Here is a 42,049-nt window from a genome sequence, read left to right on the forward strand (position 1 = left end):
AACAAGGCCGCGAACGAGGTCCGCGAAATCATCCGCCTCGTCCGCGGCACCCTGGAACTCAACGACGGAACCGCCCAGTCCACACTGTCGAAGGCCAAGGCCGCCGTCGACGCCATCGGCTGAGCACCGTATCTCCGGGGTACGTACGCCTGCCTTTTCGACGAGGGTCTTCGAGCAGCCGCACCGAGGGCCGTGGGGAGGGAATGTGGAGATCACCCGGGAAGCGGCGGGCGCTTTCGTCGCGGCGGTCACCGCGAGGCTTCGCGCATGCCCTTGATTTCCGTCCGTATCAGAAAGGGTCGCACCGGCATCGCGCCGTGCGGCGTGAGCAGGCTCTTGAGGGGATCGGCCGGGCATGACAGCCGCGCAGGACTATGACAGCCAATTGCTGGAGTCGGTTTCGGTACGGCGTCGGCGACTTCGCGATGCCCTTCTGTTCGGGGGACAGCGCGGGCGGCGCTCGGTCGATGAACGCCTCGGGAAGCTTTTCGCCGGAATTGTGATTGCGGCGGTGCTCTGCGCGGGCTGTGTGGGCTGGTCGTTCATTTCGCACAAGCTCATCGGCAAGACGCCGTACGGGACTTCGGTTCAGCCGACTTCGGTATCGTCTCCGCCCCCTTCTTCTCCTGCTTCTTCGCCCGCCGTGAAGTCTTCGGCCCGATGATAGGTTCGCACGCGTGATAACTACGGGATCGGTGAGCCGTACGGCATTGAGCCGGGTCACTCTGGTCGGTGAACAGCGTCGGGTCGATCTCGTTCTGCCCTCCGAAGAGCCCATTGGGCTGCTGTTGCCCGAAATCATGCGGCTGCTCGGTGACGGGCCGGACGGTCGGCCGATGCTGCGCCATCTGACGACGGCCGACGGATCGGCCCTGGCCCAGGACTCGACACTCGCGTCGGCAGGGGTGCCGGACGGTGCGGTCCTGCGGCTGGTGCGGGTCGAGGACGCGCCTTCGGCGCCCGTCGTGCACGACGTCACCGACGAGGCAGCGGACGATCTGGATGTACGGGCCTGGCGCTGGCGGCCCGCCGCGCGGCGCGCGGTCGCGGGCCTCGCCACCGTCGGCTGGGCGCTGGCGGCCGGGGCGCTCGCACGCGACGAGTTCGCGCTGTCCGCCGTCGGCGCGGTGCTGCTCGCCGTGGCCGGGGCCGGCGCGGTCGCAGGGGCGGTGCTCGGCCGGACCGGGCAGCGCGGGCCCGCGACCACGCTGATCGTCACGGCCGGTGTGCTGGCCATGCTCGGCGCCTGGACGCTGGCGGACGCGTACGGCTGGCCGGGCGGAGCCCGGCTCGGCGCGGTCGGCGCCGCCGTCGCGGTGGGACTCCTGCTGCTCGGCCTGTTCTCGCCGCTCGGGCGGGGCGGGCTCATCGGCGCTGGGGCCGTTGCCGGGGCCGGGGTCTGCTGGGAGGCCGTGATCGCGTTGCAGTCCGGGGCCGGCACGGCGGTCGGGCAGGCCCGGGCCGGGGCGATCGTGGTGGTCGTCTCCGCGTTGCTGCTCGGAGTGCTGCCGCGCCTCGCGCTGATGGCGTCCGGGCTCTCGGGTCTGGACGACCGGCGCTCCGGCGGGGCGTCGGTGAGCCGCTACCAGGTGTCGACCGCCCTCGCGGCCACCCACCGCGGGCTCGCTCTCGCCACGGTCGTCATGGCGGCCTGCGCGGCGGTCGCCGGGATCCTGGCGCTGCGCACGCCGACCGTGTGGACGGTGCCGCTCGCCTCGGTCCTCGCCGTGGTCCTCGCCCTGCGCGCGCGGGCCTATCCGCTGGTCGCCGAGGTCGTGGGCCTGTTCGCGGCCGCGGCCGCGGTGGCCGGGCGGCTCGCCTGGGTGTGGTGGGAGCGCACCGGCGCGGTCGGCCCGCTGGCCCTGCTCGTGGTCCTCGCGCTCGCCCCGGTCGCGGTGCTCGTCGTCCAGCCGGCCGACCATGTACGGGTGCGGCTGCGGCGGTTCGGCGACGCGTTGGAATCGATCGGCGTGATCGCGCTGTTCCCGCTGGTGCTCGGTGTGTTCGGGGTGTACGGGCGTCTGCTCGGCACATTCGCGTAGGTATGCGTAGAGGTCGGGATATGGCTGTGGGCGAGGACTGGCAGCGCGATGTGCTGCGCGAGCTGAACGAGGCCGCGCAGCGGGATGCGGCCGACTCGGCGGGGTCGGCCGCGCGGCCGGACGCGCAGGGCGCGGCGGCGCCGGACGCTCGGCCGTACCCGGGCGCCGCGGAAGGCACCTTCCGGATACGCCGGGCCGGGCCCGGCCCGGCCGACGACGCCCGCGCGGCGAGCGTCGATGCCTCCGCCGCGGACAGCGGCGGCCGCACCCCGCCCTCCCGGCAGCCCGGCGCCTCCGGGCACGCTCCGGCCGTCCGGCACCCCGACGCCACGGGGGCCCGGGCGAACACCCCGGACCTCGACATCGCCGGCACCCTCGACGCCCTCGCGGCCGCGCGCGCCGCCGCCCAGGACGGCGCCGCGCCGGACGGCCGCCCCGGCGCCCTGCCGATGCGCGCGACCGAGCCCGTGCCCCCGGCCGACACCCGCCCCGCCACCCTCCCCGAACTCCGCGTCCCCGGCGGGCGCGAGGCGGCGGTGCCGATGGCCACCCCCGAGTCCGTACCCACCGTCGATCCCCGGCTCGCCGTGGCGCTCGGGCGGCCGGTGCACGGCGACTCGGTCACCAAGCGGGCCGGGCGTTCCATGCGCAGGCTCACCTCCTCCGCCGCGCAGGACGTGGCCGAGGAGACCCGGATCGGGCGGGAGTTGCAGCAGCCCGTGACGACCGGGCGGGTCATCGCCGTCACCTCGATCCGGGGCGGCGTCGGCAAGACCACGGTCGCCGCGCTGCTCGCGCGGAGCTTCAACCACTACCGGCACGACCCCGTGCTCGCCCTGGAGGCGGACGGCGCGCTGGGCACGCTGCCGGTGCGGCTGGGCGCCGAATCGGTGCGCTGGTCCTGCGCCGATCTCGCCCAGATCCTCACTCCCGCCATGCAGTTGACCGATGTCACCGGCTACCTGGTGCCCGTCACCGACGGCGGCTGGCTGCTGCCCGCGAGCCAGGGGCGCCTCGGCGCGCCGCTGAGCATGCGGACGTACCGCACGGTGACGCTCGCGCTGCGGCGGTACTTCGCGGTGACCGTGGTCGACTGCGAGACGCTGCCCGGCGAGGTGGCGCGTACCGCGATGGACACCGCGCACGCCCGGATCGTGGTCGCCCCGATGACCGCGGAGGGCGTGGGCGGCACCCGGCTCGTGCTGGACTGGCTCGCCCAGCTGCCGCACTCGGCGCTCGCCACCACCGTGGTGGCGCTGACCGCCAACTCCCCCGACATGACCCTCGACCTGAAGGCCGCCACCGCGCATCTGCGCGAGGCGGGCGTCACCGTGCTCCCGGTCCCCTACGACCGGCATCTGGCCCAGGGAGGCCCCATCCAGACCGCACTGCTCGGCCGGGCCACCCGGCAGGCCGCCGTCGCGCTGGCCGCCGAGGCGATGGAGCGGGCGGTGAGGGTGCGATGACGCTGCACCAGGTCCACCGCCCGGCCCGTTCCACCCGGCCGACCGCCCCCGCCGCGCCGCGCGCCATCGAGCCGCCGCCCAACCTGCCCGAGGGCAAGACCGGCACGGCCGCGACCGCGCTGCTCCCGATGGCCGGAGTGATGAGCTCGGTCATCATGATGACGGTGATCCGCAACAGCCAGTTCGCGGGCCTCGGCGCCATCGTCCTGGTGGTGGCGCTGCTCGGCGCGGTGGCGCTGTTCCTGTCCCAGCGCGGCAAGGCCCAGCGCACCCGGCGCACCCAGCGCGAGCGCTATCTGGAGTATTTGGAGGAGCAGCGCGAGCAACTCGGCGCCGTGGAGCGGGAGTCGAGGCTCCGGGCCCGCCTCCTGAACCCGCCGCCGCAGGCGCTGTACGACCTAGTGCGGGATCCGGCCCGACTGTGGGAGCGCCGGCGCGGCGACGCCGACTTCCTGCGGGTGCGGGTGGGCACCGGCACCGTACCCACGCAGGACCTGTCGATCGGGCAGAACAGCGCCCAGGGGGTGCTGACGCCGCCGGACCCGTTCATGCTGAACGAGGCGCGGGCGCTGGTCGCCCGGTACGCCACGGCCACGGAGTCGCCGCTGACGGTGCCGCTGGACCGGGCCGCGAACGTGAGCGTCGTCGGGGACCGCGAAGGGGTGCTGCGGGTCGCGCGGGCGCTGCTCGTGCAGGCGGCCGTGACGCACGCGCCGGACGATCTGTCGATCGCGCTCGGGGTGCCGGGCGAGCGGATCGAGGAGTGGGAGTGGGCCAAGTGGCTGCCCCACGTCCTGGAGGCGCTGGAGAGCGACGGCCCGGTGGCCGCGCGCCGGATCGCGCCGAGCATGCCGCAGCTGGCCCGTCTGATGCGGGCGGACCTGCGGCAGCGGGCCTCGTACGCGGCGGAGGTGCGGCGGGGGCTGTCCGACCGGGACGCGCTGCGGATGATCGACCGGCTGCTTGTGGTGAGCGACGAGTACGGCACCCCGGCCGAGGAACTGCCCCGCCCGGACTCGGCGGTCGGCCTCACCGAGATGGGCGTGACGGTGCTGCACCTGCTTGAGCAGCAGGTGCACGAGCCGGACCACGTCACGGTCCGGATCAGCGTCGACGGCGACCGCATCACGGTCGAGGACCTGCGCGATCCGGCCAACCCGAGCCCGCCGGTGTCCTACGGCCTGTCCGACGAGGTGAGCGCGGCCGGGGCCGAGGGCCTCGCGCGCATGCTGGCGCCGCTGCGGCTGTCCGCCGAGTCGGTGGCCGAGGGCACCCCGGTGACCGGCCCCGTGGACTTCCCGCAGCTGCTCGGCATCGACGACCCGGCCGACCTGGACGTCGACCGGCTGTGGGCGCCGCGCGGCGAGCGGGCGTTCCTTCGGGTGCCGATCGGTCTCGACGACCGCCACCAGCCGGTGCTGCTCGACCTGAAGGAGCCCTCCGAGCTCGGCATGGGCCCGCACGGCCTGTGCGTGGGAGCCACCGGTTCCGGCAAGTCGGAGCTGCTGCGCACCCTGGTGCTCGCCCTGGTCGCGGGGCATCCGCCGGAGGACCTGGCGCTCGTCCTGGTCGACTACAAGGGCGGTGCGACCTTCGCGCCGTTCGCCGAACTCCCGCACGTGGCCGGGGTGATCACCAACCTGGAGAACCAGGCGGGTCTCGTCGAGCGCGTGCACACCAGCCTCGCGGGCGAGGTGAAGCGGCGTCAGCAGGTCCTCAAGGACGCGGGCAACGTCGCCGACATCGGGCACTACGCCGCGCTGCGCGCCGAGCGGCCCGAGCTCGAACCGCTCCCCCACCTCTTCGTGGTGATCGACGAGTTCGGCGAACTGCTCACCGCCAAGCCGGACTTCATCGACCTGTTCCTGTCGATCGGCCGGATCGGCCGGTCCATCGGCGTCCATCTGCTCCTGTCCAGCCAGCGCATCGAGGGCGGCAAGCTCAAGGGCCTGGACACCTACCTCTCCTACCGGCTCGGTCTGCGGACGTTCTCCGCCGACGAGTCGCGCACCGTCCTTGACACGACGGACGCCTTCCACCTGCCGCCGCTGCCGGGCTTCGGCTATCTGAAGGTCGACACCTCGACGTACGAACGCTTCAAGGCGGGCTACGTCTCCGGTGCCTACCGGGGCCCCGCCGTCCTGGAACAGCAGGACGACACCCCGCTGGCGTGGCCGTATCCGACCTTCAACTCCGCGACCCGGGAGGAGAGTACGGACGTCCCGGCCGAGCCGCAGATGCGCGAGCGCGAGACCGGGCCGACCGTCATGTCGGCGATGGTCGACCAGCTGCGCACCGCCGCCGAGCCGGTGCGCCGGATCTGGCTGCCCCCGCTGCCGTCGGCGATCAGCCTCGACGCGGCGGCGGGACCGCTCCAGGTCTCCGAGCACGGGCTCCAGCTCAGTCACCGGCCGGGCCCGATGCGGGTGCCGCTCGGTGTGCTCGACGATCCGGGCCGGCAGTGGCAGGGCCCCTGGACGCTCGACCTGACGGTGGCCGGCGGCCATGTGGCCATCATCGGCGGGCCCCAGTCCGGCAAGACGACGCTGCTGCGCACCCTCGCGCTGTCCCTCGCCCTGACCCACACACCGGCACAAGTGGCCCTGTACGGGCTCGACCTGGTGGGTGGCGGTCTGGCCGCGCTCTCCGGGCTTCCGCACGTCGGCGGGATCGCCGGGCGCGCCGACCACGAGCGGGCCGCGCGCACCGTCGCGGAGGTGCGGGCCATGCTGGCGGCCCGCGAGGAGCTGTTCCGCGAGCACGGCATCGACTCGGTGGACGAGCTGCGCCGCCTGCGCGCGCAGGGCCGGCTGCCCGAGCTGGGCTCGACCGACGTGGTGCTGCTCGTGGACGGGTACGGGGCGTTGCGCGACGAGTTCGACGACCTCGACGACGCGGTGGCCGACCTGCTCAAGCGCGGCAGCGGTTACGGCATCCACATCGTGGCGGGCATGCTGCGCTGGAACGACGTGCGGATCGCGACGCAGTCGATGTTCGGCACCCAGCTGGAGCTGCGCCTCAACGACCCGTCCGACTCCTCGATCGACCGCAAGCTGTCCGAGACGCTCGCCCAGGACACCCCGGGCCGGGTGCTGACCAACGGCAAGCTGTTCGCGCAGGCCGCGCTGCCGCGCACCGACTCGGTGGCGTCCGCCGCCGACCTGGGCCCCGCCCTGGAGGACGCGGCCCGCACGGTGCGCGCCACCTGGCACGGTGAACTCGCCTCTCCGGTACGGGTGTTGCCGACCCGGCTGCCCGCGCAGCGGCTCCCGTCGCCGGCCGCCGAGCCGAGGCGCATCCCCATCGCGGTCGACCAGGACGCGCTCGACCCGGTGCTGCTCGACCTGTTCGAGCACGACCAGCACCTGCTGATCCTGGGTGACAACGAGTGCGGCAAGACGAACCTGCTGAAGCTCATCGCCCAGCAGTTCACCGCCCGCTACAGCGACGAGGAGCTGGTCTTCGCGGTGTTCGATCCGCGTCGCGGGTTGCGCGGCGTGGTGCCCGAGCCGTACCGCGGGGGCTATGCGCACAACGCGAAGATCAGCGCGGGGCTCGCCTCCGGCATCGCGGCCGAGTTGGAGAAGCGGCTGCCGGACGAGACGGTGGATCATGACGCGCTGCCGGACGGGCCCTCGTTCGACGGGCCGCGCATCGTCATCCTCGTCGACGACTACGACATCCTGACCACCGCGGGCCAGCAGCCGCTCGCCCCGTTCCTGCCGTACATCTCCTCCGCACAGGACATCGGGCTGCACTTCGTGGTGGCCCGCCGTGTGGCGGGCTCCGCGCGGGCGCTGTACGAACCGTTCCTGACCACCCTGCGCGAGACCGGCACCGCCGCGCTCGTCATGACCGGCGACCGCACCGAGGGCCAGCTGTTCCCCGGCCTGTACGCGTCCGCGCAGCCGCCGGGCCGCGGCTTCCTGGTGCGTCGCGGCCGCCGCCACCAGCTCGTCCAGACCGCCCTCGCCCACCAGGAAGAAGCAGAGCTCTCGTGACCAAGGACGTCATCGCCCTCACCCCGAAGATGCCGGACACCTGGGCGCTGCTCGCCGGGCTGTACGCGGGCGGGCCCGACCTCGCCGTCGACACCGGCCACGACGGTGCGGTGGTCCAGCTCTGCGCCGCGGACGGGCGCCCGCTCGTCTCCCTGGAGGCGCCGCTGCTCGTCCAGGTGCCGGGCGAGGCCGAGCGGCTCCTGGGCGGCCAGGTCGAGGCCCCCCAGGGCCCGTTCTGGTGGACCGAGGCGCGGGCCTCCACCGCGCTGCCCGAGGCCGAACGGCTCGCGGGTTCGGTGGCCGGGCGGCTCACCACCCTGCTCGGCGGCGCCACCTGGCCGCCCGGCGCCGCGAGCACCGAGGTCGTCCCGGTGAACGAAGCCGAGGTGAGCGCGCGGCCCGCGGCCGGCGGCGCCCACCCGACGGTGGACGTGCTCACCGAGTCGACCGCCGTCGTCATGTGCGACCGGCCGCTGATCGCGCTGACCGCCTGGCTGTCGCACATCCTGCGCACGGCCGTGGAGAGCCGCCGCGCCCTGCAGATCGTCACGCCGCCGGGCGTGCGGCTCAGCCTTCCGCTGCGTACGGCGCTGACGGGTGCGCCCAACCGCTGGGTGGTCAAGGACCCCGACTGCGGTTACTACGACGGGTTGTCCGGCGCGGTCCTGCGCTGGCAGGACGGCACCTTCGCGCCGGCTCGCGACGCGAAGGGCGAGGCCGTGGTGGCCGAGGCGTTCGGCGCGCCCCCGCTCACCTCCGAGCGGCAGCTGATCGTCGCGTTCCGCACGGTGCACAACCCGGACGAGAACCTGGTGCTCGGCCACGCCCTGGAGGCCGCCTGGCAGGCGCTGACCGGCGCGGCCCCGGCCGGCTGGGGCACCGCCGAACCCATCAACCTCCCCTGGTCCGCGCGCCAGTTGACCGACCTCGCCCGCGACCGGGCGCCCGAGCCCACCCAGCTGCTCGCGGTCGGTGACCCGGCGCGCCCCGCGCTCGCCGGGCTCCGGGTCACGCGGGTCGAGCGGGGCGTGGCCGCGGACGCGACGCTCACGCTCGGGTACGGCGCGGACGAGGCGCCCCCGCTGGACGCCGTGCAGGCGCTGGCGGCGACGCTGGCCGCCGACCCCGGGCTCGACCAGATGTTCGTCTCGCTGCGCCGGGGCCGCCGCGACCTGGCCGTGCCGGCCCACTTCGAGGCGCCGCCGATCCCCGTCTCGTACACGCTGGGCGCGGACGGGGTGCGCTCGGCGGGCCTGGCCCACGCCGAACGCCCCCCGCTGGCCCTGCGCCCCGTCCCCCTCGGCCCGCCGTCCGAACCCGCGCTGCACTACGTCCTGGGCGACGGCACGGACGCGGCCGCGTGGCCGGTCCTGGAGCAGCTCACGGCCCACCTCCAACGCGGCGCCGCGCTCTAGGGTCGCGGCCCAGCCTTCGAGACCAGGCTCAGCACCACCCCCTTAGGGGCGCGGGGAACTGCGCGACCAGCCACGCACGGTCCACGGACGAACGGGCGCGAGAGCCCCGCGCGGCCCAGCCGCTTCCGCGGACGCCCGGTCGCCCGCAGACCGTGCTGGGTCACTCGCGCAGTTCCCCGCGCCCCCGTAGGGGACCCAGCACCCCGCGCTACTCCCGGTGGCGGAGCAGCAGCATGGCCGCGTCGTCGTGCAGGGGGCCCTCCGTGTGGAGGATGAGGTCCCGCCGCAGGGCCTCCAGGGCGGCCTCGGGGTCGGGGTCCTTCAGGAGCGGGGTGCGGGCGCCCAGGGGGTAGAACTCGCCCGACCGGTCGCGGGCCTCGGTGACGCCGTCGGTGTACAGGAGGAGCTGGTCGCCGGGGGCGAAGGGCACCGTGAAGGGCTGCGGGCCCTCGCCCGAGCCGAGGCCGAGGCCGAGCGGCAGCGCGTACCGAGGGGGTTCGGGGAAGGACACCGAGCCGTCCGCGCGGACCAACAGGGGCGGCGGATGGCCGTAGTTGAGGAAGACCACCCCGTTCGCGGGGTGTAGTTCGGCGATGATCGCGGTGACGAACTTCTCGCCCTCCAGGGCGCGCCCGGCCGCCCGCTCGACGCGCGCTCCGACCCCCCGCAGGTCCGCTTCGTCGTGCGCGGCCTCCCGGAACGCGCCGAGCACCACGGCCGCCGTCTCCACCGATTCGAGCCCCTTGCCCTGCACGTCCCCGATGATCACGCGGACCCCCTGGGGCGCCGGGACGACCTCGTACAGGTCCCCGCCGATCCTGGCCTCCGCGACCGCCGAGGTGTACGAGACCGCCGCGCGCAGATGGCCCGCGCTGCGCGGCACCGGCCGCAGCAGCACCCGCTGGGCGACCTCGGCGATCGAGCGCATGTCGGCGAGCTCGGCCTCGCGGCGCTGGCGCATGACGCTGCCGGCCACGCCCACCGCGGTCACCCCCGCGACGGCGGCCAGTGAGGCGAAGCCCCGGCGTTCCTCGAAGAGTTCGCTGTAGATCCCGAGCCCGACCCCGGCGGCCAGCGCGATCAGTCCGACGACCACCGTGCGCCGCCAGCCGCCGACCAGACCGGCGAAGGCGGGTCCGAGCGAGACCAGGGGCAGCAGTCCCACGGTGGGGCCCGCGATCAGGTTGGCCACGACGACCAGCGCCATCACGGCGTACGGCAGGACGGAGAGCACATAGGGGTCCGGTCGTCCGGGGGCCTCGGTACGGGTGTGGCCGTCGCCGGTTCTCCGCATCATGGCCGCACCCCTTTCACACCCCTGGCCATCCATTTCGCCGCAGCGGACGCGCCGCAACCCTTCCGTTATCGAATCGAGGCCCCGTGCCGGGGCGGGGACGTCAGGCGCTGGCCCGCTTCCTCGGTGTCGTCTTCTTCGCCGCGGTCTTCTTCGCGGTGGTGGCGGTGGACTTCTTCGCGCCGGTGGACTTGGGACTGGCCGCGGCCGACTTCTTGGCGCCGGTGGTCTTGCGCGCCTGGGAGGTCTTGGACTGCGCCGCCTTCTTCTGCGGCGCCTTCTGGGCGCCCTTCTTCGCCGCGCTCTTCTTCGCGGGCGCGCTCCTGGACGCCGCGGACTTGCGCGAGCTCAGCTCGGTGACCTCGGCGACCGCGTCGCCCTCGCCGCGGGCGGCCTTCGCGGCCTTGACGCTGTTCTCCAGGGCCGCCATCAGGTCGATGACCTTGCCGCCGGGCGCGGCGGGGGCCGCCGCCGGGGTCGGGGCGCCGTCCGCCTTCGCGGCGATGAGCTCCTCCACGGCGGTGCGGTAGTCGTCGTGCAGGGTCGACATGTCCACCTCGCCGAGCGTGTCCATCAGGGCGTCGGCCAGGTCGAGTTCGGCCTCGCGGACGCTGACGTCGGTCTCGGGCGCGGCGTCCTCGGCCGCCCGGATCTCGTCCGGCCAGAGCAGCCCGTGCATCGCGATCACGTCGTCGACCACCCGCAGCATGCCGAGCCGCTCCCGCCCGCGCAGCGCGAACTTGGCGATGGCCACCTTCCGGCTCCGCTTGAGGGCCTCGCGCAGCAGCGTGTACGGCTTGGCGGCGGGCACGCCGTTGGCGGAGAGGTAGTAGGCGGCGTCCATCTGGAGCGGGTCGATCGAGTCGGCGGGCACGAAGGCGACGATCTCGATGGTCTTGGCGGTGGGTAGCGGAAGCGAGGCCAGATCGGCGTCGGTGATGGGGATCATCGACCCGTCGGCGTCCTCGTACGCCTTGCCGATCTCGTCGGTGGTCAGCTCCTCGCCGTCCAGCTCGCACACCTTGCGATAGCGGACCCGGCCGCCGTCCGCGGTGTGGATCTGGCGGAAGGAGATCGAGTGGTTCTCGGTGGCATTCACGAGCTTGATCGGGATGCTGACCAGGCCGAACGAGATCGCACCGTTCCAGATGGATCGCACTGTTTCTCCTCTTCGTCCCCGAGGAGTGTGGTTTGCGTGGTTCGTGGGACTCTCATCGTATGACGCCGATCACGGAGGTGGAGGGGCGGCGGATCGCGCTGTCCAACCTGGAGAAGGTGCTGTATCCGGCGACCGGCACCACCAAGGGCGAGCTGCTGCACTACTGCGCCACGGTCTCGGGCCCGCTCCTGGCCCAGCTGGACGATCGTCCGGTGTCGTTCCTGCGCTTCCCGGACGGCCCGGCCGGCCAGCGCTTCTTCACCAAGAATCCGCCCCCCGGCACGCCCTCCTGGGTGACGACCGCCTCGGTGCCCCGCTCCGAGGACCCGGGGGCCCGCCAGGTCGTGGTGTCCGATCTGGCGACCCTGATGTGGGCGGCGAACCTGGTGGTGGAGTTCCACACCCCGCAGTGGCGGGCGGCCGCCCCCGCCCGGGCCGACCGGCTCGTCCTCGACCTCGACCCGGGTGAGCCCGCGAGCGTCGTCGAGTGCTGCGTGGTGGCGCGCTGGCTGCGGGACCGGCTCCGGGCGGACGGGCTGCACGCGTACGCCAAGACCTCGGGCGCCAAGGGGCTGCACCTGCTCAGCCCGCTGGAGCCGACCCCCTCCGAGCAGGTGTCGGCGTACGCGAAGACGCTGGCCAGGGAGGCGGAGGCGGCCCTGGCGGGGCTGGTCACGCACAAGATGGCCAAGGCGCTGCGCCCCGGCAGGGTGTTCGTCGACTTCAGCCAGAACGCCGCCGCGAAGACGACGGCGACGCCCTACACGGTGCGCGCCAAGGACCGGCCGACGGTGTCCGCGCCCGTGTCCTGGGCGGAGGTGGAGGCGTGCGCCGACCCGGCCGACCTGACGTTCCTGATCGGCGACATCGGGCCCCGCCTGGAACGGGACGGCGATCTGCTCGCGCCGCTGGCCGACCCCGGCCTGGCGGGCCGCCTGCCGTGACCGCCCCGACGACGCGGCCCCGCCGCCACAGCCGCGGGTGAGCCGCCGCACGCTCACACCCGCGACCACGTCCGGCGGTCACGGGCCGTCCAGTACAGGGACTCCACGTCGGCGGGTTTCAGGACGCCGCCCAGGCGGGCCAGGTCCGGGAGCTCGCCGTCCGTGAGGACGCGTACGTCACGGACGCCGGGCGGGCCGAGCTCCACCCGTTCCGCGCCGACCAGGACGAGGACCGGGCGGACGGCGGCCGCGAGGGCGAGGGAGGCGCGCTCGGCCTCGTGCCGGGCGGCGCGCAGGTGGGGCAGCGGGGCGGCGCGGCCCACGGTGACCAGCGGGTCGGCGACGCGCACCCGGTGGCGCCGGGCGCTGAGGGAGCGCACGGTCAGGACGCCCGCGGGCCCGACGGCCAGGTGGTCGATCCGCGCCCGGCCGGGCAGCGGGACCGAGTGCAGCACCCGCCAGCCCACCGCTTCGAGCCGGTCGAGCGCGGCCCCGGCGAGCTGCTGTGCGGCCAGCTCGCCGCGGCGCGGGTCGGTCCTGAAGCGGCGCTGGGGCTCGCCCCGCTCCAGCTCGGCGATGAGCGCCTCGCCCGGCCGGTTGGGCGCGAGGTCGTCGTCGGGGTGCAGGGAGAGCCGGACCAGGTCGGCGGAGGTGGGCACGGGCGGCGGGCCGACCACGAGCTCGCCGACCGCGTACGGGCGCAGCGCGGCCAGCACCTCGTCGCGGTGGTCGTCGAGCAGCAGGGACACCCGTCCGGTGTCGCGGTCGTACCAGGCGACGCTGCGCCCGTCCGGAAGGCTGACGTACAGTCGCGCCTGTCCGTGCCGGTGTACCGGTGTGACCCGCAGTCCTGCCATGCCCCATCACCCCACCCCGACCATGGGAACAGCCCGATGCCCGTGAGGGCAATAAGCCGGGTGGGGGTCGTCACCACGCGATGGGCTCGGGAAGGTCATGGCCACGACGCCTGCGCGCGACACGACACAGAATCCGGGAGGGGACCCACTCAATGATCATCTTCGGCACCCGCAGTTACCTCTACCAGCTCGCGATGCTCACCCTGGTGTGCGGCAACTGCGGCAACCCGTCCGCGCACGGGGTACGCAAGTACGTCACGAAGTTCACGCTGTTCTTCATTCCGCTGTTCCCGATCTCCACCCGGTACCGCACCCAGTGCACCTTCTGCGGTCTGGAGCAGCAGATCACCAAGGAGCAGGCCGAGGGGCTGCTCGCCCCGCAGGCCTCGCCGCAGCAGGCGTACGGCGGGCAGGCGCAGCCGGGGCCCGTGCAGGGCCAGAACCCGTACCAGCGGTAGGCCGCGCGACAGCGCCGGAAACCCGGCAGCCGGGGCTCCGGCGAAGCCCCGGCGGCAGGTGAAATAGCCTGGGGTGACCGCACGACAGGAGCACCTTGATCCGCCACCGCCGCATCGCACTCTTGGCACCCCTGCTGACCGCAGTGGGTGTCCTGCTGCTGTCCGGCTGCGGCGGGGCGGGCCACCTGGAGAGTTCGGGCGCGACGCCGACGGCCGTCGGCCCGATCCATCTGTGGCCGGATCTGCCCCCCGCCTCGGCGACGCCCAACGCCTACGGCGAGACCGACACGGAGCAGGTGCCCGGCATCAAGGTGCACGGCGGTGACGTCCGCAAACTGAACCCGGTCGCCGTGGTGCAGGCCGAGGTGAAGGCACACCCCAACACCTACAGCGGCGAGGACGGGCTGTACGACGAGACGGTCCGCCAGCTGGCCACCTGCAAGCAGAAGCCGGCCAGCTGCCCGGTGCTCAAGCCGTACTACCGGGATCTGACCGGGGACGGCAAGGACGAGCTGATCCTCGGCATCCGGATGCCGGACCAGAACCTGGCGGTGCGCTGTTACATGCTGGCCAAGGACGGCGGCCTGATCCGGATCATGTCGACGGTCGACCAGATCATCAGCGTCGACCTGGCGGGCCGCGACGTGATCCTGCGGTCGGTGTCGGCGGGCATGCCCGGCTACGAGTACCGCACCGCCTGGTCCTGGGACGACCACCAGCAGGCGATGCTCCCCACCCGGGACGAGATCGTGCGCCGCAAGCCGGGCGGCGAGAGCGGCGGCAAGCACCCCGGGCCCTCCGGCCCCGGGCAGACCCCGCCCTCACCGAAGAAGAAGCCGCCGACGGCGCGTCCGTCGGCCACCTTGACGGCGGACGCACCATGAGAACCCCCCGGATACCCAGGCCGCCCCGCCTGCCGCTGCCCGCCTGGACGGCGACGCTCACCTGGAAGGCCGCGGTGTTCATCACCGTGATGTGCTGCGCGCTGGCGACCCTGCTCGGCGCGCTCGTGCACGTCTCGGTGACCCGGCAGACCGTCGGCGAGGCCCGCAACAAGGCGCTCGACAAGCTGGCCGCCGTCACCCAGATGTACGAGGCGGGCGAGGCGCTGCCACCTGGCGCCGGTCTCGACCCGCCCGAACTGCCCCCCTCGCTCCGCGCGCTCGCGCTCTCCGGCAAGCGCGGCACCCTGGTCGACGACGACCACGGCCGCCCCACCATGTGGGCGGCGGGCCCGGCGGACGGCAAGGCGCTGGCCGCCGAGCTCGACTACACCCAGAGCGCCCGCACCATCAACGGCCTCGACAAGGCGATCTTCGGCTCGTCCATCCTGGCGATCGGCGCCACCCTGCTGGTCGGCGTCTTCGCGGTCACCCGGATCACCCGGCGGCTGCACCAGACGGCGACCGTGGCCCGCCGGATCGACGCGGGCGACCTCGACGCCCGGGTCAACGACCCCCGCACCAAGGACCCCTCGCGCCCCCAGGACGAGGTGGCCACCGTGGCCGGCGCGCTGGACACGATGGCCTCCACGCTCCAGGGCAAGCTGCTCAGCGAGCAGCGCTTCACCGCCGACGTGGCGCACGAGCTGCGCACCCCGCTGACCGGTCTGCACGCGGCGGCCGAGCTGCTGCCCGAGGGGCGCCCGGCCGAGCTGGTGCGCGACCGGGTGCGGGCGATGCGCTCGCTCACCGAGGACCTCCTGGAGATCTCCCGCCTGGACGCGGGCAGCGAGACCGTCGACCTCGACCTCCAGCTGCTGGCTCCGGTCCTGGAGCGGGTGGTGCGGGCCTCGGTCGCCTCGGGCACCGCCGAGCGGGACACCGTCCTGACGGTGGTGCGGGACGCCTGCGTGGAGACCGACAAGCGGCGTCTGGAGCGCGTGCTCGGCAACCTGGTCGCCAACGCCCACAAGCACGGCAAGGCCCCGGTCGAGCTGACGGTGCAGGGCCCGGTCGTCACCGTGCGGGACCACGGCACGGGCTATCCGGAGTACCTCCTGGACCATGGGCCGCAGCGCTTTCGCACCGATGCCGGAAGCAAGGGGCACGGCCTGGGGCTGACGATCGCGGTGGGGCAGGCGGCCGTGATCGGCGCCGAGCTGCGTTTCAGCAACGCCCCGGACGGCGGCGCGGTGGCCCGGCTCGAACTCCCCGAGTACGTCGGCTTCGAGACGCCCGGCGCCGAGGACAGCCCCCGCACCGCATGACGCATCGTTACGCTTTGCGAACTCAAAGCGGCGAATTTAGTGTGAGGCAGGCGAATTGAGGGTCGCTCACCAGCGGCCCCGGCTCTCTCCAGGAGGCACCATGTCCCTGCGCTCCCCTCTTGCCGCACTCGGTCTCTGCGTGACGACCGCCGCCGTGGCCGTGCTCGCCACCACGTCACCCGCCTCCGCCGAGGAGGCCACGCACAACGAGTACAAGGGCCGCGTCACCGCCAAGAGCGGCCTGCTCCTGCGCGATCGGCCGACCCGCGGCAGCAGGATCGTCGGCAAGGCGCCGTACGGCTCGATCGTGCACATCTTCTGCAAGACCGGCGGCGACCGGGTCAACGGGAACGACCGCTGGTACCTGCTCACCGACGGCACCTGGGCCTGGGGATCGGCCTTCTACATCGACAACATCGGTGCCGTGCCGCGCTGGTGCTGAGCCGCCCGTCCGGCCGCCGAGGAGCCGGGACTTGGCGGTCGCGAACGCCGCGAGGGTGAGCGGCCGTTCGGGCGCCCGGCTCACCCGGACGGGCCGGCCGGCCCGCGGAGCCGGTCCCGCCCGGGCCGCGGGCACGGAGGCCACGCCGGAGCCCGCGGGTCCGGCGACCAGCTGCCAGGTTTGACGGGCTGTCACGCATTCGGTTCGGCACCCCATGACATACAGGGACATAAGGCCTGCGTCTTGCTACGTTGCGTGGCATGACCGCACCGTCGGCGGCGGACGCGCCCCCGCCCGAGCTCCGCCTCCCCAAGCGGCGGGGCGTCGAACTCTCCCTGCTCGTCGGTGCCGTCCTGGTCGTGGTGCTCGGCTACGTCGACGTCGGTCTCGCGCGCAACGGCACGGTGCCGCCCGACGCCGCGCGCTACGGGGCCGGGCTCGGCCTGCTCGCGCTCCTCACCCACCTCGTGGTCCGCTTCCGCGCCCCGTACGCCGACCCCCTGCTGCTGCCGATCGCGGTGCTGCTCAACGGGCTCGGCCTGGTGCTGATCTACCGGCTCGACCTCGCGACCCCGGGCAGCCGGGCGGCCCCCGCGCAGCTGGTCTGGTCGACGCTCGGGGTCTGCCTCTTCCTGGCCGTCGTCCTGGTCCTGCGCGACCACCGCGTCCTGCAGCGGTACGCCTACCTCTCGATGGCGGCGGGCCTGGTCCTGATGCTCGTGCCGATCCTCTTCCCCGCGGTCAACGGCGCCAAGATCTGGATCAGGGTGGGCGGCTTCTCCTTCCAGCCCGCGGAGTTCGCCAAGGTCCTGCTCGCCCTCTTCTTCGCGGCCTACCTCGCCGCCAACCGCAACGCGCTCGCCTACACCGGCCGCCGGATCTGGCGGCTCCAGCTGCCCACCGGACGCGTGCTCGGCCCGATCGTGATGGTCTGGCTGCTGAGCGTCGGCGTACTCGTCCTCGAACGCGACCTCGGCACCTCGCTGCTCTTCTTCGGCCTGTTCGTGGTCATGCTCTACGTGGCGACCGGGCGCATCGGCTGGATCGCGGTGGGGCTCCTGCTCGCCTCGGTGGGCGCGGCCGCGGTCGCCCTCTTCGAACCCCATGTGCACGGCCGCGTCACCGACTGGCTGAACCCGTACGCCACCATCGAGGCGGGCCTCGGCCCCAGCCAGCTCGCCCAGTCCCTCTTCGCGTTCGGGGCGGGCGGCACGCTCGGCTCCGGTCTGGGCCTCGGCCACTCGATCCTGATCGGCTTCGCCGCGAAGTCCGACTTCATCCTGGCCACGGCGGGCGAGGAGCTCGGCCTGTCCGGACTGAGCGCGATCTTCCTGCTGTACGCGCTGCTCGTGGCCCGGGGCTACCGGGCCGGGCTCAGCCTGCCCAGCCCGTTCGGGCGGCTCCTCGCCATCGGGCTCGCCTCGATCCTGGCGCTCCAGGTGTTCGTGATCGCGGGCGGCGTGATGGGGCTGATCCCGCTCACCGGCATGGCGATGCCGTTCCTCGCGCAGGGCGGCTCGTCGGTGGTCACCAACTGGATCATCGTGGCGCTGCTCATCCGGATCAGTGATCTGGCCCGGCGCCCGCTGCCCGTGGTCGAGACGGGCGTCATCGCGCGGCCCGAGCCATCGGTGGAGGGAACGGCGAAGTGATCCGCTACATCCGGCGGGCCGCCGCCTTCTGCCTGGTGCTCCTTGTGGCGCTGCTCGTGAACGCGGCCCGCGTCCAGGTCTTCCAGGCCGACGCGCTCGACGCCAACCCCGCCAACCGCCGTCTGGCCATCGCCCGTTACCACCAGCCGCGCGGCGCGATCGTGGTCGGCGACGAGAGCGTCACCGGCTCCAAGGACACCGGCCAGCAACTGCGGTACGAGCGGACCTACAAGTACGGCCCGCTGTACGCCAGCGTCACCGGGTACGCCTCGCAGACGTACGGCACCACGCTCGTCGAGAACGCGGAGGACCCCGTCCTGTCGGGCACCTCCTCGCTCCTTTCGGTGTTCCCGCTGTGGAACGACCTGACCCGCAGCCGGCACTCCGGCGGGCGGGCCGTCACCACCATCAGGGCGTCGATGCAGCGGGCCGCCTACGACGGGCTGGCCGGCAAGAAGGGCGCGGTGGCGGCGCTCGAACCGTCGACGGGGAAGATCCTGGCGCTGGTCAGCAGCCCCTCGTACGAACCGGGGGTCCTCTCGGGGACGGGCAGGTCGGTGGCGAGCGCCTGGTCGCGGCTGACCAAGGACGCCGACCAGCCGATGCTGAACCGGGCGATCCGGCAGACCTATCCCCCGGGCTCCGCCTTCAAGATCGTGACCGCCGCGGCCGCGCTCGACTCGGGGGCGGTCACGGACGTCAACGCGCCCACCGACACCCCCGACCCCTATATGCTGCCGAACACCTCCACCACGCTCCCCAACGAGGCGAGCGGCTGCGGCAACGCCTCGCTGGCCTACGCGGTCACCGTCTCCTGCAACACCGTGATGGCGGGGCTCGGGGTGAAGGTGGGGCTGGCCGGGATGCTGGACACGGTCCGGAAGTTCGGCTTCAACGACACGCACCTGCGGATCCCGTCGGGCGTGGCCAAGTCGAACTTCGACACCCGGATGAGCCCCGACCAGCTGGCGCTCTCCGCCATCGGCCAGTTCGACACGACGGCCACCCCGCTCCAGATGGCGATGGTCTCGGCGGCGGTCGCCAATGGCGGGGACCTCAAGTACCCCTATCTGGTGGACCGTACGACGACCGCGCGCGGCGCGACCGTCTCCACGACCGCCCAGCGGACCTATCAGCGGGCGATGAACCCGGCGACCGCGCTGCGGCTCCAGCAGATGATGGTGGACGTGGTGCGGACCGGGACCGGCACCAGCGCGGCGATCCCCGGAGCCACGGTCGGCGGCAAGACCGGCACCGCGCAGAACGGCATCGGCAACATCGGCAGCCCCTACGCCTGGTTCATCTCCTGGGCCCAGGCGGACGGCGCGGTCCGGCCCGCCGTCGCGGTCGCGGTGGTCGTCGAGGACGCGTCGGCCAAGCGGGGCGACATCAGCGGCGGCGGCGACGCGGCGCCGATCGCGAAGGCGGTGATGGAGGCCGCGCTGGCCCCGTGACAGCTCGTCGCACGCACGTCGGTGGCCCAGGATTTCGGGGTCAGCGGCGGCGGTCCAGTGCGGTCAGGTCGATCTCGATGGGGAAGGGGAGGTCGACCTTGAGTTCCTTGTGGAAGATTCCGACTGGGCCGTACGCGTGGGTGCCCGGGTCCAGCTCGAAGACGTACACGACGGGCAGTCCGTCGTTTTCCTCGACCCGCCAGTAGTGCGGGACCCCGGCCCGAGCGTATTTGAGGGGCTTGACCTCTCGGTCCCGGTCCACAGAGTCATCGGACACGACCTCGACGGCGAGGAGTACGTCCTCCGGCTTGAACCAGGTCTGGCGGGGGCCGGTGTCCGCGTCCGCGGACACAACAAGGACGTCCGGCTCGGGACGGTTGCGCGGGTCCATCTTGATGGTCATCTCGCGGACAGCCTCCAGGTGCTCCGGCGCCTGCGCCACTAGCGCGTTCTCCAAGAGACGCATTGCACGCATGTGAAACCGGGTCTGCGGACTCATGAAGACGAGGCTCCCGTCGATCAGCTCCGTGTGCGGAGGGAGATTCGGAAGCCGGTCCAGGTCGTCCGCCGTCCAGCCGCCCACTGGCGGGCGCGCCCACCGGTGGTCGTCGTCCAGCGCGTACTCGCGTGCGGCGCTCATGATTGCTCCCATGCGACGGAGTCCGTCTCGCACTGCCAGCCTACCCAGCGGCAATCCGGAGGTGCCGCACGAAAGAGTGCACGCCGGTCGCGCCGTTGACGACTCGGGCGGCGCGACCGGCACCGGACGGTGTCAGGACGAGGCGCCCTCCTCGATCGCCCCCTCCACCTCGGCCACCCGCGCCGCCTCCTCCGCCGCGAACCGCTCCTGGTCCAGCTGCTCGGCGATCTCCTCGTCCTGGGTCATGAGGAGGTCCAGGTTGGAGTCGCCGAGGTCGAAGACGCCCATGTCGACGTATGCCTTCTGGAGGCGCTCGCCCCACAGGCCGATGTCCTTCACGCACGGCACGATGCGGCTGAAGAGCAGCTTCCTGAACAGGTGCAGGAACTCGCTCTCCTCGCTCAGCGCCTCGGCCTCCTTCTTCGGGATGCCGAAGTTCTCCAGGACCTCGACCCCGCGCAGCCGGTCGCGCATCAGATAGCAGCCCTCGATGACGAATTCCTCGCGCTCACGCAGCTCCGCGTCGGACAGCTGGGTGTAGTAGTCGCGCAGCGCCATCCGGCCGAAGGCCACGTGGCGGGCCTCGTCCTGCATGACGTACGCCAGGATCTGCTTGGGCAGCGGCTTGTCCGTGGTGTCCCTGATCATGCCGAAGGCGGCGAGCGCCAGGCCCTCGATCAGGACCTGCATGCCGAGGTAGGGCATGTCCCAGCGGGAGTCGCGCAGGGTGTCGCCGAGCAGCGCCTGGAGGTTGTCGTTGATCGGGTAGAGCATGCCCAGCTTCTCGTGCAGGAAGCGGCCGTAGATCTCGGCGTGCCGGGCCTCGTCCATGGTCTGCGTCGCCGAGTAGAACTTCGCGTCCAGGTCGGGCACGGACTCCACGATGCGGGCCGCGCAGATCATCGCGCCCTGCTCGCCGTGCAGGAACTGGCTGAACTGCCACGAGGTGTAGTGCTTGCGCAGCTCACCCTTGTCGCGGTCGGTCATCTTGGCCCAGTACGGGGTGCCGAACAGCGTCATCGCCTCGTCCGGGGTGCCCAGCGGGTCGTAGGGGTCGACCTCCAGGTCCCAGTCGATGCGCTTGGCGCCGTCCCACTGCTTGTCCTTGCCCTTCTGGTAGAGGGCGAGCAGCCGGTCGCGCCCGTCGTCGTAGTCCCAGTTGAAGCGGGCGGCGCCGGAGGCCGGCACCTGCCACAGGGGTTCTCGGGGGGCCTTCACATAGAGGTCGTGCGTCGACACGTGCGGCTCCTTCGCCTCGCGGACGGCATGGTCCATCGGCTGAACTTCTGCACACTGCTGTGCAGTTGGCAGGTTCACACGGTGGTAGACGCGGGGTCAACAAGTCGCGCGCAAGGGATTGACGGGCTTGCTGACAAGCAGTCTCATAAGAGGCGACCGCAGGTAACCCAGCCACGAGGTGCCCCCAGCCATGACCACCGTGACCGAACGCGATGCGCTCCGCGACGCACTCGGCCTGCTCAGGGACCGCGAGCAGGTCGCCGAGCGGCTGCTCGAATCGTCCGCCAAGCACTCCTTCGACCCCGACAGGGAGCTGGACTGGGACGCTCCCGTCGAGGACGGGAAGTGGTTCTGGCCGCCGGAGCTGCTCTCCCTGTACGACACCCCGCTGTGGCGGAAGATGTCCGAGGACCAGCGCATGGAGCTGGCCCGCCACGAGGCCGCCTCGCTCGCCTCGCTCGGCATCTGGTTCGAGATCATCCTGATGCAGCTCCTCGTGCGGCACATCTACGACAAGTCCCTCACCAGCAACCACGTCCGCTACGCACTCACCGAGATCGCCGACGAGTGCCGCCACTCGATGATGTTCGCCCGCATGATCAAGAAGGGCGGGGCGCCGACGTACCAGGTGCCGCGCGTCTACCACAACCTCGCCCGCGTCCTGAAGACCATCTCGACCACCCCCGGCTCCTTCGCCGCCACCCTGCTCGGCGAGGAGATCCTCGACTGGATGCAGCGCCTGACCTTCCCGGACGAGCGCGTCCAGACCATCGTGCGCGGCGTGACCCGCATCCACGTGGTCGAGGAGGCCCGCCATGTCCGGTACGCCCGCGAGGAGTTGCGCCGCCAGATGGTGTCGGCGCCGCGCTGGGAGCGGGAGTTGACGCGGCTCAGCTGCGGCGAGGCGGCCCGCGTCTTCGCCACCTGCTTCGTCAACCCGCAGGTGTACGAGAACGTCGGCCTGGACCGCCGCGAGGCCGTGGCCCAGGTGAAGGCGAGCGGCCACCGCCGCGAGGTCATGCAGAGCGGCGCGGGCCGCCTGACCGAATTCCTCGACGACATAGGCGTGTTGAACGGCGTGAGCCGACGGCTGTGGAAGAGCTCCGGACTCCTGGCGTAAACCCCGGACCTGGGGATTACGCTGCCTGTATGACCTCACCCGCCGCCACCCCCGCGTACCGCAGGCTCAGCGTCGAGGAGCGCCGCACCCAGCTCCTCGGCGCGGCGCTGTCGCTCTTCGCGCACCGGGCGCCGGAGGACGTATCGGTCGACGACGTGGCCGAGGCCGCCGGGGTCTCGCGGCCGCTGGTGTACCGCTACTTCCCGGGCGGCAAGCAGCAGTTGTACGAGGCGGCGCTGCGCTCGGCCGCCGACGAGCTGGAGCTGTGCTTCGCCGAGGCGCAGAGCGGCCCGCTCACCCGGCGGCTCACCCGGGCCCTGGACCGCTACCTCGCCTTCGTGGACGAGCACGACGCGGGGTTCTCGGCGCTGCTCCAGGGCGGCAGCGTGGCCGAGACGTCGCGTACGACGGCGATCGTCGACGAGGTGCGGCGGGCCGCGGCCGAGCAGATCCTGGTCCACCTGCGGGTCGAGCAGCCGGGCCCACGGCTGCGGATGATGGTGCGCACCTGGATAGCGGCGGTGGAGGCGGCCTCCCTCATCTGGCTGGACGAGGACAAGCAGCCCGCCCTGCCCGAGCTGCGCGACTGGCTGGTGGACCACCTGGTGGCGCTGCTCACCGCCACCGCCGCCACCGACGAGCAGACCGCGGCCGTGGTGCGCGGGGCACTGGCCCACGAGCCCGTCGAGGGCCCGGCCGGGGTGCTGGCCCGCCGGGTGATACCCGTGGTGAGCGAGGCGGGCCACCTGCTGTGAGACTTGGGGGGTGCGAAGCGAGAACACCCTCTTTGTGGGCGGCCCCCTCGACGGGCGCGTCCTGCCGGTGCTGACCGGCCCGACCGGCAAGCCGCCGCAGTGGTACGAGGTGCCCGTGCCGGACGCGGACGGCGGCCCGGCGACGGTGTACGCCTACCGTCTGGAGCCCGCCGGCCACACCAAGCGGCTCGGCCTGCCGCGCGGCTGGAAGTACACCTACGTGCCCGAGGGCCGCGAGCCGCGCCGCTGGCCATGGACGAGGAAGAGCGGCGGCGCAAGCCCCCGCACCGGGCTGCCGCCGCACGAGTGAGCCGAATACCCCGTTCACTTCTCCCGCGGCGAATGTCGCCCGGGCGCGTGCCACGATCCGATGGGGCCGGAAGGACCGACTCCGTACCGGAGGTGAGCACATGTCAGCTCGCGTGCGCCGGGCGTGCGCGGTGGCCGTCGCCGCGGCCCTGGTGACGGCCGTGGCGGGCCGGCCGGTGATGGCCGCACCCCAGCCGCCCGGCGAATCCTCGTCCGTCCTGCCCGCCCAGCCGCCCGAGGCCTCGGCCAGGGCGCTGCTCACCCAGCTCCAGACGCTGTACCGGCAGACGGAGGAGGCGACCGAGGCGTACAAGACCACCGACGGGGAGCTGAAGCGGCGCGAGGCGGAGGAGAAGAAGCTGGCCGCCTCGCTGGGCAAGGCCCGCACCGCCCTCGCCGCCAGCCGCCGCGACGCCGGGCGGCTGGCCCGCGAGCAGTACCAGGGCCGCAGCGAACTCTCCCCCTATCTGCGGCTGTTGCTGGCCCGGGACCCGCAGAGCGCGCTCGACCAGCGCCACGTCCTGGACCGCGCCGCCGGTGAGCGGCAGGCGGCACTGAACCGGCTGGCGCGCGGCGAACGGCAGGCCGCCGATCTCGCGCGGGCTTCGCGCCAGGCGCTCGAAGAGCAGCAGGCACTCGCCCGACAGCAGCAGCAGGCGAAGGACGAGGTCGAGCTGCGCCTCAAGGAGGTGGAGAAGCTCTTGGCCGGCCTCTCCCCCGACGAGCTGGCCGAACTCACCCGCCTGGAAGAGCAGGGCACCGAACGGGCGCAGCAGAGCCTGCTCGCCTCGGGCGCGCTGAGCGGGAGCCGCGCTCCCTCGCGGGAGGGCGACCGGGCGCTCACCTACGCCGTCGACCAGATCGGCAAGCCGTACGTGTGGGGCGCCGAGGGCCCCGAGTCCTACGACTGCTCGGGGCTGACCTCACAGGCGTGGGCGCACGCGGGCCGCGCCATCCCGCGCACCAGCCAGGAGCAGTGGGCGGAGCTGCCCCGCGTGCCGCTGTCCTCGCTGCGCCCCGGCGACCTGGTCGTGTACTTCCCCAAGGCCACCCATGTGGCGATGTACCTGGGCGACGGCCTGGTGGTGCAGGCGCCCCGGCCCGGCGCCCGCGTCAAGGTCTCGCCCATCGCCGCGAACCCCCTGCTGGGCGCGGTCCGCCCGGACCCGGCGGCGGCCCCGCTGACCCCGCTGTCCGCGTACCACCCCCCGAAGCTCCCGGAGGGCGCGACGGTGGGGGTGGACACGGGGAACTCGCAGGAGTCGGGCGCCAACTAGCCCTGGGAGCCGGTCAGTCCGGCGAGGTAGGCGGCCGTCTTCTCGGGCTCGTAGAAGAAGTTCTCGAAGTCGGCCGGGTCGTTGAAGCCGTTGGCGAAGCGGTCGGCGGCCGGCTGGAGCTGTCCGGCCGCGCCGATCAGGTTCAGGACGTGCTCCGGGGGCACCCCCAGCATGGCGTTGGTCCACTTCGTCACGTGCTGGGCGGTGTCCCAGTAGCGGTCGAAGGCCGAGCGCATCCACGCCTCGTCGAACTCCGCCTCGCCGTGCTCGACGATCGAGGAGAGGTACGAAGCCGCGCACTTGGCCGCCGAGTTGGAGCCCTGGCCGGTGATCGGGTCGTTCGCCACGACCACGTCCGCGACGCCCAGCACCAGGCCGCCGCCGGGCAGCCGCCCGATCGGGTTGCGGACGGTGGGCGCGTAGCGGCCCGCGAGGGTGCCGCCCGCGTCGGTCAGCTCCACCTTGGTGGCCCGCGCGTACTCCCAGGGCAGGAACTTCTCCATCAGTTCCAGGGTGAGCGCCAGGTGCTCGGCGGGGTCCGTCACACCGTTGAACACGTCGACCGGGCCGCCGGGGACGCCCTCCCAGAACAGGATGTCCGCGCGGCCCGAGGTGGTCAGGGTCGGCATCACGAACAGCTCGCCCACGCCGGGCACCAGGTTGCAGCGCACGGCGTCGAACTCGGGGTGCTCGGGGCGCGGGCCGAGGCCGTGCACATAGGAGACGGCGAGCGCGCGCTGCGGCTCGGCGTAGGGGGAGCGCGAGGCGTCGCGGCCGAACATCGAGACCAGCTCGCCCTTGCCCGCGGAGACCAGGACCAGGTCGTAGGTGCGGGCGAAGAAGTCCAGGTCGGAGACCGCGGCGCCGTGGATGACCAGCTGTCCGCCGCGCTGGGCGAAGGTCTCCATCCAGCCGGCCATCTTGACCCGCTGGTCCACGGACTGCGCGTAGCCGTCCAGCCTGCCCACCCAGTCGACGGCGCGGGAGGCGTCGGGGGCCGCGACCGAGACGCCCACGCCCTCGATCAGCGGGGCCTGGGACTCCCAGAAGTTCAGCGCCAGGTCACGCTCGTGCTGGAGCGCGGTGTGGAACATGCACTGCGTGGACATGACCCGGCCGGACCGGATCTCGTCCGCCGTGCGGTTCGACATCAGGGTGACCTCGTAGCCCTGCGCCTGCAGTCCGAGGGCCAGCTGGAGACCGGACTGGCCGGCTCCGACTATCAGTATTCTCCGCATGCGGATGTTCTCCGTTGAGTGCGTAACGTGCCGTGGGGGGCGGGGTCTATTCGGGGCAGGCTTCCAGCGCGTGCGCCACGAGGCCGAGGAGGGACTCGATCACGGAGACCCGGTTGCGGGCGTCCATGATCACCACCGGGATGTGCGGCGGCACCGTGAGCGCCTCGCGCACGTCCTCGGCCTCGAAGGACTCGGTGCCCTCGAAGTGGTTGACGGCCACGATGTACGGGAGCCCGCAGCTCTCGAAGTAGTCGAGCGCGGGGAAGCAGTCCGAAAGGCGCCGGGTGTCGGCGAGCACGATCGCGCCGATCGCGCCGCGCACGATGTCGTCCCACATGAACCAGAACCGCTGCTGGCCCGGGGTGCCGAACACGTACAGGACGAGGTCGTCGTCCAGGGTGATGCGGCCGAAGTCCATCGCGACGGTGGTCGTCAGCTTGTCCGGGGTCGCCGACAGGTCGTCGGTGGCCTCGCTGGCCTGGGTCATCACCGCCTCGGTCTGGAGCGGGGTGATCTCGGAGACCGCCGAGACGAAGGTGGTCTTGCCCACCCCGAAACCACCCGCGACCACGACCTTCGTCGCGATGGGGGCCCGGCTGCGGTCCTGCTGCCAGGGCATCAACTCCTCGTCCGGGACGAGCAGTTCAGAGGCGGCGGAGTCCACTCAGCACCCTTTCGAGCAGTGCGCGGTTCGGCTGGCCCTGGCCGTGCCCGGTGCCGTACACACGAATTCTTCCCTGGTCGGCCAGGTCGCTGAGGAGCACCCGCACCACGCCGAGCGGCATCTTCAGGAGCGCGGAGATCTCGGCGACCGTGCGCATGGCGCGGCAGATCTCCACGATGGCCCGCATCTCGGGCATGACCCGGTGCGTCCCGCCGCCGAGCTCCTTGCGCTCGGGGGGCGCCTCGATCGCGGCGACGAACGTCTCGACGAGCAGGACGTGGCCGAAGCGGGTGCGGCCGCCGGTCAGCGAGTACGGGCGGACCCGGGCGGGTTTCCGGTCGGCGCCGCGCACGGGGAGCCGACCGGGTTTCGCTGCGGGCGGGGTCATCGGGCGGCCTCCATCGACTGGCGCAGCTGACTGCGCACCTCGGGGGTCAGGACGTGTCCGGCGCGGCCCACGAAGAGCGCCATGTGGTAGGCCACCACGCTCATGTCGCAGTCCGGGGTGGCGTGCACGCCGAGCAGCGAGCCGTCGCTGATGGCCATGACGAAGACGCTGCCCTCCTCCATCGCGACCATCGTCTGCTTGACGGGGCCGCCGTCCATGAGGCGGGCGGCCCCGACGGTGAGGCTGCCGATGCCGGAGACGATGGTGGCGAGGTCGGCGCTGGACCCGCGCGGGCCCTGCCGGGGAACGGTGGCGCTCGGGCGCAGCTCCGGGTCGGAGGAGAGCAGCAGCAGCCCGTCCGAGGAGACGACCGCTACGGAGATGAGCCCTGGCACCTCCTCGACCAGGTTCCCGAGCAGCCACTGCAGGTTGCGGGCCTCGGTACTCGCTCCGATCGTGCCGGTGCCGGACGCGCCGCTGCCGGACCTGCCGGTTCCGGTGCCGGTCGCACTCATCTGCGTACCTCCTCGACTGTCTCCCCCGTGTCCGTGTCTGCCTGCTGTTGGGTCTCGTCAAGCTCCGCCGCCACGTCGCGGCGGCCTTCCTTGGCGCCCTGCTGGAAACCTCCCAGCCTGCGCCGCAGCGCCTCGGCGGCGTCGGTGCCGCCCTTGCGCTCCTGTGCCTTGGCCGGTCCTGCCTGCACGATTTTGGGAGTGCGCTTGGGGAGCCCCTTGTCCGTGACCCGCCGCACGGGCTCGGGTGCCCCGGGCGCGGGAGCCTCAGTCTTGGGCTCCGGCTCGGGCTCCGCACCGGGCGGCTCGGCCGCGGCGGGCCGGGGCTCCGGGAGGCGCATCTCGAAGGTCGGCTCGTCGACGAGGAGTTCGCCGGATCCGGCGGGCTCGACGCCCGCCGCGGGCCCGGCCGGTGCCGCCGGTTCGGCGGGGGCGGGCCTGGCCACCTCGCCGGAGCGTTCCGTACGCTCCGGCAGCACATTGGAGTTGGCCTCGGCGAGGGCGCCCGGCAGCGTGAACCTCGGGGCGTCGCCCGCCGTCGGCACCACGTGCGGCGCCGCCGTCGGCGGGGTGGTCGGCAGGATCGCCTCGGGCAGCACCACGACCGCCGCGACGCCGCCCCGCTTCTGCTCGCGCAGCTCGATGCGCACGCCGTGCCGCTGCGCGAGCAGCGCCGAGACGTGCAGCCCGAGGCCGCCGGTCTCGGCGCCGGGGTCTCCGGGTTCGTACGAGGCGGGGTCGGCGAGCCGGCGGTTCAGCTCGGCGCGCCGCTCCGGGGGCACCCCGATGCCCGCGTCCTGCACCGAGAGCATGATCTCGCCGCCCTCCAGCTGCCAGCCGGAGAGCTCGACCTGGGCGTCCGGCGGGGAGAAGGAGGTGGCGTTCTCCAGGAGTTCGGCGACCAGGTGGCTCAGGTCGTCGGCGGCGAAGCCCGCGACCTGGGCGTGCGGCGGCAGGGCCTGGATGACGACCCGCTCGTACCGCTCGATCTCGCTGACCGCGGCCCGCATGACATCGACGAGCGGGACCGGCCCCGGGTGGTTGTGGTGGTGCTCGGTACCGGCCAGGACCAGGAGGTTCTCGCCGTGGCGCCGGATGACGGTGGCGAGGTGGTCCAGCTTGAAGAGGACGGCGAGCTGGTCCGGGTCCTGCTCGCGCTCCTCCAGGCCCTCGATGACGGCGAGCTGGCGCTCGATCAGGCCGAGGCTGCGCAGTCCCAGGTTGACGAAGGCGTGCTTGACGGTGCCCTGGGCCCGCTCCAGCTGGGCGGTCAACTCCCGCACATGGGCGCGCAGTTCGTCCTTCTCGGCGGCCAGTCGGGCCAGTCGGCCGCGCTGCTTGGCGAGGTCCTCGCCGAGCTCACCGGCCCGCGCGTGCTGCTCGACCAGCTTGCCGTGCAGCTCGTTGAGGGACCGTACGACCTCGGCGAACTCGTCGTTGCGGCCGGTGAAGCGCACCGGCTCCGCGCTCTCGGGAGACTCCGGCGCCCCGGCCAGGCGGGCGGAGCCGCGCCGCAGTACCGCGAGCGGGCGGGTCAGGCTGCGGGCGGTGGCGGCCGAGACGCCGATGGCGAGCAGCAGCAGCGCGCCGATCAGCCCGACCCGGATCTCCAGGGCGGTCACGTCGTCGTCCCGCAGCTGCTCGAACCGCTTGACCTCGGAGGTGGCCAGCGCCGCCTGGGCGCCGCGCATCCGGTCGATCCGGGCGGAGAGCGCGGCACCGACCACGTTCGGGTCGGACTTGCGCTCGGCGGCGCTGAGCTGGGGCTGGTCGGTGAGGCGGGTGAGGAAGCCGTCGGCGGCCTCCACCTCGGGGCCGGTGACGGTGGCGGCGACCTTGTCGCGGGCGGCGGCGCCCGCGGCCTGGTCGAAGTCGGCGAGCGCGGACTGCTCGCGCACGTGGGCCTGTTGGGCGGCGGCGCTCAGCGCGTCCCGCACCCGCCCCGCGTCACTGTCGTCCTTCTCCTTCTGTACGACCTTGCCGGTGACCGGGTCGTACACCTTGGAGGTCCCACCGGACGGCACCGAGAGCGCGCCGAGCAGCAGCCCCCGGGTGGCCGACGCCTGCTCGACGGCCCGGCCGAGCGCACCCGGCGCCCGGACGGCGTCGGCGGCGCGCGGGGGTGTGCGGTCGGCGAGCTCGTCGGCGACGGCGAGCAGCGAGGCGATCACGTCGGAGTACGCCTTCTGCGCCTCCAGGGCCGTGCCCTTGCCGGTGAGCGCGGTGCGGCGCAGGGCCGGCACGGTGGCGAGGTCGCGCGCGAGGCCCGCCGGGGCGGTGGCGCGCAGCTCGTCGATCTGCCGATCGACCCGGGCGGCCGGTTCCTTGAGCGCCGCCTCCTTGCCGCTGGGCCGGCCGGCCGCGACGTACTGCGTGACGCCGTCCCGCTCGTCGCCGAGCGCGTGCGCGAGGCTGATCGTCTGCTGGTCCAGCTGGGCCAGGGTGACCAGGTGCTGGGAGTCCGTGAGGTCCGCGGAGGCCGCGAACAGGGTGGGCGCGCCGGCTCCGAGCACGACGAGGGAGACGACGGCGACGGAGACGACCAGGCGACTGCGCACCCGGACGGTGCGTTGTGCGCGTGTGCCGTCGTTGCCCCGAGGCCGCTTGTTCTGCACCGGTGCTCTCAATCTTCACTCGTGTTTGCCAGTCCACCAAGGAAGCCAAGGTGACGACTGGTCATGACGAGTAGTCACTGCTCGGCCACCTGAACGAGTGAACATCACTTCAGAGTTGACCATCAACTCCCGCGGAATGCCCGGCACCGCTCGTGGTCACCCCCGGTTGGAACTTCCGCGCGGCCTTTGGCAGGATGCCCGCCCACAGCTCGGCGGAGTGGCTGATTCCTCCCGGGATCGTGGGTTTCGCCCACTGGTGCAGGCCAATTGACGGGCCGTCCGCAGGGCCTGCGGAGCCCATGGAGACGTCGTGAAGGCGTCGTGCAGACTGGCTGACATGCGCATCCAGCTGGCCACCGTTCCCGGAGACCCCGCCCGCCCCAACGAGGACTGGGCGGCCACCGCGCTGCCCGCTTCGGGCCTGGGTGGCCTGCTCGTGGTGCTCGACGGCGTGACGCCGCCGCCCGGCAACGGCGACTGCGTGCACGACGTGCCGTGGTTCACCGCGCGGCTCGGTGGCGCGCTGACCGAACTGTCGGCTTCACGGCGGGATATGACGCTGGCCGAGATCCTGGCCGAATCCATTCGGCGCACCGCCGATGCCCATCGCGACACGTGTGACCTTTCTCACCCGCGTACGCCTCAGGCAACGGTGGTGCTCGCGCGTTGGGACGAGGCGGAGCTTGAGTACCTCGTCCTGTCGGACTCGGCGCTGCTGCTCGCCCGTGCCGACGGCACCGTGCGGGCGGTCCTCGACGACCGCCTCGACCGGGTGCCGCGGGCGTCCCTGGTCAGTGACGCGGTCGCCGACTCCCTGGTCCGCAACAAGGCGGGCGGCTTCTTCACGGCCGCGGCGGATCCCTCGGTGGCCGCCCTCGCCGTCACCGGCCGCGAGCCGCTCGCTCCCCTGCGTGCGGTGCTCGCCCTGACGGACGGGGCGACGCGGTGGGTCGAGACGTTCCGCGAGGGCTCGTGGGCGGACTGCGTGGCGCTGGTCCGCAAGGCGGGGCCGGAGGGGTTGATCGAGCGGGTGCGGGCGCTGGAGGCGGGGGATTCGGAGCGGGCGTTTCTGGGGGGCGGGAAGCGGCATGACGACGCGACGGTGGTGCTGGTGGAGGTGTAGTTCCCCCACCCCGCCCCTCCCCGAGACCCTCCGGGGGTGAAGGGGGCGGAGGGTAAGAGTGCTTCCCGGGGCTCCGCCCCGAACCCCGGCGGGGGCTCCGCCCCCTGCACCCCCGGCGGGCGTTCCCGGCGGGCGTTCCCGGCGGGCGTTCCCGGCGGGCGTTCCCGGCGGGCGTTCCCGGCGGGCGAGAGGGAGAACTTCCCTGGGCTCCGTCCCCCGGACCCCCAGCGCGGGTTCCCGGCAGGCGAGAGGCAGAGGTTTCGGGACTCAGCCCGGGACCTCGACAGGGCTTCGCCCCCTGCACCCCCGGCGGGGGTTCCCGGAGGGTGAGAGGGAAAGGCTTTCGGGGCTCCGGCCCGAACCCCCCGCGGGGACTCCGTCCCCCGGGCCCCCAGCGGAGGTTCCCCGCGGACGCGAGGCAGACTTTCAGAGCTGCGCCCCAGACCCCGGCGGGGGTTCCCGGCAGGTGAAAGGCAGAGGCTTTCGGGGCTCCGGCCCGAACCCCCCCGCGGACGCGAGGCAGGGGCTTTCGGGGTGCGCCCCTGATCCCGGCCGGGGGGCGCGCCCCCTGCATCCCAGGCCCGGGGGCGGGTGGGCCGGTCAGCTTTCTGCGGCTGCGTTCAGTTGGTGGAGCAGGCGGGCCAGTTCGGAGATTTCCGCTCGGTCCCAGTTGGCCAGTTTGCGGACGTAGCGCTCGCGGCGGGCGTCGCGTACGCGGCCGAACCGTGCCGTTCCCTCGGCCGTGATGCGTACCAGGGACGCCCGGCCGTCCGCCGGGTCGGGCTCGCGGGCCACCAGGCCGAGGTCCTCCAGGGCGTGGAGCTGCCGGCTCATCGTCGCCTTGCCCACGCCGAAGAACCCGGCGAGCTCGGTCGCCCGCTGCGGCCCGGCCTCGTCCAGCCGCACCAGCAGTCCGTACGCCGCCGGTTCGAGATCGGGGTGCACCTCGCGGGCCATCTCGCCGGACGAGGCCCTGGCCCGCCGCAGAAAGACGGCCAGCTCGCGTTCGAGCGCGAGGAACTCCTGGTCCGGACCGTGCACATCGGCTCCCATGCCGTAGGTGTGTCGTGACGGGACAGTATTTCCCAGCCTGCCGTGCGCCCGGCACTCCGAGGGCCCGGTCCGGCTGAAGGCCGTCATGGCGCCACGGCCAACGCGGGATGAAAGTTTCTTACCGGCCACGCTGTTCCCGCAGCGTGTCGCCACCACCAAGGGTCTGAACCATCGGCATAACCTGAAGCCTCTTTCGCGCCAGCGGTCTACGTGCGTAGCGTCGTCTCTGACATGTCCACAGCGATGCGTCGGCATGTCGACCCGAGGCCGTCAAGTCCCCAGCCCCACCGAGCCTTTCGGAGGCACGCAATGCCCGTGCACAGATCCGGAACGGCCCGCCGCGGACCCCTCACCGCGGCCGGGATCCTCCTCTCCTCCCTCACTCTCGTCCTCGGCTTCACCGGCACGTCGGGCGCCGCCGACACCCCCGCCCGCGGCTCCGCCACCCTGGGCATGGGGGTGGCCGCGCACGACGGGGTGGGCGGCTCGCCCCGTGACGCGCGCGCCGCGCTCGCCACCCAGACCGAAGGCGTCGACACCAGCAGCCACAACGGCAACGTCGCCTGGTCCACGCTGTGGAACAGCGGCGTGCGGTGGGCCTACGTCAAGGCCACCGAAGGCACCTACTACACCAACCCCTACTTCGCCCAGCAGTACAACGGCTCGTACAACGTCGGCATGATCCGCGGCTCCTACCACTTCGCGACCCCGGACACGACGAGCGGCGCCGCCCAGGCGGACTACTTCGTGGACCACGGCGGCGGCTGGTCGCGCGACGGCCGGACCCTGCCGGGCGCGCTCGACATCGAGTGGAACCCGTACGGCGACGCCTGCTACGGCAAGTCGGCGGCCGGGATGGTCGGCTGGATCGGCGACTTCGTCAACGAGTACCGGGCCCGCACCGGGCGCGACGCGGTGATCTACACCGCGGCCAGCTGGTGGAGCCAGTGCACCGGCAACTCGGCGGCCTTCGGCTCCACCGACCCGCTCTGGATCGCCCGCTACAACACCGACCCAGGCACCCTTCCGGCCGGCTGGGGCTACTACACGATGTGGCAGTACACCTCGTCGGGCCCGACGGTCGGCGACCACTCCCGGTTCAACGGGGCGTACGACCGGCTCCAGGCGCTCGCCAACGGCTGACCAGGTCCTCCTCCGCGAGCGGGGCCCCCGGCGCTGCGTAGCCGGGGGCCCTTTCGCCTGCCCGTACGGACCACTCCTCGCACACCTGAACCCCTCTCGCCGCCGGCATGAGTAAGGATGGGGGGCATGCACAGGTTGGGAGCGGTGTGGCGGGCGGTGGCCCTGGCGGCCGCCGTCGTGGTCGGCGGCGCGGGATGCGGCGGCCCTGCGGCCTCCTCACCGCAGCCGGAGAACTCGCCGAGCGCCGCCCCGCCCCCGGGGTCCGCCACCCAGAGCGACGCCGTGCCCGCCGGGCGGACCCCGTCCGTCGGCGTCCTGGTCAGCGGCGACAGCCACTTCTGCACGGCGAGCGTGGTGGACAGCCCGCGGGGCAACGTGATCGCCACCGCCGCGCACTGCACCAATGACTTCGGCTCCGGCACGCTGGAGTTCGCGCCCGGCTTCACCGGCGCCGCCAAGGGCAGCTATCCGTACGGGAAGTGGAAGGTGCGGGCCGTCCAGGTCGACGACCGGTGGACCTCGGACCAGGACGACTCGGTGGACTACGCCTTCCTCACCGTCGACCCGGACGCCCAGGGCCGCAGCGTGCAGAGCGTGGTCGGCGCCTCGACGCCGGACTGGGGCGCGGGCCCCGACCAGCGGGTGACCGTCGTCGGCTATCCGCTGGAGGACCACAACCCCCAGAACCGCCCCATCGCCTGCACCACCGACGTGCACCGCGACCCGGACCTCGCCGCCATGCTGCTGATGCACTGCGGCGGCTTCTGGGAGGGCACGAGCGGCAGCCCCTGGCTGGTCGGCTACCAGGGCCCGGACCGGCTCGGCCGGATCATCGGGGTGCTGAGCGGCGGCGACACGGACGTCGAGTCGACGGCGGTCCTTTTCGACGCGAAGGCCCGCTCGCTGTACGAGCGGGCCACCCAGGCCTGAGAGGGGCGCGGGGACGGGGCCCTCAGGCCTCCGTCCCCGCGCGCGGCGGAGCCGTCACGCGGCCGCCGCGACGGCGACCTCCGCCGGGGAGAGCGCGATCTCCAGGACCTGGCGCACGTCGGTCACGGGGTGGACCTCCAGCTTCTCCAGGACCTCCGCCGGGACGTCGTCCAGGTCGGCCTCGTTCCGCTTGGGGATCACGACGGTCGTGATCCCGGCCCGGTGCGCGGCGAGCAGCTTCTGCTTCACGCCGCCGATCGGCAGCACCCGCCCGGTCAGCGACACCTCGCCGGTCATCGCCACGTCGGTACGGACCTGCCGTCCGGACAGCAGCGAGGACAGCGCGGTGACCAGGGTGATACCGGCGCTCGGGCCGTCCTTGGGGACCGCGCCCGCCGGGAAGTGGACGTGCACGCCCCGGTCCTTCAAGTCCCCCACGGGGAGCTCCAGTTCGGCCCCGTGCGAGCGCAGGAAGCTCAGCGCGATCTGTGCGGACTCCTTCATCACGTCGCCGAGCTGGCCGGTGAGGGTCAGCCCCGCCGCCCCCGTCTCGGGATCGGCGAGGGAGGCCTCGACGAAGAGCACGTCGCCGCCGGCCCCGGTGACGGCGAGGCCGGTGGCCACGCCCGGCACCGCGGTGCGCCGCTCGGCCGGGTCCTGGGCGGACTCGGGCACGTGGTGCGGGCGCCCGATGAGGCTCCGCAGCTCGTCCGACGTGATGGTGAACGGCGGCTCCTGCTGCCCCAGTTCGTGCTGGGCGGCCACCTTGCGGAGCAGCCGGGAGATCGAGCGCTCCAGGTTCCGTACGCCCGCCTCCCGCGTGTACTCCCCCGCGAGCTTGCGCAGCGCGGCGTCCTCCAGGAGGACCTCGCCGGATTCCAGACCGGCCCGCTCCAGCTGGCGCGGCAGCAGGTGGTCCCGGGCGATGACGACCTTCTCGTCCTCGGTGTAGCCGTCGAGGCGGACCAGCTCCATGCGGTCGAGCAGGGCCTCCGGGATGGCTTCGAGGACATTGGCGGTGGCCAGGAAGACCACGTCGCTCAGGTCGAGCTCGACCTCCAGGTAGTGGTCGCGGAAGGTGTGGTTCTGCGCCGGGTCGAGGACTTCGAGCAGCGCGGCCGCCGGGTCGCCCCGGAAGTCGGAGCCCACCTTGTCGATCTCGTCGAGCAGCACGACCGGGTTCATGGACCCGGCCTCCTTGATGGCCCGGACGATCCGGCCGGGCAGGGCGCCGACGTAGGTGCGGCGGTGGCCGCGGATCTCGGCCTCGTCGCGGACGCCGCCGAGCGCGACGCGGACGAACTTGCGGCCCATGGCGTGGGCCACGGACTCGCCGAGCGAGGTCTTGCCGACGCCGGGCGGGCCGACGAGCGCGAGCACGGCGCCGCCGCGGCGGCCGCCGACGACCCCGAGCCCCCGGTCGGCACGCCGCTTGCGGACCGCCAGGTACTCGGTGATGCGCTCCTTCACGTCGTCCAGTCCTGCGTGCTCGGCGTCGAGCACCGCACGCGCGCCGCGGATGTCGTACACGTCCTCGGTGGTGTCGTTCCAGGGCAGTTCGAGGACGGTGTCGAGCCAGGTGCGGATCCAGGAGCCCTCCGGCGACTGGTCGCTGGACCGCTCCAGCTTGTCGACCTCCTTGAGGGCGGCCTCGCGGACCTTCTCGGGCAGGTCGGCGGCCTCGACTCGGGCGCGGTAGTCGTCGCTCTCGTCCTCCTGGCCGCCGTCGCCGTTGAGCTCGCGCAGCTCCTTGCGCACGGCGTCGAGCTGGCGCCGCAGCAGGAACTCGCGCTGCTGCTTGTCGACGCCCTCCTGGACGTCCTTGGCGATGGCCTCGGCGACGTCCTGCTCGGCGAGGTGCTCGCGGAGCTGCTCGGTGGCGAGCTTGAGGCGCGCCACCGGGTCGCTCGCCTCAAGCAGCTCGACCTTCTGGGCGGTGGTGAGGAACGGCGAGTAGCCGGAGTTGTCGGCGAGCGCGGAGACGCCCTCGATCTGCTGCACCCGGTCGACGACCTGCCAGGCGCCGCGCTTCTTCAGCCAGTCGGTGGCCAGCGCCTTGTACTCCTTGACCAGCTCGGTCACCTGGCCGGGCAGCGGGTCGGGCAGGGTCTCCTCGACCCGGGTGCCCTCCACCCACAGTGCGGCGCCGGGGCCGGTGGTGCCCGCCCCGATGCGCACCCGGTGGCGGCCCCGGATGAGGGCGCCCGGGTCGCCGTCGGAGAGCCGTCCGACCTGCTCGACGGTCCCGAGCACACCGGTCCCCGCGTACGTTCCGTCGATGCGCGGCACGAGCAGCACCTGCGGCTTGCCCGCGTCGGGCCGCGCGGCGGCCTGCGCGGCCTCGACGGCGGCCCGCACCTCGGCATCGGACAGGTCGAGCGGAACGACCATGCCGGGCAGCACGACCTCGTCGTCGAGCGGCAGCACGGGCAGGTTGGACGGTGTGTACGCCGTGGACTCGGTAGCCATGATCTCCCCTTCGGCAGTCAAGTTGAGCTATGCCGACTCAATGCATGTGAGTCGAGGAATGTTCCCCGAGCTGTGTTCGCTCTGAGCGATCACCGGAAGGGCTCTCGGAATGTAAGGTGCTCCCACGAGATACATCTATTACCGCTCTGGGGGCAGGCCATGACCGCGACCACGGTGACGACACCCGACCGATCCACCGTCCAGACGCTCGTGCGGGCCTGGATCGAAGGCTGGATCGTTTCGCGCGGCACCTCCGACCCGATCGACCGGCCGTGGGGCTGGACGATCGACGCCGGACAGGTCAACCACGTGTCGCGCCATGTGCTTCCCGCCCCCGCCGAGGCGGACGTCCGCGCGCTGGTGGCCGCGACGAGCGCGCCGGGGACGTGGCTGAAGCTGTTCGCCGACGACGACACCGTGCGGCCCTGGATCGGCGCGGGCTGGCAGTTCGACGAGCCGGGCTTCCTGATGACGCTCCCGCTCACCGCCGAGAAGCCCGCGGTTCCGGCCGGGTACACGCTCACCTCCTGGACCCGGGGCGGTGTCACGCGGGTCCTGGTCCGCACCGTGGAGGGCCACTTCGCCGCGCGCGGCCAGGTCGCGCCGACGGGCCCGACGGCCGTCGCCGACCAGATCGAGACCGCCCCCGGCCACCAGCGCCGCGGCCTGGGCAGCCTGGTCATGCGCACCCTGCAGAACACGGCGCACGAGGCGGGCGCCACCACGGGGATCCTGGTGGGCACCCCGCAGGGCCGCTCCCTCTACACCGCGCTGGGCTGGCACACGCGGGCCCCCATGGCGAGCCTGTACTTCAGTCCCGCGCGGGACTGAGCACCCGGCGACGGCTCAGCCGCGGGACGCCCCGGGACCCACCCGGCGCACCGCGGGCCAGCAGGCCAGGCCCACCAGGAGGGCTATCGGGTGCCCCCAGGCGGCCAGCGGCTCGACCATGTCCAGCAGATCGTCCACCAGGAGCACGGCCACCACGGCCAGCGTGGTCCAGCGGAAGAGGGGCGCGAGCAGGCCGGTCAGGGCGCCGACCGTGGCCATCAGGCCGAAGCTGATCCCGTAGTCGAGCCGGTGCAGGGAGCTCTCGGGGAGATGGCCGGCCAGCACCGAGAGCGCGACCGGGATCTCGGTCGCCAGCGTCGCCACGACATGGCCGAGCAGGAAGACGCCCGCCGTGCGCCAGCCGCCGATGCGCCGCTCCAGCGCGGCCAGCACGAAGATGAACACCACCGCGTACGGGGAGGCGATCCCTCCCGCGATCCACAGCGCGCTCGCGAAGATCGTCGGGACCGGTGCCGTGGAGAGGTGGGCCACATCGGTGCTCGACCCCTGGAGCAGCGCGTCCACCGTGTCCGGGTCGCCGTAGTCGGCGTAGAGGGACGTCGCCAGGAGCAGCAGGGCGTAGCCGAAGGCGAACGGCGTCGCGGCCGGGGACGGCAGGGTCCGCCGGGCCCGGGCGAGCCCGCCGCGCAGACCGGGGGCCCGGGGAGCGGGCACCGCCTCGGGCTCGGGCCTCGGGCGCTGCGGAGGTATCGCGTCGAGGGGACCGGCCGGCACGGTGGCCGCGGTGCCCGCGGGTGCGGCGGGCAGGGATACCGCCGGGGCCGGGGACCGGCGGGTTTCGAGCGGGTGCACCGGGAGAGGCCCCTTCCCCGGGTCGCGGCGCGCGCGTCCCGAACCAAGCCACGCCCGCGTTCTTCGGCCGTGTTCCGTTTACGTGTGCCCTGTTCCGTACTCGTCTACGTCCTTACAACGGCCCACCTTCCGCGAACGACTCCTGCCCCGTCTATGGCGTGCGCCACACCGGACAACCTTTGACGCCTCCCGAGCGTCCCGCCGCCAACTCGCGTGCGCGGCGCCGCCGGACGCGGCATCCTCTGCGGCATGGACGACATCGCCACCCTCGACCGGCGCCAGGGACCCCACGGGGAAGTCGTGCTGCGGCAGCGCGGGGCGCATTTCGAGATCATCGCCAACGGGTGCTTCCTCATGGACACTTCGGACGGCCGCTCGGAGCGCCTGCTCGTCGATGCGGCGTACGACACACTTTCGCCAGGCGCCCGCCGACCCTCCGTTCTCATCGGCGGTCTCGGCGTCGGTTTCTCCCTCGCACATGCGGCGCGGGACCCCCGCTGGGGCCAAATCACCGTGGTGGAGAGGGAGGAGGCCATCATCGACTGGCATCGCGCGGGTCCGCTCGGCGCCATTTCCGGCCCGGCTCTGTCCGATTCCCGTACGCGGATCATCCCTGCTGATCTGGTCGAATACGTACGTACCGCGCGAGACACCTTCGACGCGCTCTGCCTCGACATCGACAACGGGCCCGACTGGACCGTCACCGAGGGCAACGGCGGACTGTACTCACCGGCCGGACTCGCCCACTGCGTACGGCGGTTGAACCCCGGCGGGGTGCTCGCCGTGTGGTCCGCGCAGCCCTCCCCCGCCTTTGAGCAGGCTCTCCGGAATGCCGGATTCACCGGGGTAAATACCAGAGAGGTGCTAGTTGCCCGGGGCGTCCCTGACGTGGTCCATCTCGGCGTTCGCCCTGCGTAGCCGAGATACGGAAAGTGCCTCTAGTCTCTGACCGACACAGGGGATCACCCCACGGATCCCCGGGCGAGCACAGTCAGGGCGGGGCAACCGATGGAGCAGACACACACCGGCCACAACGGCGTCGCGGCGACCCCCGGCGCCCAGCGCAGGGTGCTGGTCGTCGAGGACGACACGACGATCGTCGACGCCATCGCGGCCCGGCTGCGGGCCGAGGGCTTCCAGGTGCAGACGGCCGTCGACGGCCCCGCCGCCGTCGACACGGCCGAGGCCTGGCAGCCGGACCTCATGGTCCTCGACATCATGCTGCCGGGCTTCGACGGCCTGGAGGTCTGCCGCCGGGTCCAGGCCCGCCGACCCGTGCCGGTCCTCATGCTGACGGCCCGCGACGACGAGACGGACATGCTGGTCGGGCTCGGCGTCGGCGCGGACGACTACATGACCAAGCCGTTCTCGATGCGCGAGCTGGCGGCCCGGGTGCACGTCCTGCTGCGCCGGGTGGAGCGGGCCGCGCTGGCCGCCACCACGCCGCGCACGGGCATACTCCGGCTCGGCGAGCTGGAGATCGACCACGCGCAGCGCCGGGTCCGGGTGCGCGGCGAGGACGTGCACCTGACGCCGACCGAGTTCGACCTGCTGAGCTGCCTGGCGAACACGCCGCGCGCGGTGCTCTCCCGCGAGCAGCTGCTCGCCGAGGTGTGGGACTGGGCCGACGCGTCCGGCACCCGGACCGTGGACAGCCACATCAAGGCGCTGCGCCGGAAGATCGGGGCCGAGCGCATCCGTACGGTCCACGGCGTCGGTTACGCGCTGGAGACCCCGGCGCCATGAGCCGGGCCGGAGACCGGGCCCGGCAGCTGCGCGGCAGCGGCGAGCGGCCCGGCTGGGACGAGCCGGCCAGACGCGGCAGGTGGGCCAGGGCCAGGCGAGGACTGCGCGGCCGGATCACGGCCGGGCTGCGCTCGGTCTCCATATCGATCAAGACGAAGCTCGGCACGCTGGTCGTGGTCTCCGTCTTCATCACCACCGGACTGCTCATGGTGGCCCTGCAGACCCGCACCGAGCTGCGCTTCATCACCGTCTTCTCGGTGATAGCGACCCTGCTGATCACCCAGTTCGTCGCGCACGGGCTCACCGCCCCGCTGGACGAGATGAACACCGTCGCCCGCGCCATCTCGCACGGGGACTACACGCGCCGGGTGCGCGGCGCCGACCGGCGCGACGAGCTCGGCGACCTCGCGGGCACCATCAACCGCATGGCCGACGACCTGGAGGCCGTGGACCGGCACCGCAAGGAACTCGTGGCGAATGTCTCGCACGAGCTGCGCACGCCCATCGCGGCGCTGCGGGCGGTCCTGGAGAACGTGGTGGACGGCGTCTCGGCCGCCGACCCCGAGACGATGCGCACGGCCCTCAAGCAGACCGAGCGCCTGGGCCGCCTGGTCGAGACGCTGCTCGACCTCTCCCGCCTGGACAACGGCGTGGTGACCCTGCGGGCCCACCGCTTCGAGGTGTGGCCCTACCTCTCGGGCGTCCTCAAGGAGGCCAACCTGGCGGCCGCCCAGCGCAAGCTGTCCTCCGGTTCGGGCAACCACCAGCGCGCCGACGTCCACCTCCACCTGGACGTCTCGCCGCCCGAGCTGACCGCGCACGCGGACGCGGAGCGGCTGCACCAGGTCGTGGCGAATCTCATCGACAACGCCGTCAAGCACTCCCCGCCGCACGGCCGCGTGACGGTGCGGGCCCGGCGCGGCCCGCAGCCCGAGTCGCTCGACCTGGAGGTCCTGGACGAGGGGCCCGGCATTCCGCAGTCGGAGTGGCACCGGGTCTTCGAACGGTTCAACCGCGGCACCGCGCCCTCACCGCACGGGCCTGGCAGCGACGGCGGCACGGGGCTCGGCCTCGCCATCGCCCGCTGGGCGGTGGATCTTCACGGTGGCCGGATCGGTGTGGCCGAATCCGCCCGGGGCTGCCGGATCCAGGTCACCCTCCCGGGCACCCCCCGGCAGCAAAGTTGACGTAAAGTTCGAACCGGAAGCGGTCGTTCTGCGTGGTCTACAGCAGAAGGCGTCGTTCCGGGGTGCGGTCCAGCGGGCCGCAGTCGCGCTGTCGCGTACCCGAAGGGGCTCGCACAGAAGCGGAACCACGCTTGTTTCCCGCCATTTCGCGCCCCGAAACCAGGGTTCCGGTGTGACTTACACGACTGTGGCATGCCCGGTCTGCACGTCCAGGCCAGGGAGGCGTAGCCTTTATTTCCGCTGTCCATCACCTTGTGAAGCGGAAGAGGGCGGTTACCGCCGTGTCGTCTCAGTCCCCCAGTAATTCGAGCGTCTCGACCGACCAAGACGGGCAGGGCAAGAACCCTGCGGCCGGCTTTGGTGCCAATGAGTGGCTTGTCGACGAGATCTATCAGCAGTACCTCCAGGACCCCAATTCGGTCGACCGTGCCTGGTGGGACTTCTTCGCCGACTACAAGCCGGGTGCCACCGGCACGGCGGACAACCCTGTTCAGGGTGCTCCCACCGCAGCCGCGGGGGCTGCGGCAGCCGCGCCTGCCGCCGCTGCTCCGGCCGCGCCCGCCACCCCGGCCCAGGCCGCCCCGGCGCCCGCGGCACCGGCCAC

At 72.8% G+C, this 42,049-nt stretch carries 37 protein-coding genes; 24 read left to right on the top strand and 13 right to left on the bottom strand.

Going from position 1 to position 42,049, the window contains the following annotated elements; genetic code table 11:
- The first annotated feature begins 355 nt into the window (after positions 1-355).
- Genes DT019_RS37005 through DT019_RS37025 form a run of 5 tightly spaced genes read left to right on the top strand, consistent with a single transcriptional unit; the run spans position 356 to position 8,924 of the window.
- On the top strand, positions 356-664 hold the full coding sequence (locus DT019_RS37005; protein WP_114041390.1) for a hypothetical protein: 309 nt from the start codon (positions 356-358) through the stop codon (positions 662-664).
- A 13-nt stretch (positions 665-677) separates the two neighbouring features.
- Positions 678-2,042 carry a type VII secretion integral membrane protein EccD gene (gene eccD, locus DT019_RS37010; RefSeq protein ID WP_114041391.1) on the top strand — a complete coding sequence of 455 codons (1,365 nt, stop codon included), beginning with the start codon at positions 678-680 and terminating at the stop codon, positions 2,040-2,042.
- Between the two features lie 20 nt (positions 2,043-2,062).
- Complete coding sequence (locus tag DT019_RS40590) at positions 2,063-3,508, top strand: hypothetical protein (RefSeq protein WP_223279955.1); 1,446 nt, start codon at positions 2,063-2,065, stop codon at positions 3,506-3,508.
- Positions 3,505-7,509, top strand: a complete 4,005-nt coding sequence (gene eccCa, locus DT019_RS37020) for a type VII secretion protein EccCa (RefSeq protein WP_114041392.1) — start codon at positions 3,505-3,507, stop codon at positions 7,507-7,509. Before DT019_RS40590 ends, eccCa begins: the two co-directional genes overlap by 4 nt.
- On the top strand, positions 7,506-8,924 hold the full coding sequence (locus tag DT019_RS37025) for a DUF6177 family protein (RefSeq protein WP_114041393.1): 1,419 nt from the start codon (positions 7,506-7,508) through the stop codon (positions 8,922-8,924). Before eccCa ends, DT019_RS37025 begins: the two co-directional genes overlap by 4 nt.
- Positions 8,925-9,132: 208 nt before the next feature.
- On the opposite strand, the gene DT019_RS37030 is transcribed toward DT019_RS37025, so the two are convergent.
- Both DT019_RS37030 and DT019_RS37035 read right to left on the bottom strand, forming a co-directional pair.
- A complete protein-coding gene (locus tag DT019_RS37030) occupies positions 9,133-10,218 on the bottom strand; it encodes a PP2C family protein-serine/threonine phosphatase (protein WP_114041421.1) in 1,086 nt (361 codons plus the stop codon).
- Positions 10,219-10,321: 103 nt separating this feature from the next.
- On the bottom strand, positions 10,322-11,377 hold the full coding sequence (locus DT019_RS37035) for a Ku protein (RefSeq protein WP_114041394.1): 1,056 nt from the start codon (positions 11,375-11,377) through the stop codon (positions 10,322-10,324).
- Between the two features lie 59 nt (positions 11,378-11,436).
- Between DT019_RS37035 and ligD the strand changes: the two genes are divergently transcribed.
- Positions 11,437-12,321, top strand: a complete 885-nt coding sequence (gene ligD / locus DT019_RS37040; protein WP_114041395.1) for a non-homologous end-joining DNA ligase — start codon at positions 11,437-11,439, stop codon at positions 12,319-12,321.
- A gap of 53 nt (positions 12,322-12,374) precedes the next feature.
- Here the strand turns inward: ligD and DT019_RS37045 are convergent, their stop codons facing one another.
- The gene (locus tag DT019_RS37045; protein ID WP_114041396.1) at positions 12,375-13,178 is read right to left on the bottom strand and encodes a nuclease-related domain-containing protein; all 804 of its coding nucleotides are present in this window, start codon (positions 13,176-13,178) and stop codon (positions 12,375-12,377) included.
- 152 nt (positions 13,179-13,330) lie between these two features.
- Here DT019_RS37045 and DT019_RS37050 point away from each other — a divergent pair, with 152 nt between their 5' ends.
- The 6 genes from DT019_RS37050 (at position 13,331) to DT019_RS37075 (ending at position 19,393) form a co-directional block, all read left to right on the top strand.
- On the top strand, positions 13,331-13,636 hold the full coding sequence (locus tag DT019_RS37050; protein ID WP_114041397.1) for a zinc-ribbon domain-containing protein: 306 nt from the start codon (positions 13,331-13,333) through the stop codon (positions 13,634-13,636).
- Positions 13,637-13,731: 95 nt separating this feature from the next.
- Positions 13,732-14,520 carry a hypothetical protein gene (locus DT019_RS37055; protein ID WP_114041398.1) on the top strand — a complete coding sequence of 263 codons (789 nt, stop codon included), beginning with the start codon at positions 13,732-13,734 and terminating at the stop codon, positions 14,518-14,520.
- Entirely contained in the window at positions 14,517-15,845 is a 1,329-nt protein-coding gene (locus DT019_RS37060) for a sensor histidine kinase (protein WP_114041399.1), read from the top strand. The genes DT019_RS37055 and DT019_RS37060 overlap by 4 nt, the downstream gene beginning before the upstream one ends.
- 100 nt (positions 15,846-15,945) lie before the next feature.
- The gene (locus DT019_RS37065; protein ID WP_114041400.1) at positions 15,946-16,287 is read left to right on the top strand and encodes an SH3 domain-containing protein; all 342 of its coding nucleotides are present in this window, start codon (positions 15,946-15,948) and stop codon (positions 16,285-16,287) included.
- 260 nt (positions 16,288-16,547) lie between these two features.
- The gene (locus tag DT019_RS37070) at positions 16,548-17,939 is read left to right on the top strand and encodes an FtsW/RodA/SpoVE family cell cycle protein (protein WP_114041401.1); all 1,392 of its coding nucleotides are present in this window, start codon (positions 16,548-16,550) and stop codon (positions 17,937-17,939) included.
- Complete coding sequence (locus tag DT019_RS37075; RefSeq protein ID WP_114041402.1) at positions 17,936-19,393, top strand: penicillin-binding transpeptidase domain-containing protein; 1,458 nt, start codon at positions 17,936-17,938, stop codon at positions 19,391-19,393. Before DT019_RS37070 ends, DT019_RS37075 begins: the two co-directional genes overlap by 4 nt.
- 40 nt (positions 19,394-19,433) lie before the next feature.
- Here DT019_RS37075 and DT019_RS37080 read toward each other — a convergent pair whose 3' ends face one another.
- Positions 19,434-20,033: a Uma2 family endonuclease gene (locus DT019_RS37080; RefSeq protein WP_114041403.1), complete on the bottom strand. Its 600-nt coding sequence runs from the start codon at positions 20,031-20,033 to the stop codon at positions 19,434-19,436.
- 132 nt (positions 20,034-20,165) lie between these two features.
- A complete protein-coding gene (locus DT019_RS37085) occupies positions 20,166-21,272 on the bottom strand; it encodes a ferritin-like domain-containing protein (RefSeq protein ID WP_114041422.1) in 1,107 nt (368 codons plus the stop codon).
- Between the two features lie 190 nt (positions 21,273-21,462).
- Between DT019_RS37085 and DT019_RS37090 the strand changes: the two genes are divergently transcribed.
- From DT019_RS37090 to DT019_RS37105, 4 genes are all read left to right on the top strand, one after another.
- A complete protein-coding gene (locus DT019_RS37090; protein WP_114041404.1) occupies positions 21,463-22,392 on the top strand; it encodes an AurF N-oxygenase family protein in 930 nt (309 codons plus the stop codon).
- Positions 22,393-22,421: 29 nt separating this feature from the next.
- Positions 22,422-23,147: a TetR/AcrR family transcriptional regulator gene (locus DT019_RS37095; RefSeq protein ID WP_114041405.1), complete on the top strand. Its 726-nt coding sequence runs from the start codon at positions 22,422-22,424 to the stop codon at positions 23,145-23,147.
- Positions 23,148-23,157: 10 nt separating this feature from the next.
- Positions 23,158-23,457, top strand: coding sequence for a hypothetical protein (locus DT019_RS37100; protein WP_114041406.1), 300 nt, complete (start codon positions 23,158-23,160; stop codon positions 23,455-23,457).
- A 100-nt stretch (positions 23,458-23,557) separates the two neighbouring features.
- Positions 23,558-24,733: a C40 family peptidase gene (locus DT019_RS37105; protein ID WP_114041407.1), complete on the top strand. Its 1,176-nt coding sequence runs from the start codon at positions 23,558-23,560 to the stop codon at positions 24,731-24,733.
- Here DT019_RS37105 and DT019_RS37110 read toward each other — a convergent pair.
- Genes DT019_RS37110 through DT019_RS37130 form a run of 5 tightly spaced genes read right to left on the bottom strand, consistent with a single transcriptional unit; the run spans position 24,730 to position 30,150 of the window.
- Positions 24,730-25,971, bottom strand: a complete 1,242-nt coding sequence (locus tag DT019_RS37110; protein WP_114041408.1) for a styrene monooxygenase/indole monooxygenase family protein — start codon at positions 25,969-25,971, stop codon at positions 24,730-24,732. The two genes, DT019_RS37105 and DT019_RS37110, sit on opposite strands and share 4 nt — an antisense overlap.
- 46 nt (positions 25,972-26,017) lie before the next feature.
- The gene (locus DT019_RS37115; protein WP_411292770.1) at positions 26,018-26,635 is read right to left on the bottom strand and encodes a GTP-binding protein; all 618 of its coding nucleotides are present in this window, start codon (positions 26,633-26,635) and stop codon (positions 26,018-26,020) included.
- Complete coding sequence (locus tag DT019_RS37120; RefSeq protein ID WP_114041409.1) at positions 26,616-27,023, bottom strand: DUF742 domain-containing protein; 408 nt, start codon at positions 27,021-27,023, stop codon at positions 26,616-26,618. Before DT019_RS37120 ends, DT019_RS37115 begins: the two co-directional genes overlap by 20 nt.
- A complete protein-coding gene (locus tag DT019_RS37125) occupies positions 27,020-27,538 on the bottom strand; it encodes a roadblock/LC7 domain-containing protein (protein WP_114041410.1) in 519 nt (172 codons plus the stop codon). Before DT019_RS37125 ends, DT019_RS37120 begins: the two co-directional genes overlap by 4 nt.
- Positions 27,535-30,150: a nitrate- and nitrite sensing domain-containing protein gene (locus DT019_RS37130; protein WP_411292771.1), complete on the bottom strand. Its 2,616-nt coding sequence runs from the start codon at positions 30,148-30,150 to the stop codon at positions 27,535-27,537. Before DT019_RS37130 ends, DT019_RS37125 begins: the two co-directional genes overlap by 4 nt.
- 337 nt (positions 30,151-30,487) lie before the next feature.
- Between DT019_RS37130 and DT019_RS37135 the strand changes: the two genes are divergently transcribed.
- A complete protein-coding gene (locus tag DT019_RS37135) occupies positions 30,488-31,273 on the top strand; it encodes a protein phosphatase 2C domain-containing protein (RefSeq protein ID WP_114041412.1) in 786 nt (261 codons plus the stop codon).
- Between the two features lie 600 nt (positions 31,274-31,873).
- Here the strand turns inward: DT019_RS37135 and DT019_RS37140 are convergent.
- The gene (locus DT019_RS37140) at positions 31,874-32,326 is read right to left on the bottom strand and encodes a MarR family winged helix-turn-helix transcriptional regulator (protein ID WP_114041413.1); all 453 of its coding nucleotides are present in this window, start codon (positions 32,324-32,326) and stop codon (positions 31,874-31,876) included.
- Positions 32,327-32,635: 309 nt separating this feature from the next.
- On the opposite strand from DT019_RS37140, the gene DT019_RS37145 reads away from it, so the two are divergent.
- Positions 32,636-33,469 carry a lysozyme gene (locus DT019_RS37145; RefSeq protein ID WP_114041414.1) on the top strand — a complete coding sequence of 278 codons (834 nt, stop codon included), beginning with the start codon at positions 32,636-32,638 and terminating at the stop codon, positions 33,467-33,469.
- Positions 33,470-33,595: 126 nt separating this feature from the next.
- Positions 33,596-34,399, top strand: coding sequence for a trypsin-like serine peptidase (locus tag DT019_RS37150; protein ID WP_114041415.1), 804 nt, complete (start codon positions 33,596-33,598; stop codon positions 34,397-34,399).
- Between the two features lie 54 nt (positions 34,400-34,453).
- Here the strand turns inward: DT019_RS37150 and lon are convergent, their stop codons facing one another.
- A complete protein-coding gene (gene lon / locus DT019_RS37155; RefSeq protein ID WP_114041416.1) occupies positions 34,454-36,868 on the bottom strand; it encodes an endopeptidase La in 2,415 nt (804 codons plus the stop codon).
- 159 nt (positions 36,869-37,027) lie between these two features.
- On the opposite strand from lon, the gene DT019_RS37160 reads away from it, so the two are divergent.
- The gene (locus DT019_RS37160) at positions 37,028-37,699 is read left to right on the top strand and encodes a GNAT family N-acetyltransferase (RefSeq protein ID WP_114041417.1); all 672 of its coding nucleotides are present in this window, start codon (positions 37,028-37,030) and stop codon (positions 37,697-37,699) included.
- A 15-nt stretch (positions 37,700-37,714) separates the two neighbouring features.
- Here DT019_RS37160 and DT019_RS37165 read toward each other — a convergent pair whose 3' ends face one another.
- Positions 37,715-38,512 carry a rhomboid-like protein gene (locus DT019_RS37165; RefSeq protein WP_223279956.1) on the bottom strand — a complete coding sequence of 266 codons (798 nt, stop codon included), beginning with the start codon at positions 38,510-38,512 and terminating at the stop codon, positions 37,715-37,717.
- 249 nt (positions 38,513-38,761) lie between these two features.
- Between DT019_RS37165 and DT019_RS37170 the strand changes: the two genes are divergently transcribed.
- The 4 genes from DT019_RS37170 to DT019_RS37190 all read left to right on the top strand — a co-directional run.
- On the top strand, positions 38,762-39,430 hold the full coding sequence (locus tag DT019_RS37170) for a spermidine synthase (RefSeq protein ID WP_114041418.1): 669 nt from the start codon (positions 38,762-38,764) through the stop codon (positions 39,428-39,430).
- A gap of 90 nt (positions 39,431-39,520) precedes the next feature.
- Positions 39,521-40,258 carry a response regulator transcription factor gene (locus DT019_RS37175; RefSeq protein ID WP_053730675.1) on the top strand — a complete coding sequence of 246 codons (738 nt, stop codon included), beginning with the start codon at positions 39,521-39,523 and terminating at the stop codon, positions 40,256-40,258.
- Positions 40,255-41,445 (top strand): sensor histidine kinase, encoded by a 1,191-nt coding sequence (locus DT019_RS37180; protein ID WP_223279957.1) that lies wholly within the window; start codon positions 40,255-40,257, stop codon positions 41,443-41,445. The genes DT019_RS37175 and DT019_RS37180 overlap by 4 nt, the downstream gene beginning before the upstream one ends.
- Before the next feature lie 281 nt (positions 41,446-41,726).
- On the top strand, positions 41,727-42,049 hold a 323-nt coding region (locus tag DT019_RS37190), incomplete at its 3' end, for a 2-oxoglutarate dehydrogenase E1 subunit family protein (protein WP_147267403.1).

This window comes from Streptomyces sp. SDr-06 (genome assembly GCF_003324565.1).
In the GTDB taxonomy this organism is placed as follows: domain Bacteria; phylum Actinomycetota; class Actinomycetes; order Streptomycetales; family Streptomycetaceae; genus Streptomyces.

Excerpts from the sequence above, each read along its gene's own strand:
- DT019_RS37005 (WP_114041390.1), top strand. The coding sequence starts at position 356 with ATGACAGCCGCGCAGGACTATGACAGCCAATTGCTGGAGTCGGTTTCG.
- DT019_RS40590 (WP_223279955.1), top strand. The coding sequence starts at position 2,063 with ATGGCTGTGGGCGAGGACTGGCAGCGCGATGTGCTGCGCGAGCTGAAC.
- eccCa (WP_114041392.1), top strand. The coding sequence starts at position 3,505 with ATGACGCTGCACCAGGTCCACCGCCCGGCCCGTTCCACCCGGCCGACC.
- DT019_RS37030 (WP_114041421.1), bottom strand. The coding sequence starts at position 10,218 with ATGCGGAGAACCGGCGACGGCCACACCCGTACCGAGGCCCCCGGACGA.
- ligD (WP_114041395.1), top strand. The coding sequence starts at position 11,437 with ATGACGCCGATCACGGAGGTGGAGGGGCGGCGGATCGCGCTGTCCAAC.
- DT019_RS37045 (WP_114041396.1), bottom strand. The coding sequence starts at position 13,178 with ATGGCAGGACTGCGGGTCACACCGGTACACCGGCACGGACAGGCGCGA.
- DT019_RS37050 (WP_114041397.1), top strand. The coding sequence starts at position 13,331 with ATGATCATCTTCGGCACCCGCAGTTACCTCTACCAGCTCGCGATGCTC.
- DT019_RS37060 (WP_114041399.1), top strand. The coding sequence starts at position 14,517 with ATGAGAACCCCCCGGATACCCAGGCCGCCCCGCCTGCCGCTGCCCGCC.
- DT019_RS37065 (WP_114041400.1), top strand. The coding sequence starts at position 15,946 with ATGTCCCTGCGCTCCCCTCTTGCCGCACTCGGTCTCTGCGTGACGACC.
- DT019_RS37070 (WP_114041401.1), top strand. The coding sequence starts at position 16,548 with ATGACCGCACCGTCGGCGGCGGACGCGCCCCCGCCCGAGCTCCGCCTC.
- DT019_RS37080 (WP_114041403.1), bottom strand. The coding sequence starts at position 20,033 with ATGAGCGCCGCACGCGAGTACGCGCTGGACGACGACCACCGGTGGGCG.
- DT019_RS37090 (WP_114041404.1), top strand. The coding sequence starts at position 21,463 with ATGACCACCGTGACCGAACGCGATGCGCTCCGCGACGCACTCGGCCTG.
- DT019_RS37095 (WP_114041405.1), top strand. The coding sequence starts at position 22,422 with ATGACCTCACCCGCCGCCACCCCCGCGTACCGCAGGCTCAGCGTCGAG.
- DT019_RS37105 (WP_114041407.1), top strand. The coding sequence starts at position 23,558 with ATGTCAGCTCGCGTGCGCCGGGCGTGCGCGGTGGCCGTCGCCGCGGCC.
- DT019_RS37110 (WP_114041408.1), bottom strand. The coding sequence starts at position 25,971 with ATGCGGAGAATACTGATAGTCGGAGCCGGCCAGTCCGGTCTCCAGCTG.
- DT019_RS37120 (WP_114041409.1), bottom strand. The coding sequence starts at position 27,023 with ATGACCCCGCCCGCAGCGAAACCCGGTCGGCTCCCCGTGCGCGGCGCC.
- DT019_RS37125 (WP_114041410.1), bottom strand. The coding sequence starts at position 27,538 with ATGAGTGCGACCGGCACCGGAACCGGCAGGTCCGGCAGCGGCGCGTCC.
- DT019_RS37135 (WP_114041412.1), top strand. The coding sequence starts at position 30,488 with ATGCGCATCCAGCTGGCCACCGTTCCCGGAGACCCCGCCCGCCCCAAC.
- DT019_RS37140 (WP_114041413.1), bottom strand. The coding sequence starts at position 32,326 with ATGGGAGCCGATGTGCACGGTCCGGACCAGGAGTTCCTCGCGCTCGAA.
- DT019_RS37145 (WP_114041414.1), top strand. The coding sequence starts at position 32,636 with ATGCCCGTGCACAGATCCGGAACGGCCCGCCGCGGACCCCTCACCGCG.
- DT019_RS37150 (WP_114041415.1), top strand. The coding sequence starts at position 33,596 with ATGCACAGGTTGGGAGCGGTGTGGCGGGCGGTGGCCCTGGCGGCCGCC.
- lon (WP_114041416.1), bottom strand. The coding sequence starts at position 36,868 with ATGGCTACCGAGTCCACGGCGTACACACCGTCCAACCTGCCCGTGCTG.
- DT019_RS37160 (WP_114041417.1), top strand. The coding sequence starts at position 37,028 with ATGACCGCGACCACGGTGACGACACCCGACCGATCCACCGTCCAGACG.
- DT019_RS37170 (WP_114041418.1), top strand. The coding sequence starts at position 38,762 with ATGGACGACATCGCCACCCTCGACCGGCGCCAGGGACCCCACGGGGAA.
- DT019_RS37175 (WP_053730675.1), top strand. The coding sequence starts at position 39,521 with ATGGAGCAGACACACACCGGCCACAACGGCGTCGCGGCGACCCCCGGC.
- DT019_RS37180 (WP_223279957.1), top strand. The coding sequence starts at position 40,255 with ATGAGCCGGGCCGGAGACCGGGCCCGGCAGCTGCGCGGCAGCGGCGAG.